Below are 42,658 nucleotides of genomic sequence, written 5' to 3' on the forward strand. Positions count from 1 at the left end.
CCCATCGGAAATATCCGCTGGAGCTCACCCACAGGACCTCGCACATCAGCGTGATCGGCCAGCGTCCCTTCATCGATTGAATCCAGGCGTACCTTGCAGCACGTCCTGCGCAAAGTACGCCGCGGCTTTTTTTGCGATGTCGCGCTCCATCGTCAGTCGCGCCACCTGCGCTCGCAACCGCGCAATCTCCGCCTGCTCCGGCGTGATGGCTGGCGACGTTGCTTTGCCTTCAGGCACTGCGACCATCTGGCCCTTCGCATCAGCCCTGACCCAGTTCGTCAAGCTCGCCTTGGGCATGCCCAGCGTCGCGGCCACGACCGACGCAGCACGCCCGGCCTTGACCTGCCGCACGGCCTCCTGCTTGAACTCCAGCGTGTACTTCGCTCTCGTTTGCTTCTCGTTCAATTCATGCTCCCGTCCCGGCATTCTCCGGGTTGGGGCTATGCACTCCAGGAATCGGGGGCAACTTCAGTGCGCCACGGGATGGAGCCCCAGGTGGCTGGCGGGCGCATCGCGGTGCGCGCCCGCGCCGATGCGGGCGGAGTCGTCGTCGAGGTGATCGACGCCGGCGCCGGTCTCGACGATGCCGCCGCAGCGCTTCCGGCAGCGCGCTTCGGCCTGACCCAGATACGCGAACGGCTGGCCGCGGTCTATGGCGGGGCAGCCATGCTGGTGCTGGCATTCAACACATCCGAAGGCACCGTCGCCACGCTGCGGCTGCCGCTGGATGCCCCACCGGCATGAACGCACCGACCGCCCTGATCGCCGAAGACGAACCCCTGCTGGCCGAGGCCCTCGCGGCCGGGCTGGCGCGCGCCTGGCCCGCGCTGCGGGTGCTGCGGCGCGTGGACGACGGCCGTTCGGCCGTGCAGGCTGCGCTGGCGCTGGCGCCGGACGTGCTGTTTTTCGACATCCGCATGCCGGGCCTGGGCGGGCTGGACGCGGCGGCCGAGCTGGCCGATGCCTGGGACGGCGCGGCCCGGCCGTTCCCGGCCCTGGTCTTCGTGACGGCCTACGACCAGTACGCCGTGCAGGCCTTCGACGCGCAGGCGGTGGACTACCTGCTCAAGCCGGTGCAGCCGGCCCGGCTGGCGCGCACGGTGGAGCGCGTGCAGACCGCGCTCGCGGCCCGCGCACCGCAGGCCGGCGCCGCCGTGCCCGACGCGGTGCTGGCCCAGTTGCGCGCGCTGCTGCTGCAACCCGCGGCCGCCGTGGCCGAGCCACTGCGGATCATCCAGGCCGGCCTGCCCGGCGGCAACGCCGTGCGCATGGTGTCATCGACGAGGTGCTGGCCTTCGAGGCGCCCGACAAGTACGTGCGGGTGCTGGCCGCATCCGGCGAATACTGGCTGCGCACGCCGCTGCGCGAGCTGCAGCCGCGGCTCGACCCGCAGGTCTTCTGGCAGGTGCACCGCGGCACGGTGGAGCGCGACGATGCCGGCCGGCTGCGCCTGGCGCTGTACGGCCGCAGCGAGCGGCTGGCGGTCAGCCGGGTGCACGCCGGCCTGTTCCGCGCGATGTAGCCAGCGTCTTCATACTCCTCGCTCTACCCTCTGTATACGCCATTTTCACAGGCACTTGCGGCACATACCCCAGCATGGATTGCACGGCTGCCGCGGCCCGGTCCAGCCTGGGACAAACCCGCATCCTGGCGTTTGCGTCAGGCTTCCTGCAGCCCCCCGGGCGTAGCATCCGCGCCAGTTCCGGCCCGGCCGTGCACACGACGCACGTCCGGCCGCCGAAGCACAGAAGACACAACCACCCACCCAACGGAGACAAGCCGTGTCGGCATTCCTCAGATTCGCCCTGGCCGTCGACTGGATCGCGGCCCGCCTGGGCCAGCTCGCCTCCTGGGCCGTGCTGGCCGCAGCACTCATCTCGGCCGGCAACGCGCTGGTGCGCTACGGCTTCGACATCAGCTCCAACGGCTGGCTCGAGATCCAGTGGTACCTGTTCGCCGCCACGGTGATGCTGGGCGCGCCGGTGGTGCTCAAGCTCAACGAGCACGTGCGCGTGGACATCTTCTACGGCCGCCTGCGCGGCAGGGGCCCGGTCATCGTGGACCTGCTCGGCCTCGTCTTCTTCCTGCTGCCGGTGATGGCGGTGATGGTCTGGCTGTCGTGGCCGCTGTTTTTGTCGATGCTCCGCTCCGGCGAGATGTCGAGCAACGCCGGCGGGCTGATCCGCTGGCCGGCGATGCTGCTGGTGCCGCTGGGCTTCGGCTGCATGTTCGTGCAGGGGCTGTCCGAGATCGTCAAGCGCCTGGCCTTCCTCGCGGGCCGCTACGAGCTGGACGTCCACTACGAGAAGCCGGTCCAGTAAAGGGGCGCCCATCATGCAAATGGAAAACTTCGCCCCGTTCATGTTCGCGGGGCTGGTCGTCATCATGCTCATCGGCTTTCCGGTGGCGTTCTCGCTCGCGGCGCTGGGCATGGCCTCGGGCTTCTTCGCCATCGAGATGGGCTGGTTCCCGCCGGTCTTCATGCAGAACCTGCCGATCAACATCTTCGGCATCCTCAGCAACGAGCTGCTGCTCGCGATCCCGTTCTTCACCTTCATGGGCGCGATCCTGGAGAAGTGCGGGCTGGCCGAGGACATGCTCGACTCGATGGGCCAGCTGTTCGGCACGGTGCGCGGCGGCCTGGGCTACTCGGTCATCATCGTCGGCTTCATCCTCGGCGCGATCACCGGCACGGTCGCGGGCCAGGTGATCGCGATGGCGCTGATCTCGCTGCCGGTGATGATGCGCTACGGCTACAACATGCGCTACGCCACCGGCGTGCTCGCGGCCTCGGGCACGATCACGCAGTTGGTGCCGCCGTCGCTGGTGCTGATCGTCATGGCCGACCAGCTCGGCCGCTCGGTGGGCGACATGTACAAGGGCGCCTGGGGGCCGTCGATCCTGCAGATCGCGATCTTCGCGGGCTACACCTTCGTGCTCGGCGTGTTCCGGCCGCACTACATCCCGGGCATTCCGAAGGAGGCGCGCACCATGAGCGGGCTGGCGCTGTGGATCAAATGCCTGCGCGGCATCATCCCCTCGGCCTTCCTGATCTTCGCGGTGCTGGGCTCCATGGGCGGGCTGCCGTGGATGGACTCGGCCATCGCCACGCCGACCGAGGCCGGCGCCATGGGCGTGGTCGGCGCGCTGGTGCTCGCGGCGATCCACCGCCGCCTGACCTGGGACCTGCTCTGGAGCGCGATGGTCGGCACCATGCGGCTGACCGCCATGGTCGTCTTCATCCTGATCGGCGCGCGGGTGTTCTCGATGGTGTTCCAGGGCGTGGACGGCGCGCTGTGGGTCGAGCACATGCTCTCGGGCCTGCCCGGCGGGCAGATCGGCTTTCTGATCGCGGTGAACGTCTTCATCTTCTTCCTCGCGTTCTTCCTCGACTTCTTCGAGATCGCCTTCATCATCCTGCCGATGCTCGGGCCGGTGGCGCACAAGCTCGGCATCGACCTGGTGTGGTTCGGCGTGCTGCTGTGCGTGAACATGCAGACCAGCTTCATGCACCCGCCGTTCGGCTTCGCCCTCTTCTACCTGCGCGGCATCGCCGACACGCTGTTCAAGGAAAAGCGCATCCCGGCGCCGGTGAAGTCGAGCGACATCTACCTCGGCGCGATCCCCTGGGTGCTGATGCAGCTGGTGCTGGTGGCCATCGTGATCTTCGTGCCGCAGACGGTCACCGTCTTCCTCGACAAGGAGCAGGTGATCGATGTGGACAAGGTGCAGGTCGAGGTGCCGGTGGACGAGGACGCGAAGGACCAGGATGCCGCGCCGGAGATGCCGGGCGAGGCCGCGCCCGCCAGCCCCGACGCGCCGCCCGCGGCCGACGACCCGGCCAAGGCGCTGGAGGATGCGCTCCAGGAGAAGAAGCACTAGATGGCCGCCGGCCCGTTTCGCTTCGCGCCGGCGGCAGGCGTGCAGGAAGGCCCGGCCTTCTCGCCGGCCTTCCGGCTGCTGGCCAGCGCCATCGTCTTCGGCTGCGCCGGCTGGATGTTCTCGCTGTGGCCCGCCGGCAGCCTGGGCGCCGGCGGGCGCTCGGGCATCGGCTGGTTCGGCGCCGCACTGGTGCTCATGGGCTGGACCTGGATCGCGATCCTGCGCAGCCGCACCCGCGTCGATGCCGCCGCGGTGAGCCAGCGCTGGATCTGGCACAAGCGCCTCGAACTCGGCGACCTGGCCTATGCCAAGGTGCTGCGGGTGCGCGGCCTCGAATGGCTGGTGGCGCCGCGGCTCTACCTGCGCACCTTCTCGGGCAGGTTCGCGGTGTTCTATGCGGCCGATGCGGCGCTGCTGGCCGAGTTTGACCGGCTGGCCGCCGAACTGCGCGCCTGGCGCCTGGGCGACCTGGAGGGGTATAGGCCTGCAGCGGGCGACTGAAGGGCACATACGGACCATCCATGCCGGGGTATCTACCAGCATCCGGCGCCACCCTTTGCAGTTGGTGACAGGCGTCCAGGGGCGCGCGCCCCGGCGGCCCGTGTAGACTGCCCGGTTTTTTCCATTCCGGCACCCATGGCACGCACCCAGCAGCCGGCGGTGGCGTCCGGCATCACGGGTTCGGCCCTGGTGCGCCTGCTGGCACCGCTGGCCGGCGACGATGCCGGGGCTTCCCGCCAATCCTTCACCGACCGGCTGAGCCAGTGGCTCGGCTGGACGGACGCGATCGCGCTGTCGGGCGCGCTCGACGGCTCCGCCCCCGTGGCCCCGCCGGACGCGGAGAACGACGCCGCGGTGCTGCGGGCCGACTACGCCAAGGTGCGCGCCACGCTCGCGAAGACGCTGGACGGCAACGACCGCGCGCTCGGCTCGGGCCGCGACGGCGCCACCGATTTCCCGCCCTACCGCCGCTACTACCTGGGCCGCCAGCAGGCGATGGAGCTGGCCATCGCCGCGCTGCGCCAGCGCCTGCGCGCGGCCATCGCCGCCGCGCCGGCGCCGCTCGCGCGGCTGGCCGCGGTGGATGCGGTGATCGAACAGGCCCTGGGCGCGCAGGAGCACAATCTGCTCGCCACCACCGTGCCGCCGCTGCTGGAGCGGCACTTTCGCCGGCTGCGCGATGCCGCCGCGGCCACCGACGGCGCCGAACCGGCTCCGCAGCCCGCAGAAGCCTGGCAGAACCGCTTCCGCCGCGACCTGTGCGCCGTGCTGCTGGCCGAGCTGGACCTCCGCTGCCAACCGATCGACGGGCTGCTCGCGGCCCTGCACTCTTCCTCTCGCGCATGAACCGTCTTCTCTTTCCCGCCGCCTTCGCCGCCGGGCTGGCCCTGCTCGGCTGGGTCGCTGCCGGCTACCTCGCCGCGCAGCCGCTGGCCGTCGTCTTCGTCGCCGTGATCGCCGCCGCCTACGCGGCCGGTGCCTTCGAACTGCACCGCTACCGCGCGGCCACCGCCACGCTGGTCCAAGCGCTGGCCGAGCCGCCGGCCGAAGGCCGCCTCGGCGCCTGGCTGGAGCGCCTGCATGCCTCGCTGCGCAACGCCGTGCGCCTGCGCATCGAAGGCCAGCGCGTCGCCCTGCCCGGCCCCGCCCTGGCGCCGGCGCTGGCCGGCCTGCTGGTGCTGCTGGGCATGCTCGGCACCTTCCTCGGCATGGTCGTCACGCTGCAGGGCACGGGCGCGGCGCTGCAGAGCGCGGCCGATCTGCAGGCAGTGCGCGCATCGCTCTCGGCCCCGGTGCGCGGCCTGGGCCTGGCCTTCGGCGCGTCGATCGCCGGCGTGGGCGCATCGGCCATGCTGGGCCTGATGGTGGCGCTGGCCCGCCGCGAGCGGCAGCAGGCCGCGCAGCTGCTCGACGCCCGCATCGCCGACACGCTGGTCGTCCATTCCCCGCCCGCCACGAAGCCGCGCAGCGCGACGAATCGCTGCGCCTGCTGCAGCGCCAGGCCGAGCTGACGCCCGCGCTGTTCGAGCGCCTGGACCAGTGGATGGCGGCGATGGAGCGCCAGCAGCAGGCCCTGCAGGACCGCCTGCTGGCCGGCCAGGACCGCTTCCACGGCGAAGCCAGTGCCGCCTACACCCAGCTGGCCGGCTCGGTCGATGCGTCGCTCAAACAGAGTCTGGCCGACGGCGCCCGCGCCGCCGGCGCGGCGCTGCAGCCGGTGGCCGAGGCCGCCATGGCCGGCATCGCGCGCGAGGCGGCCGCCCTGCACGAGAACGTGGCCCGCGCAGTGCAGAGGCAGCTCGACGGCACGGCGAGCCGCTTCGCCGAAGCCACCGGCCAGGTCGCCGCATCCTGGCAGGCGGCCGTGGAAGAACAGCGCATCCGCAACGCCGCGGCCGCCGCCGAACTGCGCGCCGCGCTCGATGGCTTCAGCCACGGCTTCGACGAGCGCGCCACCACGCTGGTGGACCGCATCGCCGGCCGGCTGGACCAGAGCACGGCCGGGCTCGACGCTGCCACCGGCGCCGTGGCAGTGCGCTGGCAGACGGCACTCATCCAGCACCAGGCCGCCAGCGATGCCACCGTGCAGCAGCTGCGTGCAGCGCTCGCCGGCTTCGCCGAGACGTTCGACAACCGCTCCGCCGCACTGGTCGACACCGTGGCGGCCCGCATCGACGCCAGCGTCGGCCAGCTGGCCGGTGGCGCCGATGCGCTTACCGCGGCTTGGCAGCAGGCCCTGGCCGAACACCGCCGCGCAGGCGAGGCCACGGCCACACAGCTGCGCTGCGCGCTCGAAAGCTTCACCGACGGCTTTGCGCAACGCTCGACCGCCCTGGTGGACGGGCTGACGGCGCAGCTCGAAGGCACGACCGGCCAGGTCGCCGACAGCTGGCGCCAGGCGCTGGAGAAGCAGTCCGCCGGCGCCGAGGCCCTGTCGGCCGAAGCGCGCGCGGCGCTCGCGGCCGCGGCAGCGGCGTTCGAACAGCAGGCGACCGCGTTTGCCAGCACCCTCGGGCAGTCGCATGCCGCGCTGCAGGAGCGCCTCGCGGCGCAGGACGAGGCCCGCCTCACCCGATGGGCCGGTACGCTGCAAGGCGTGGCCGACACGCTGCGCCAGCAGTGGCAGGACGGCCATGCGCAGGACAGTGCGCGCTGGCAGGCCCAGGGCGATGCCCTGGCCCGCAGCGTGGACGAACTGGCCACGCGCACCCATGCCCAGGCCGAGGCCACCGTGGCCGAGGTCGCGCGCCTGGTGCAGGTCGCGGCCGAAGCGCCGCGCGCCGCCGCCGAGGTGATCGGCGAACTGCGCCAGCAGCTGTCGGACAGCATGGCACGCGACAACACGATGCTGGAGGAACGCAGCCGCGTGCTCGGCACGCTCTCCACCCTGCTCGACGCGGTGAACCATGCATCCACCGAACAGCGCGGCGCCATCGACGCGCTGGTGAACGCGACATCCGCCCTGCTGGAGCGCGCCGGCAACCACTTCGCGCAGACCGTCGAAACCCAGGGCAGCATGCTCACCGATGCCGCCGCGCAGCTCACCGGCAGCGCGGTCGAGGTCGCCAGCCTGGGCGAGGCCTTCGGCGCCGCGGTAGACCGGTTCGGCCAGTCCAACGAGAAGCTGGTCGCGCAGCTGCAGCGCATCGAGACGGCGCTGGGCCAATCGATGGCACGCAGCGACGAGCAGCCGGCCTACTACGTGGCCCAGGCGCGCGAGGTGATCGACCTGAGCCTGTCGGCGCAGAAGCAGGTGATCGACGAACTCCAGCAACTGGCCGACCGGCGCCCGGCAGCGGCAGCCTGAGGCAGCGGCAACGATGAGCGACGACGTCGAATCCACCGCCGACCTGGCCGCGCCGGCCTGGGCCGCCTTCGGCGACCTGATGGCCGGCATGCTCGGCGCCTTCGTGCTGGTGCTGGTCTGCGCCCTGGGCATGCAGTTCGAGCTGACCGGCAGGCTGGAGAGCGAAGTTCACCAGCGGCAGCAGGAAACGCAGCGCCGCGAGGCCCTGGAGCAGGCCCTGGCCGCACCGCTGGCCGCCGGCCGCGTCACGCTGGCCGGCGGGCGCATCGGCATCCGCGGCAGCGTGCTGTTCGCCTTCAATTCCGACGAACTGCAGCCCGAGGGCCGGCAGCTGCTGCGCAGCCTGGCCGAGCCGCTCTCCGGCTACCTGGCCGCGCGCGGCGAGATCCTGATGGTCAGCGGCTTCACTGACGACCGGCAGATGCGCGACAGCAACCGCCGCTTCGCCGACAACTGGGAGCTGTCGGCCCAGCGCGCACTGACCGTGACGCGCGCGCTGATCGAAGCCGGCATCCCCGCCTCGTCGGTATTCGCCGCCGCCTTCGGCGCCGAGCAGGCCGTGGCCTCCAATGCCGACGCCGAGGGTCGTGCCAAGAACCGGCGCGTCGAGATGGCGCCCATGCCCCGCCCGGCGAAGTCGTGAACGCGCCAGAGGCTCCCACCACAGCCGAGACGCTGGCGGCCTGGCGCGACAGCGGCGCCGATGCGCACGACCCGCTGCGCTTCCGCACGATCGAGGCGCTGGCACGCCGGTCGGAGGTGTTGACCGGACCGGCCCGTGCTCAGGTCGAATCGCGGCTCGCGCAGCGGATCCACACCTACGCCGAGGCCTTGCAGGCGGCGGCGCCATCGCCACCGCAGGAAGCCCCTCGCAGGGACAACCCGCTCGCCCGGTTGCTGGCGGATATCCGCCGCCAGTCGCCGCCAGCCGAGCCCACGGCCACCCTGGCCAGCCCACTCGAGTTGCGCACGCTGCAGCGCTTTCGCAGCACCTGGGCGCGGCTGGGCACCGAGCAGCGCCTGCGCCAGTCGCTCGCCCAGGTGCCGCCGAATGCCGGCCCGCTCAATTCGCTGCACCTGACCCATCGGGCGCTGGCACTGATGCACGAGGTTGCGCCAGGCTACCTGCACCACTTCGTCGCCCATACCGACACACTGGCCTGGCTGGACCGGGCACAGGCCCGCATCGCGCCAGCCGGAGCAGGCAGGGGCGGCCCGCGCAAGCGGCGCTGCACGCCGGCGGCTGGTGCTGCAGCCCCGAAATAGAGGAACAGGGTGAAAGCGATGGATTCGCGCGCAACGCAACGCCGCCCTGGGTAAGAAGACGCGCTTTCACGTTCCGATATTTCCGGGTCCCAGTACTAAAACATGTGGCGGATGCCCACGCCGAACGAGCGCACGTCCCGCCCCGCCACGGCCGAGGAGAGTCCTGGCTGATCGGGAACCACATCAGCGTGGAACGGCCTTCGTTGCTCAGCCTGGCGAGCGCGGCATAGACCTGGGTACGCCTGGAGAGGAAGTGCGCATAGCCCAGGGCCAGCCGCTTCGCGCCGGCGTCGCCCAGACGACTCCAGCGACCGGCGGCCAGGCGAACCTCGCCCGCGCCCATCGGGACGGCCGCGCTGGCGTTGACCGAGTCGGCATCGCCGAGCCCGAGCACCTGGTTGCGCTGCGCGTAGCCGTAGAGCCGCACGGCACCGAAGTCGTAGGACGCGCCGAGCCCCAGGGTCTTGGTGCGCACGGCCGCATCGGGCAGGCCCACGCTGGCGCCCGTGATCAGCACACTGTCCTAGGCCCGTCCGGCGTAGAGGCGCCTTCGCCCGACTGGATATAGAGACGCCCCAGCAGCCCACCGAACTGCGGCGTGGCGTAGTGCACCGCGTTGTTGAGCAGCAGCGTGTAGCCGCGGTTGGGCGCGCCCTGCGTCATCGTCTGCAACGCGCCGAGCTGCGCGCGGCCGAAGGCGTCGGACTTCGACGTGGGCCAGAGGAACGGCCCCCAGACCGAGCCCAGCTGCAGGGTGCCGAGCCGCGGATCGGACAGCCCCACGTAGGACTCGCGGTTGAAGAAGGGGCGCTGTTCGATGCGCCCGAGGACACGTCGAACTGGCTCTCCAGCTTGAAGACCGCCTTGCGTCCCTGGCCGAGGTCCTCCTGGCCACGCAAGCCGAAGTAGTTCGTGTCCGAGGTGAGGCTCCACTGGTTCGCATTGGGATGGGAGCGCGACTGCGAGTAGACGGCCCCGTCAACGCGACCGTAGAGCGTGACGCTGCCCTGCGCCCAGGCGGCGGGAACGCATGCGCCAATGGCGGCCGCCCGAAGCATGCGGGCCGCGCGGCGGGATGGAAGGAATGGCATGGATATGTCTCCTGTGTCGTTATGGGTCGTCTCTTCTCGTGATCTGGGCGCGCGCCCTGCCGCCGCCCCCGCCAGGGGGGAGCGTGCGGCCGCGTCCCGGAACGTCCGTGTCCCGGGCCGGGGCGCCGAACCTCAGGCCGGACGCGTTCCGTCGAAGGCGTCCTGGAGCAGTTGCCGGATCGCTGCGCGCTGCGCCGGGCCGATCCCGCGGGGATTCCAGTAGGGATTGCTGACGGCGAGATCGGCAGCGCGGTCGAGGTCGGCCTCGCGCATGCCGATGCCGCGCAGCGCCGTCGGCGCGCCAAGGTCTCGGCCCAGGTCGAACAGCGCGGCCGGCGCTGGTGCCGCCCGGGGCGCGGTCGCCTAGGCGGGCGGCGACCCCCTCGGCCTGGGCCCGCTGCTCGGGCGTGGAGAGCACCAGCGCGCGCCGGGTGCCCAGCAGGTCGATCTCGCGCTCCAGGTGGCCCAGCGACCCGGGCCCGAACACCACGCGCGCGGGCGCGCAGTCGTAGACAAAGTCCTTCATGACCCCTCCGCGGGGGCGCGGTTCAGGACGAAGTCGTACTCGACCAGGTAGCTGCCGTCGGGCTGCGGCTTCCAGTCGGCGATCAGCGACTGCCGCACGCCGAACACGGCGTCCGAGTCGAGGTAGGCGTCGTCGCTGCGGAACACGTGGGTGATGAGCCGCTCGTAGCCCTTCGCCTCGATGAGGAAGTGCAGGTGCGCGGGCCGCCAGGGGTGGCGCCCGGTGGCCGTCAGCAGGTCGCCCACCGGGCCGTCGTGCGGAATCGCGTAGGGCACGGCCAGAATGGAGCGGAAGTGGTAGCGGCCCTCGGCGTCGGAATGCAGAATGCCGCGCGCCTGCGCATGGCCGAGGCCCTCGTGCTGCACGTCGTAGAGGCCGTCCTCGTCCGACTGCCAGACGTCGATGTGCGCGTGGGGCACCGGCTCGCCATCCGGGCCGCGCACCGTGCCGCGCACCAGGCAGGGGATGCCGCGCGCGCCGTGGGAGATGTCCGCGCCCAGGTCGTAGTGCGGCGCGCCTTCCACGTGGAAGGGGCCGAACACGGTCGCCTCGGTGCAGCCGGCCGGCTTGTCGTTGTTCTGCGCCACGGTCAGCATGGACAGGCCCAGCACGTCCGACAGCAGGATGAACTCCTGGCGCCGGTCATCGGTGATGTGGCCGCAGCGCGTGAGGAAGGCGATGCCCTGGAACCACTCCTCCTCGGTCAGCTCCACGTCGCGCGCGAAGGCGTGCAGGTGGCGCACGAGGCTGTCCAGGATGCGTTTGAGCCGCGGGTCGGCCGTGGCGGCCTGGCGGGCCAGGACGGCGTCGGTGATGGTGTGCTGGTCGAGGTTGCGCATGTCCGTCTCCTCCTCAATCGAGTTGCAGGCCGACCTGGCGGGCGACGGCGCCCCACTTGTCGAAGTCGGCCTGGCTGCGCCGGCGGGCGTCGGCCGGCGTGTTGCCGAGCGCACGCAGGTCCATCTCGGCGAGGGCTGCCCGGGTGCGCGGCGCATCGAGCGCGCTGCGCACGTCGCGCTGGATCTTCTCGGCGACCGGCTCCGGCAGCCGGGCGGGCGCGAGCAGGGTCTCGAAGAAGGTCGCGTCGAAGCCCGCGTGCCCGGCCTCCTCCACCGTCGGCACGGCCGGCAGCAGCACCGAGCGCTCCCGGCCCGACACGGCGATCGCCCGCAGCCGCCCGGCCTGCACGTGCGGCAGCACGACCGAGGAGACGATGAAGCCGCAGTCCACGTGTCCGCCCATCACGTCCTGCGCGGCCGGGCCCGGGCCCTTGTAGGGCACGTGGTTGAGCTTGCCGCGCGTGGTCGCCAGCAGCATCTCCATCGCCATGTGGCTCGGCGAGCCGGCGCCGCCGGACGCGTAGGACCGCGTGGCGGGCTGCCGCGCGAAGGCGTCGAGCGTGGCGATGCCCGAGGCCGGGTGGCACACCAGCATCTGATTGAAGCTCGCGAGGTAGGTCACCGGCCTGAGCGCGGCGCGCAGGTCGACGCCGAGCCTGCGGTAGAGATGCGGGTTGATCGTGAGGATCGTGTCCGGCCCGACCAGAAGCGTGTGGTCGTCCCGGGCCTGCGCGACCTCGGCCGCCGCGAGGTTGCCGGCTGCGCCGGGCTTGTTCTCGACGACCACCGGCTGGCCCCAGGCGGCCTGCAGCGCGGGCTGGATCAGCCGCGCGATCACGTCGCCTGGTGCGCCGGCAGGAAAGGCGGCCACCAAGCGCACGGGTTTGGTCGGCCAGGCCTGGGCCGCGGCCGGCAGGGCCAGCGCCGCACAGCCGGCCAGGGCCAGGATCCGCAGCAGGGACTTCATGGCTGTCTCCCGGTGGCGCGGGCCAGCACGCCGTGCGCACCGTCGGCCGTGGCGCCGCGCCAAGCGACGATCTGGTCGGGGCGGATGAGCGCGAGCGGCGCCTCGTACAGCGCGCGCAGCGCGGGCTGCGGCAGGCGCACGACGCCCAGGGCCACGTCCAGCTCGCGGGCCGCCGCCTCGAAGCCGGCGGTGGGGGGCGCATCGGGGCCCAGCCCCAGCAGCGTCCATTCGGTGTGGAAGGTGTCGAACAGCGAGCGCCCGTCCTCCAGCCAGGCGTGCGGCGGCCGCCCGCCGGGGCGGGCCGTGGGGACGTAGGCGTTCGGCTCGTCGGGCGGCGGCGGCGTGCCGTCGCCGGCGATGACCGGCGAGCCGTCGTAGCGGCCGCCGAAGGGCACGCCGGGGATGTCGAACTCCAGGCGCGCATGCCGGTCGAGGTGCCGGGCCGCACGCAGGCGCTCGGCCTCGCCGCGCTCCGATGCCTCCTCCAGCTCCGGCAGGGCGGAAAACAGGCCGACCGAGTCGGCGAAGCGCCGCGCGAAACCGGTGTTGCGCTCGGCCAGCGGCCGGCGCTCGGCCTCGTAGCTGTCCAGCAGCGCCGGCGGCGCGTGGCCGCGGACCACGCCGGCGCGCTTCCAGCCCAGGTTGACCGCGTCCTCGACGGCGGTGTTGTAGCCCAGGCCGCCGGTCGGCGTGAACAGGTGGGCCGCGTCGCCCGCGATGAACACGTTGCCCTCGCGCAACCGCTGCGCGACGAGTGCATGGCCGGCCAGCCAGGTGCCGTACGACAGGATCTCCACCGGCACGTCAGCACCGACGGCTTCGGCGAAGACGCGGCGCGCGTCCTCCTCGGTCCAGCCCTCGGCATCCTCGCCCGGCCGCAGCGCGGCATGGAAGGCGTATTCGGACACGCCGTCCACCGAGGCCATGAAGGCCCGGCGCTGGTGGTTGACCGCGACGTACATCCAGGCCTTCGGATGGCGCAGCACCGCGGCGAAGCCCGGCGCGCGCAGGTAGACGGCGAACATCTTGCTGCCCATGAAGTCGCGCTGGATGCCGGTGACGCCGCCCCATGCGATGCCGAGCCGGCGGCGCACCAGGCTGCGGGCGCCGTCGGCGCCGACGAGGAAGCGCGCGCGCACCTGCTGCGCGGCGCCGCCCTCGGTGGGCCGCACGGTCGCATGGACCGCGCTGCCGTCGTCGTGGAACGCCTCCAGCGTCCAGCCGTAGCGCACGTCCGCCGCCGGCCAGGACTGGGCATGGCGGCGCAGCGTCTGCTCGACGAACTTCTGCGAGACGCGGTGCGGCAGCTCGGCCGCGCTCCAGGAGCCGGTCAGCGACTTGATGCGCACCGTAGCCTCCGCGGCCGTGGGCAGGCGGATGAGCGCGAGCTCGTGGCCGGCGTAGCGCGTGAAGTAGGCGATGTCGGTCGGATGGTCCGGCGGCAGGCCCTGCGCCCGGATCTCGTGCGCGAAGCCGAGCCGGCGGAAGTGCTCCATCGTGCGCGCCTGCGTGGCATTGGCCTGAGGATTGAACGCGGTGCCGGGCTTGGCATCGACCACGAGGCAGCGCACGCCGCGCCGCCCGAGCTCGTTAGCCAGCATCAGTCCGCAGGGGCCGCCGCCGGCGACGAGCACGTCGGTCACGAGCACGCCTGGCGATATACTGCCAACCCTATCACTCTGCAGCCACTGCCTTTCTTTGGCTTCAAGCATATACTCCCCAGTCTCATGAATCCTGTGGTCTGTCGGCATGGCGGTCCCTCGTTTCCTGCTGGTTTTCGGTTCAGTCGGCCTTGATGCCGCGCTCGCGGATCAGGGCGCCCAGCCGCCGGAAGTCCTCGCCGCCCTTGTGCCCGAACTCCGCGGGCGTCATCGGCAGCGGCACGTTGCCGATGGCCACGATGCGCTCCTTGACGGCGGGCTGGGCCAGGATGCGGTTGATCTCGGCGTTGAGCCGCTCGCCGACGGGCCGCGGCGTGCCGGCCGGCGCGTAGAAGCCGAACACCGCGTCGGCATCAAAGCCCTTGAGTCCGAGCTCGTCGAGCGTGGGCACGTCGGGTACCAGCGGCGCGCGCCGCAGGCTGGCCACCGCCAGCATCCGCAGCTTGCCGCTCTTGACGTACTGGAGGCTGATGCCCGGGTCGAACAGGAAGTCCACCTGCCCGCCGATCAGGTCCGTCAGCGCGGGCGCGGCGCCGCGGTAGGGCACGTGGATCGCGCTGGTGCCGGTCTGGCTCGTCAGCATCTCGCCCGCGAGGTGCGGCGAGCTGCCGTTGCCGGGCGAGGCGAACGAGCGCTTGCCCGGGTGGGCCTTGAGGTCGGCGACCAGACCCTTGAAGTCCTTGACCGGGCTGTCGGCGCGCACCACCAGGTAGAAGGGCACGCGCGCCACGGCGGCGACCGGCGCCAGGTCCTTGCCCGGGTCGAACGGCAGCTTCGGATAGATGTGCGGGTTGATCGAGACCATCCCGCCCGAGCTCATCAGCAGGGTGTAGCCGTCGGGTTTGGCCTTGGCGACGAACTCGCCGCCGAGGTTGCCGCCGGCGCCGCCCTTGTTGTCGATCACCACCGGCTGGCCGAGCGCGTCCTGCAGCGGCGCGCCGACGATGCGCGCGAGCTGGTCGGCCGCGCCGCCGGCGGCGAAGTTGACGACGACGGTGACCGGCTTGGCGGGCCAGTTCTGCGCCTGCTGGGCCTGCGCCAGCGGCGCCGTGGCGAAGGCGAGCGCGATCGCCATGCGCCTGCACATGGATGTCATGGGGCGCCTCCGGCTCAGAACGGGTAGTGGCGGTCGGCCGTCTGCACGGTGATCCAGCGCAGCTCGGTGAAGGCGTCGATGCCGGCCTTGCCGCCGAAGCGGCCGTAGCCCGAGTCCTTCACGCCGCCGAACGGCATCTGGGCCTCGTCGTGCACGGTCGGGCCGTTGACGTGGCAGATGCCCGAGTCGATGCGGTTGGCCACGGCCCAGGCGCGCGCGATGTCGCGCCCGAACACGGCGGCCGACAGGCCGTAGGGGTTGTCGTTGGTCACGCGCACGGCTTCCTCCACGCCGTCGACGCGCACCACCGGCTTCACCGGGCCGAAGCTCTCCTCGTGGTAGATGCGCATCTCCGCGGTGACGTGGTCCAGCAGCGTCGCGGGGAACAGCGTGCTCTCGGCCTTGCCGCCGCAGACCAGCCGCGCGCCCTTGGCGAGCGCGTCGTCGATCAGCGCGTTGCAGCGCTCCACCGTGCTCGCATCGGCCACCGAGCCGAGCACCACCGGCCCCTCTTCCGCAGACCTTCGGGGGTCGCCCAGCGGCCGCTTCGCGGCCTTGGCCGCGAGCCGGTCGACGAACGCGTTGGCGATGCGGCGGTCCACCACGATGCGCTCGGTGCTCATGCAGACCTGGCCGCTGTTGATGAAGGCGCCAAAGGCCGCGCCATTCACCGCGGCGTCGAGGTCGGCATCGTCGAGCACGACCAGCGGCGCCTTGCCGCCGAGCTCCAGCACGGCGGGCTTGAGGTACTTCGCCGCAGTCTGCGCGATCAGCCGGCCCACGCGCGTGGAGCCGGTAAAGTTGATGCGCCGCAGCGCGGGGTGGGCGACGATGGCCTCGACCACGGCGGCGGCATCCTGCGGCGCGTTGGTCACGAAGTTGACCACGCCGGGCGGCAGGCCCGCGTCGCGGAACGCCTCGACGATCAGGCCATGGGTCGCGGGGCTGAGCTCCGAGCCCTTGAACACCACCGTGTTGCCGCAGGCCAGCGGCGTGGCGATCGCGCGCACGCCGAGGATGACCGGCGCGTTCCACGGCGCGATGCCGAGCACCACGCCGGCCGGCCGCCGCACCGCGAGCGCCAGGCTGCCCGGCACGTCCGACGGGATCACCTCGCCGCCGATCTGCGTCGTGAGGCCCGCGGCCTCCTGCAGCAGCCCGGCCGCCAGGTGCACGTTGAAGCCGGCCCAGGGCGCCGCGGCGCCGGTCTCCGCCGCCATGGCGGCGACCAGCGCCCCGGTCTTGGCCTCCAGGGCCTGCGCAGCCTTCAGCAGCAGCGCGCGGCGCTCGCTCGGCCCGGTGCGCGACCAGGCCGGAAAGGCGGCGGCCGCGGCCTCGACCGCGGCGGTGGCATCGGCCGCGGTCGCCGCCGGCGCCACGGTAGCCACCGTGCCGTCGAGCGGGTTGCGGCGCTCGAAGGTCGCGCCGCCCGTGGCCTGGCGCGCCTCGCCGTTGATCAGCATGGCAATCGTGCCCATGGCGTGTCTCCTTGTCGTGATGGATGAGGGAAAGGTTCAGGCCACTTCGACCTCGACCAGCACCGGGCCGGTCGATGCGAGGGCTTCCGTCAGCGCGGGGCGAAGCTCTTCGGCCCGCTCCACGCGCAGGCCGCGCATGCCCTGCGCGGTCGCGAGCGCCACGAAATCGAGGTCCGGCAGGTCCGTGCCGGGCACCGGCTCGCCGGGGCGGTAGCCGAAGATCCGCGCGAAATCGTGCAGCGCCGCATAGCGGCGGTTGTTCAGGATCACGACCGCCACCGGCAGGCCCAGCCGGGCCGCGCTCCACAGCGCCTGGATCGCGTACATCGCCGAGCCGTCGCCCACCAGCGCGATCACCCGCGCACCCGGCTTGCCCAGCGCCACGCCGACGGCCGCCGGCAGGCCGAAGCCCAGGCCGCCGCTGCACATCGTGTAGAAGGTCTCCGACGCGAAGATCGGCAGGTGCCCGTGGATGACCGGGCGCGCGCTCGGCGCCTCCTCGACCACGATGCTGTCGCGCGGGCGCAGGTCGGTCAGCGTCTGCAGCACCCAGGCCACCGGCAGCCGCTCGCCGGGCTGCGGCTCGGATCGGCGCGCGGGCCGCGCATGGACCGCGGGCGCCGGCCGGGCGGGCGGGCGGCTGCGGTCGAGCAGGTCGCGCAGCCCGAGTCGGATGCTGCCGACGACCGAGGTGCCGGTGGGCGACCAGGCGGCGGTCTGCGGGTCCTCGGTCAGCTGCACCAGTTCCGCTCCCGCAGGAAGGTGCGGCCCCTGCCCTTCGACGTGGTAGGTGAAGGCCGGCGCGCCGACGGCGAACACCAGGTCGTGGCCGGCGAGCCGCTCGACGATGCGCTCGCGCATCGCGGGCAGGAAGCCGGCCCACAGCGGATGGTCCTCCGGAAAGCTGCAGCGGCCCGACATCGGCGCGACGTAGACGCGCGCCTGGTGGCGCTCGGCCAGCTGCACGACCTCGTCCCAGGCGCCGTCGCGGTCGATCGCGGCGCCGGCCACGAAGGCCGGCGCCCGCGCGCCGTCGAGCCGCGCGGCGACCTGCGCCAGCAGTTCCGGCTCGGGGCGCAGCTGCCGGCTGACCTGCCGCGCATCGACCGGCAGCGTGGCGACGCCCCAGTCGTCCGACGGGATCGAGACCAGCACCGGGCCGCGCGGCGGCGTCATCGCGATGTAGTAGGCGCGCGCGATCGCCAGCGGCACGTCTTCGGCGCGCGCGGGCTCGACGCTCCACTTCACGTAGGGCCGCGGCAGCTCGGGCGCCTGGGTCGAGCCGAGGAACGGGTCGAACGGCAGGATCGAGCGCGCCTGCTGGCCCGCGGTGATCAAGAGCGGCGTGCGATTCCTGTAGGCGGTGAAGATGTTGCCCATCGCATGGCCGACGCCGGCGGCCGAATGCAGGTTGACGAAGGCCGCGCCGTGCGTGGCCTGGGCATAGCCGTCGGCCATCGCGACCACCACGCACTCCTGCAGGCCCAGCACGTAGCGGAAGTCCTCGGGGAAGTCCATGAACATCGGCAGCTCGGTCGAGCCGGGGTTGCCGAAGATGGAGGTGATGCCGAACTCGCGCAGCAGCCTGAAGACCGCTTCGCGCACGGTGACGGTACCCGCCGCGACGGACCCGATGGGTCGATCCATGAATGATGTCTCCTTGTTGTTGGGCGCCCCGCCTGTCCACCGAGGGTGAAAAGGAAACCTGGGGCGGGCCGGCGTTTCCTTGATGGCCCGCAGTGTCCCCAGCTCTTTGGCATCCATCAATACAATGAACCGACTACTTCATTATTAGATTCATGGATGTCGACAGCCTTGACATGAACCTGTTGCGCCTGTTCGACGCGGTCTACCGCCTGGGCAGCGTGAGCCGTGCGGCCGAGGCCCTGGGGCTGTCGCAGCCGGCCGCGAGCCAAGGCCTGACCCGCCTGCGGCTGGCGCTGGGGGACGTGCTCTTCGTGCGCACGAGCGGCCACATGCGCGCGACGCTGCGTGCGGAGCGGCTCGCGGGCGCCGTACAGCCCGCCATCGCCGCGATCCGCGATGCGCTCCAGGACGGCGGCAGTTTCGCCCCGGCGCAATCGACAATGACGCTGCGGCTGCACATGAGCGACTTGGGTGAAGCCCGGCTGCTGCCCGACCTGATGGCGGCCCTGCACCGCGAGGCGCCGGGGATGCGCGTGCAGACCATGTCGCTGGCACACGGCGAGATCGCCGATGCGCTGGAGACCGGAGCCATCCACTTCGCGCTCGGCTTCCTGCCTGCGCTGAGCGGTACCGAGCGCATCGAGCTGCTGCACGACCGCTACGCGGTGCTCGTGCGCGCGCAGCACCCGCTGCTGACGGCGCTAAACGGCCGAGCCACGGTGCAGGATCTGCGGCAGCTGGACTACGCGGCGGGCCGCTCCCATTCCGAGACCTTGCGCATCCTCCAGCAGCTCGGACTCGACAAACGGCTGGTACTCACCTCCGCCCATTTCCTCGCGCTGCCAGCCATTATTGCGCATACCGATCTGGCCGCGGTCATGCCCAAGGCGATCGCTCACCGGTTCCTGGACGTGCAGCGCTATGCACTGCTGCCCGCCGAGCTGCCGCGCAGCACGTTCACGGTGTCGCTCCACTGCAGCCGCCGCAGCGCATCAGATCCGGCTCACCGCTGGCTGCGCGGCCTGTTCGTCGGACTGTTCAGGGAGGAAAAGCGCGTCCCGGCCCACAGGCGCGCGCCGGCATAGGGAAATGCCTCCGGCCTGGGCCCCAGGCACGCCACCCAACGGCAGCGCGGACGTCAGCGTGCCGGCAGATACCGGCTCGGATCCACCGGCTTGCCCTGCTTGCGGATCTCGAAGTGCAGCTTGACCCGGTCGGCGTCGCTGCTGCCCATCTCGGCGATCTTCTGGCCGCGCTTGACCGACTGGTCTTCCTTCACCAGCAGCGTCTGGTTGTGCGCATAGGCCGTCAGATAGGTGTTGTTGTGCTTGAGGATGATGAGGTTGCCATAGCCGCGCAGTCCGGCGCCGGTATAGACCACGCGGCCGTCGGCCGCGGCCAGCACCGGGTCGCCGGCCTTGCCGCCGATGTCGTAGCCCTTGTTCTTGGCCTCGTCGAAGCCCGCGATCAGCGAGCCGGCGCCGCTGGTGGGCCAGATGAAGCCGACGTCGTCGTCGCCGCCGCCGGCCGACGGAGCAGGAGCGGGAGCCGGCGCCGGTGCAGCAGCCACGGCCGGCGGGGGCGGCTGCGTGGCAGGCGGCCTGGTGCCGGGCGGCAGCGGCGCGACCGGCGACGAGGCGACCGGGCGGGTGACCACGCCGTTCTCGGCGACGGCAGCGCCCGGCGGCACCACGCGCAGCACCTGGCCGACCTCGATGAGGTTGGGATTGTCCAGGCCGTTCCAGCGGGCGATGTCCTTCCAGCTCTGGCCGGATTCGAGGCCGATGCGGATCAGCGTGTCGCCCTGCTTGACCGTGTAGTAGCCGGGCTTGCCGGCGTTCTCGGCGCCGGGCAGCGGCTTCAGGGGCGGCAGCGGCGCCACCGGGGGCTGTGCGCCTGCGGGCTGGCCGGTCGAAGCGATGCCGCGGTCTTCCACCGGGGCCGGGCTCAGGCGCGAATTGCAGCCGGCCAGCACCAGGAGTGCCATCGTCGTCAAACCGGTGTGGATCCATCCCTGGCGACCAGGCAGACCTGTCATAGTTCGTTCCTTCATGCAATCCCCGATTTTAGGGGGACAAAGTTGACGCTCTCAAGCAGGCTCTGCCGCCATCCCTGCGCCGTGCGGTCCACGACCAGCAGCGCCTGGCTGCCGTCGGGCTGGGTGAGGGGCGCCACCAGCCGCGCGCCGACGGCCAGCTGGTCGAGCCAGGCCTGCAGCAGCTCGCTGCCGGCGGCCGCGGCGATGATGCCGGCATAGGGCGCGCCCTGCGCGTAGCCCGCCGCGCCGTCGCCCAGCAGCAGGTGCACGTTGGCGATGCGGTAGGGCCGCAGGTTGGCCTGGGCGCGCTCGTGCAGGCCGCGCAGGCGCTCGATGCTGTAGACCTCGCGCGCGATCTGCGCCAGCACCGCGGCCTGGTAGCCGCAGCCGGTGCCGATCTCCAGCACCCGGCCCAGCGGCCCGGCGCGGCCGAGCTCGGAGCCCAGCAGCAGTTCGGCCATGCGGGCCACCACGCCGGGCTTGGAGATTGTCTGGCCCAGGCCGATCGGCAGGCTGGTGTCTTCGTAGGCCTGGCCGGTCAGCGCGCTGTCGACGAAGCGGTGGCGCTCCACCGTGCCGAGGGCCTGCAGCACTGTCGCGGACGTGATGCCCTGGGCCGCCAGCCGGCGCACCATGCTGGCCCTTACCCCCGCCAGGTCACCGCTGGGGCCTATGGACGACGCGGGCGCGGGGGAGATACCCCGGCCGGCCACGGGCAGCGGAGGTGCGGGCGCCAGCGCCGGGCGCCGCGCGGGCCCGGCCGGCGCGCCGGTGTCGATGCGTGCGGGAAACCGCGGCCGCGGCGGACTGCTGCCGCCGCTCACCGGACGTCCTGCGCGAGCTGCGCAGCCGTCTGCGCCCAGTACCTGAGCGCGTCGTGGTCGGTCAGGTCGATCTTCAGCGGCGTGATGGCCACATGGCCCAGCGTCGTGGCATGGAAGTCGGTGCCGTCGGCGCCGTCCTTGGCCGGGCCTGCACCGCCGATCCAGTACATGGTCTCGCCGCGCGGGCTCGACTGGGTGATGACCCGCTCGGCCGCGTGGCGGCGCCCCAGGCGGCACACGCGCGCGGGCAGCAGCTCGTCGAACGGGCGGTTCGGTATGTTCACGTTGAGCAACCAGGGCTCGGCGCCGAGCATGCCCTGGCGGGCGGCCAGGCGCTCGACGATCTCGCGGGCCTTCCTCGCGGCCGCGTCGATCTCGCCCCAGCCCTTCTCGACCTGCGAGAACGCGATGGCCGGGATGCCGAACAGATAGCCTTCCATCGCGGCGCCGACGGTGCCCGAATAAATGGTGTCGTCGCCCATGTTGGCGCCGTTGTTGATGCCCGAGACCACGAGGTCGGGCCGGTAGCCGAGCAGGCCGGTCAGCGCGATGTGCACGCAGTCGGCCGGCGTGCCGTTGACGTAGCGGAAGCCGTTGGCCGCCTGCTGCACGTAGAGCGGCGAATGCAGGGTCAGCGCGTTGGACTTGGCGCTGTTGTTGTGTTCGGGAGCGACGACCTCGACCTCGGCCAGGTCTTTGAGCGCTTCATGGAGCGCCACGATGCCCGGGGCCTGGTAGCCGTCGTCGTTGGAAATGAGGATTTTCATGGGCGCGCTCGCGGATGCCGGGCGATTGTAGGGCCGGGCTCTGCGGCTTCGCGGCTGATGGCCCGCGGCGATCGGTCAGAGGAACTGCGCCAGCGCCTCGGGCCGCAGCGGGCGCGCGAAGTGGTAGCCCTGCGCCAGGCCGCACTGCAGATGCTTCAGGCGCAGCGCGATCGGCTCGCTTTCCACGCCCTCGGCCAGCACCTCCAGCCCCAGGCTGCGGGCCAGCGAGATGATGCCGCGCACGATCGCCGCGTTGTCGGGGTCGTCGATCAGGTCGCGCACGAAGGACTGGTCGATCTTGATCTTGTCGAACTTGAAGCGGCGCAGGTAGGCGAAGCTCGAATAGCCGGTGCCGAAGTCGTCGATCGACAGCTTCACGCCCAGCGCCTTGAGCCGCCGCAGCGTGGCCGTGGCCGTCTCGCCCTCGTGCAGCAGCGCGCTCTCGGTCAGCTCCAGCTCCAGCTTGCCCGGCGGGATGCCGGATTCGACCAGCGCGTCCTCCACCTGCTGCAAGAGGGTGCCGCGGCGGAACTGGCGGGCCGACAGGTTGACCGCGACCATGAGTTCCGGATGGCCGGCCTCGTGCCAGGCCGCGAGCTGGCGCGTGGCCGTGCGCAGCACCCAGCCGCCGAGCGCGTCGATCAGGCCGCATTCCTCGGCCACCGGGATGAAGATGGCCGGCGGCACGGCGCCGCGCTCGGGGTCGTCCCAGCGGCACAGCGCCTCCACGCCGACCACGCGGCGCGTGGCCAGCTCGATCAGCGGCTGGTATTCGAGCCGCAGCGCATCGCCGTCGACCGCGCGGCGCAGCGACATCTCGAGCTGGAAGCGCTCCAGCGCCGCGGCATTCATGTCGGCGCTGGCGAAGTGGTAGCTGTTGCGGCCCTCGCGCTTGGCGGTGTGCAGCGCCGCGTCGGCCCGGCCGAACAGCGTATCGAACGCGTCGCCGTCGGCCGGGAACATGGCCACGCCGGCCGAGATGGAGACGTTGACCGGCAGCCCGCCGAGTTCCACCGGCTGCACCGCCGCGTCCATCAGTGCGCGCACCGCCTGGGCCGCATCGTTGGTGCCGGCCACGCCGGGCAGCACGACGAGGAACTCGTCGCCGCTCAGGCGGCCGATGGTGGCGCGGGCGCCGGCGCTGCGCTGGAGGCAGCTGCCGATGTGGCGCAGCAGCTCGTCGCCGGCGGCGTGGCCCAGCGAATCGTTGAGCGCCTTGAAGTTGTCGACGTCCACCACGACCAGCGTCACCTCGCGGTTCTCCTCGCGCGCGCGGGCCAGGGCACGCTCGGCGAACTCGCCGGCCTGGGTGCGGTTGAGCAGGCCGGTCACCGCGTCCTGGGTGGACAGCACCGCGATCTTCTCTTCGGCCGCCTTGGACGAGCTGAGGTCGGACAGCGCGGCCACGTAGTGCGTGACCGTGCCGTTGGTGCGGTGGCGCAGCACCGACAGCTTCAGCCACTGCGGGAAGACTTCGCCGCTGCGGCGCCGGTTGGACACCTCGCCGCTCCAGTTGCCGCTGGCGTCCACCGCCTGCCAGACCGACTCCTGGAAGCTGCGGTCGTGCTGGCTGTCGGCGAACAAGGCCGGCGGCAGGCCGACGGCCTGGGCCGCGGTCACGCCGGTGATGTCGGTATAGGCGCTGTTGACCATGACCACGCGGCGCGCCGCATCGGTGATGACCACGCCGTTGGTGCCCAGGTCGAGCACCTTGCCGGCCAGTTCGAGCTTGACCGCGGCATGGCGCTGGTCGGTCACGTCGCGCCGCACGACGAGCATGTGCAGCCGGTGGCCGCTGCGGCTGAAGGTGGGCACGCGCAGCACGTCGAAATAGCGGCTGCCGCCGACGCCGTCCTCGGCCACTTCCTCCAGCTGCGTGGGCCGGCCGGACTGCCAGGTGGCCTCTTCGTTGAGGGCCGACAGCCGCAGGCCCTCGGCGGCCGAGGGCGAGCGCCGGGCCAGTTCCACGGCGGTCTGGCCGTAGACCTCCTTCTCGCTCAGGCCCAGCATCGCATGGGCGGCCGGGTTGGAGAGCTGCCAACGCCCGGCGCCGTCGAGCAGGCTCACCATGTCCGGCAGGTAGCGGAACACGCCGCGCAGCAGCCGGTCGCGCGAACGCACGAGCCGGTCGGACTCGGCCCGCGCGGTCACGTCGGTGCCGACCATCCAGAGTTCCTGCCGCCCCGGGCGCAGGCACAGGCCGTGCACGGTGGTCCACGCGATGCGGCGGCGCTCGCCGCCGCGCGTGGTCAGCGTCCATTCGAAATCACGAAAATAGCCGGCCTTCCAGGCCGGCTCGGAGCGCTTGCGCGCGAGGTAGTCCGCGTCGGGATAGAGCCGGGCCAGTGCGCCCGGCTGCTCGGTCATCTCCGAGGTGGAATAGCCCGTGACCCGCTCGCACTCGTGGTTCCAGAAGATGAACTGCGGCGCCGGCTGCTCGCTCAGGGCCGCGACCATGAAGGGCAGGTCGCGCAGCGTGGCCAGCGTGGCCGCGCCCAGGGCCGCGCCGCTGGGTGCGGGCTCCAGCGCCGCGCCCGCGGTGTCGCCGGCCAGGTCGAGAATGAAGCTGTCGCCCTCCGCGGCGTCGGTATCCAGGAAATGTCGCTGCTTGTCGGAAAGCCGGTCTTCCACGCTGGGCTGCCCTGTGGTTTGCGTGCCATGCGGCGCGCGTCGCCGGATATTCGCACATCCGCAAGGCAGTTGCGGACTCCGTGTACCGGTGTAACTACGTAATCCGGCGCCGGGGCGCCGGCGTGCGCGTCAGACGTGCTTCTTCACGAAGGCCGCGTACTTGTCGACCCAGGTCTGGAGGAACTGCCGCGTGCCGTCGTTGCCGATGCGGCCATGGGCATCGAGCAGCCCCTCCTTGTTCTGGAGGAAGACCTCCGGCTGGCCGAGCGTGGGCACGTCGAGGTAGGCCAGCACGTTGCGCAGGTGCTGCTGCGCCAGCGCCGTGCCGATGGTGCCGATGGAGATGCCGAGCACGCCGGCCGGCTTGCCGCCCCACACGCTCTGGCCATAGGGACGCGAGCCGTGGTCGATCGCGTTCTTGAGCACACCGGGGACCGAGCGGTTGTACTCGGGCGTGACGAACAGCAGCGCCTGCGCGGCCGAGACCTCGGTCTTCAGGCGCTTCACGGCGGGTGCCTGGTTGCCGTCATCGTCCTGGTTGTAGAGCGGCAGGTCGTCGATGCGCACGTGCTCGAAGGTGAAGTCGGCCGGCGCCAGCCCGGCGATCGCCAGCGCGAGTTGGCGGTTTAACGAATCCTTGCGAAGGCTGCCGACGAAGACGGCGACTTTGATCTGGCTCATGGGCACTCCTGTGGACACGAAAAAAGGGGGCGAGCCCATTATGGAAGCCGTCCGTGACCGGGCGTTGCCGGACGTTGCGAGCCCGCGCCCGGCACAAGGTCATAGAGTATGTGCCGGAAGCCGGTGCCATTCGCCGGCTACCGGCCCCTCCCCCCACGGGTATGCTGACTTCAGCGGTGCAGCCACCGGCCGTGCAGCCAGCGGGCGATGTGGTCGAGCGCGAAGCCCAGCGCGCCGATCAGCACGATGGCGCCCATCAGTTCCGAATAGGCCAGCCGGTCGCGGGTGTCGAGCACGTAGTAGCCGAGCCCTGCCTGCACGCCAAGCATCTCGGCGGGCACCAGCACGATCCAGATGATGCCGATGGCCAGCCGCACGCCGGTGAGGATGTGGGCCGTGATGCCCGGCAGGACCACGCGCAGCACCGTCTCGGCGCGCGTGGCCGACAGGCTGCGCGCCAGCAGCAGCCAGTGCCGGTCGATCTGCGCCACGCCGGCGGCGGTGCTGAGCAGCACCGGCCACACCGCCGCGAACGCGAGCAGGAAGTACACCGGCGCATCGCCCACGCCGAGCACCATCACCGCGATCGGCATCCATGACAGCGGCGAGACCATGCGCAGGAACTGGAACAGCGGCCCCGAGCCCTGCGCGAAGCGCCGCGACAGCCCGCTCAGTACGCCCAGCGGCACGCCGATGGCCACCGCCAGGCCCAGGCCCACGGCCACGCGGCGCAGGCTGGGCAGCACGTGGTAGGCAAAGTCCGGCCCGGTGACCAGATGCCAGAGCGCGGCCAGCGAGGGGCCGGGCGCGAAGGCCGCGGCCACCGGCGTGCGCGCGGCCAGCGCCGCGGCGCCGAAGGCCCAAGCCGCCAGGGCGATGGCGAAACCGATCAGCGGCAGGGCGAAACGCAGGACCATCTCAGTTCAGCACGACTTCCTGGCGTTTGAAATCCGCCGGCTGGCCGAACACCGACGGCCCGCCGACGCTGGCGATGGACTTGCGCACGAAGCGGTCGTCCACCAGGTCGCGCGCGACGAACTTCGGGTCCAGACCCTTGAGGAAACCGGCATCGCCCTCGACCTTCGTTTCCGTGATCGCCTGCACCAGCCGCTCGGTGTACGACGGGTACGGGTACGGCTGGAAGTCGATGCGGCGCTGGTACCAGCCCTTGTGGCGCACCACGCCGCTGGCCTCGTAGGCCGAATAGTCGGTGGCCGCGAGCACCTTGGCCAGCACCGGCAGCGGATGCGGCGTGTAGCGGTGCGGATCGCTGCTTGCGAGCAGCTTGGCCGTCTCCAGCTGGTTGCTGCGCACCCAGGCCTGGGCCTGCACGATCGCGTCGGTCACGCGCTGGGTCCATTCGGGCTTCTCGGCCAGGTCGCGCTCGGCCAGGAAGGTCACGCAGCAGGCATGGTCCTTCCAGACGTCGCCCGAGAACCGCAGGATCTTGCCCACGCCCGAGATCTCGGCCGCGGCATTGAACGGGTCGGCCACGATGTAGCCGGCGATCGACTTCGACGCCAGCGCCGACACCATCTCGGCCGGCGCCAGTACGACGAGGTTGACCTCGTTGGGCGCCACCGCGGCGCCGCGCGCGCGGGTCACGGCGGTCAGGCCGCCTTCGCGCAGCAGCTGCTGGAGCAGGATGTTGTGGATCGAATACCAGAACGGCACGGCCACGGTGCGCCCGCCCAGGTCCTTGACCGAATGGATCTCGGGCAGCACGGTGACGGCCGAGCCGTTGAGGTGGTTCCACGCGACGATCTTGGCCGGGAACTTCGTGCCGTAGCGCACCCACAGCGTGGCCGGCGACAGCAGGTGGATGACGTTGACCTGGCCCGAGACGAAGGCCTCGACGATCTGGGCCCACGAGCGGAACAGGCGCGGCGCCTCGACCTTGAGGCCCGCGCGCTCGAACAGGCCGCGGCCGTGCGCGACGAGCAGCGGCGTGGCGTCGGTGATCGGCAGATAGCCGATCTTGACCGGCTGGTCGTCGCCCTTGAAAGCTTGCGGGCGCGCGTCGCCGGCGGCCAGCAGCGGCGCGGCCGCGCCGGCGCCGGCCAGGGCCGACAGGCGCAGCACGTCGCGGCGGCTCATGCCGCAGTCGCAGGCGGACGAGGCGCAGAGGTGGAGAGAGCGGGATTCGGTCGTCATGGATAGGCTTCCTTCCTGGGTCCTACGGGTGGCGATGGGGGACGGTGCTTCAGCCGCGCAGCCGGTGCAGCGCTGCGAGGATATCCAGCCGCAGGGACGTCACGGCCTCGGCATGCGATTCGCGCGGGCGGGCAATGTCGACGCGCCATTCGCGCACGATGCCCGCCGGCCGGCCCGGCGCGCCGCCCATCAGCAGGACGCGGTCGCCCACGAGGATGGCCTCGTCGATGTCGTGCGTGACCAGCAGCGCGGCGGTGTGGAAGCGGTGCACCACCTCGACCAGCAGGGCCTGCATTTCGGCGCGGGTGATGGCATCGAGCGCCGAGAACGGCTCGTCGGCCAGCAGCAGCTGCGGCTCGCGCACCAGCGCGCGCGCCAGCGCCACGCGCTGGGCCATGCCGCCCGAGAGCTGCGCCGGGTAGCGGCCGCCCTGCCCCGCCAGGCCGACGGCGGCCAGCGCTTCGTCCACGCGGCGCCGGCGTTCGGCCGGGGTCGTCCGCGGCTGGCGCGCGAAGTCGAGGCCGAAGCCGGCGTTTCCCGCGGCATCCAGCCAGGGCAGCAGGCTGAGCTGCTGGAAGACCAGCGCGGCGCGCGGATGCGGCTCGGCCAGCGGCCGGCCGAGGAAGCGCACCTCGCCGCCCTGCACGCCCGCGTTCGGCTCCAGCCGCCCGAGCATGCGCAGCAGCGTGGATTTGCCGCAGCCGCTGCCGCCGAGCAGGCAGACGATCTCGCGCTGCGCGATGGCGAGCGATACGCCGCGGAACACGGGCTGCGCGCCGCCGTAGCTGAACGATAGATCTACTGCCTCCAGTACATCTCCAGAGCGGGCGGCATCCGCCCGCTCCGGGCCCATACCCCCCTGCTCGACCGCGGCCGCGCTCATGCCGCCGGTGCCGCGTCGCGCAGTGCGCAGCGCGCCAGCTCACCCTGGAGCTGGGTGATGCTCGGCGTCACGATCGGGATGAAGGCGGCTTCGCGCCAGCGCCGCGCGAACGAGTACGACGGCTGGTCGCGGTGGTAGGCGCGGCCGCCGCTGGCCTGCAGCTCCAGCTGCAGCGCCTGGGCCACCACGTCGGCCAGCGCCAGGCGCAGTCGGAACAGTTCGTGCGGCTTGGTCAGAAAGCGGCCATCGGCCAAGCCCTCGTACACGGCGTCGATGGCCCGGTCCAGCAGGCTGCGCTGCGCGATCAGCGCAGGCTCCACCACCTCGCGGCCGCCGCCGGCACGCTCGCGCGCGGTCTGCAGCGACGAGCGCGCCAGGCCGATCGACAGGCCCAGCTGCAGGCCGAGAAAGGCCGGGCGCACCTGCGGCAGGAAGCGGTTGGCGTCCTCGTGCAGCAGGTCCGACGGCTCGATGAGCGCGCCTTCGATGGCCAGCGCCGCGGTGTTGCTGCCGCGCAGGGCGATCAGATCCAGGTCGGCGCTGCGCACCACACCGGCGCGGTCCGACGGCAGGGCCGCCACCAGCGGCGCGCCGCCGTCGCCGCGCGACACGGCCACGGCCGCCACGCTGCCTTCGAGCCGCAGGTTGGTGCACCAGGGCACGCTGCCCTGGAGCTTCCAGGCCGGGCCCGGCAGCGTCTGCGCGCGCACGTTGAGCTGCTCGATGCCGCAGAGGTACTTCATCGCGTTCGACAGCCCGGTCGCGCCGGCCAGCGTGCCGGCCAGCAGGCCCGGCAGCCAGCGCTCGCGCAGCGCGACGTTGGGCGTCTGCAGCACGTATTCGATGAAGGCGCGGTGGCCCCAGAACGCGAACGCGGCCGACAGCGATCGGCCGGCCACGTCGGCGATGGCCTCGATCGCCTCGGGCAGCGTGCCGCCCCGGCCGCCCAGGTCGCGCGGCACGGCGATGCCGAACAGCCCGGCCTGCGCCAGGCGCGGGATCACCTCGCTCGCATGGGTTGCGTCGTTGTCGAGCGACTCGGCATGCGCGTCGAGCCATTGCAGCAGTTCAGCGGGCATCCGCACCTCCATGCGCACCGGGTCGGGCCGGCTGGCGCGACGCCGGGAAGTTCTCGGGCAGCCACGGTTGCAGCTGCGGGTTGACGGGGCTCTGCGCCAGCGTGTTGGCAAAGTTGCACAGCGTGGCCAGGCTCACGCCCAGCACCACTTCGAGCGCCTGGCGCTCGCTGAAGCCGGCGTCGCGGAAGGCGGCCAGCTGGGCGTCTTCCACCGCGCCGCGGCGCGCGATGACGGCTTCGGTGAAAACGCGCACCGCGTCGAGCCGGGCGTCGCCGGTGGCATCGCCGCGCTGCAGGGCGGCGACGGCATCGGCCGGCAGCCCGGCCTGCTTGACGGCGACGGCGGTGTGGCCGGCCACGCAGAAGTCGCAGCCATGGATGCGCGCGGCGGTGATCTGCACCACCTCGCGCTCGGCCAGCGTGAGTTCGCTGCGGGCGTTGATCTGGCCCACGGTCTGGTAGGTCTCCAGCGCGCCGGGCGCACCGGCCAGGATGCCGATCAGGTTGGGCAGAAAGCCGTTGGCGGCCGCGGCGCGCTGGACGCCGACGCGGCTTTCTTCGGGGGCGGTCGCTTCGGTATGGAGGGTCAGACGGGTCATGGCACGGTCTTCCTGGCGGGGGAAGCCGCCGATTATCCAGGCTCCGCCTCTTTTGCCGCAACGACGGGACGCAAACCGCTTCCGCAAGCCTGAACGCGCTGCAAGGTGGAGGAACCGCTGCGCCGGACCACAGGCAGGCGCGCGCGACCAGGAGCAGGTCCACCCGCTGCGCAACAGCCTTGCCGCCAGGCATTGATCCCGATACCTTATCGGTACACGCATGAACATGGCGCAGTGGCTGCCGTGGTTACGGCAGATCACCAGGCCGAACGCCAGCCGCACCGCGGTTTACGGATGTCTCGATAATCGCCTAGACTGGCACCACCAGGCAACCGATGCGGAACAAGAGATGGAGTTCATGCCGAAACCCGAGCCGTCGAATCCTGTGGCGAACGGCGCTGCCGGCCATGCACTACCCTTCTTCTGGCCGCCGGCGGCCGCTGCGCGAATGGAAGGCTCGGCGTTTGGTGCGGCAGCAAGGTTCTTCGATTTCCTCGGCAAGGCAGCGCAGATCGACCATCCTCCGCCGCCGGCCTGGCATACGCCGAACACGGTCCGGCTGGACCTGCCGACCATGCGGCTGCGGCAATTCGGCCATCCCGGCAAGGGGGTTCCGGTCCTGATCGATGCCCCCTTTGCCGGCCATGGCGCGACCATCGCCGCTTTCGACGAACGGCAGAGTCTGGTCGCCGCGCTGATCGGCGCAGGAACAGACGCGGTATGGGTGACGGACTGGAAATCCGCTACGCAGGAGATGCGCTATTTCTCGATTGACACCTATCTGGAAGAACTGAATGTCGCCATCGACGAACTGGGTGGACGGGTCAGCCTGGTAGGCCTGTGCCAGGGCGGTTGGCTGTCGGCGATGCTTGCCGCGCGCTTTCCGCACAAGGTCGCCTCGCTGGTCCTGGCAGGCTCGCCCATCGACACGGATGCCGGCCACGGCCCGATCCGGCAATTGGCCCATACCATTCCGCTGTCGACCTACGAGAAAATGGTCGACATGGGTGGCGGGCGCATGCCGGGGCGCTTCATGCTGGCGGGCTGGAAGAACATGCATCCGGACCAGCAATACCTGCGAAAGTATGTCGATCTGTTCGAACATGCCGGCGACGCGGACTATGTGGCCCGGACGAAGCATTTCGAAAGCTGGTACGAGAACCCGCTCGACCTGCCGGGAAGCTATTACCTTCAGGCGATCCGCCTGCTCTTCAAGGAAAACCTGTTCGCCAAGGGCCGCTTCACCGGACTCGGCCGGACGCTGAGCCTCAAGGACATCACCTGCCCGACCTATCTTCTGGCCGGAGAGGATGACGACATCACCACCAAGGAGCAGGTCTTCGCAGCGAAGGATCTGCTCGGTACGCCCGCACATCTGCTCGAAAGCGCCCTCGTGCCGGGCGGCCACATCGGGCTTTTCATGGGGCACAGAACCATTGCCGAGACCTGGCCGGTCATCGGCAGGTGGATTCTGTCGCAGCGGCAGGATGCCGGCAGGCCCCGGGTTCGATGACGGACGAACGCCAGGTGCAGGCCGGCCTTTGCCTGCAGCCATGGCTCCTGCGGGCCGCATTGCACGCGCAACAGGCGGCCCTGAAGGCAAAGGCCATTGCGCCGCTGGAGGCACTGGCCGATGGCTGAGGGCACCGCTTTCGTGACCGCCGTGCGCGGGCCGGTGCTGGAGATGGCCAGCGAGGGCGCGCTGCCGGCCATCAACGATGCGGTGATCGTCGATCCCGACGGCGCCGCCGTGGTCTGCGAGGTGGAGTCGCATGTCGATGCACGCCATTTCCGCGCCATCGCGCTGCGCCCGACGCAGGGGCTGTCGCGTCTGATGCAGGTGCGGCTGACCGGCGCGCCGATCCAGGTGCCGGTGGGCCGGGCGGTGCTGGGGCGGCTGCTGGACGTGCTGGGGAACACCGGCGACGGCGGCCCCGCGCTGCCCGCGGACACGCCGCGCCGCGCCGTGCACCAGCCCGCGCCGCCGCTGGCGGGCCAGGCGCCCGAGGTGAAGCTCTTCACGACCGGGATCAAGGTGCTGGACCTGCTGGCTCCGCTGGCGCAGGGCGGCAAGGCCGCGATGTTCGGCGGCGCAGGGGTGGGCAAGACGGTGCTGGTCACCGAACTCATCCACGCCATGGTGTCGGGTTACGACGGCATCTCCGTCTTCGCCGGCATCGGCGAGCGCTCGCGCGAGGGGCACGAAATGCTCCATGACATGCGCAACTACGGCGTCCTCGACCGCACCGTCCTGGTCTACGGCCAGATGAACGAGCCGCCCGGCGCGCGCTGGAGGGTGCCGCTGGCCGCGCTGGCCATGGCCGAACACGTGCGCGATGCCGAGGGGCGCAACGTCCTGCTGCTGATGGACAACGTCTTTCGCTTCGTGCAGGCGGGCTCGGAGATCTCGGGGCTGCTGGGCCGGATGTCCTCGCGCGTGGGCTACCAGCCGACGCTGGCGACCGAAGTCGCGGCGCTGCAGGAACGCATCGCCTCCGCCGGCCACGCCGCCGTGACCGCGATCGAGGCGGTCTATGTGCCGGCGGACGACTTCACCGACCCGGCCGTCGCCGCCATCAGCACGCACATGGACAGTACCGTGGTGCTGTCGCGGGACCTGGCGGCGCAGGGCATCTACCCGGCGATCGACCCGCTGCGCACGAACTCGACGCTGCTCGACGTCTCGGTGGTGGGCGAGGAGCACACGGCCACCGCCGCCGCAGTGCGCGAGCTGATCGAGCACTACAACGAGATGCGCGACGTGATCGCCCTGCTGGGTGTCGAGGAACTCAGCCGCGACGAACAGCGCCTGGTGGGCCGCGCGCGGCGGCTGCAGCGCTTCATGACCCAGCCCTTCTTCGTCGCCGCCGCCTTCACCGGCATGGAGGGGCGCAGCGTCGCCGTGGCCGATACCATCGCCGGCTGCCGCGCGATCATCGCCGGCGCGTGCGACGACTGGGACGAGGGATCGCTCTACATGGTCGGCACGCTGGAAGAGGCGCGGGCGCGCGAGGATGCGCGCCGGAAGAAGGCGGCATGACGCCCACGCTTGCCCTTTCCGTGGCCACGCCCTTGCGGATCGCGCTGCGCGACGATGCGGTGACCTCGCTGCGGGCCGAGGACGCCAGCGGCGACTTCGGCATTCGCCCGGGCCACGCCGATTTCCTCACCGTGATCGGGGCGGGCGTGGTGCGCTGGCTGGGCAGTGCCGGGCACTGGCGCTATGCCGCGCTGCGCGGCGGCGTGCTCGCCGTCACCGGCGGACGCGCGGTGCGGATCGCCTGCCGCGAAGCCGTCTTCGGCGACGACCTCGCCTCGCTGCAGGCCCGGGTCGCCGCCGCGCGGGCCGAGGCGCTGGACGCGGCCCGCCGCGCGCGGGCACAGGGCACGCAACTGCACGCCCGCGCCATCCGCCAGCTGATGCGCCAGCTCTCCGGCGGCGCCGACACGCCCGGCCTGAACACGGAGGATCTCCAGTGACAGGACAGCGCCCCCTCGACCCGACCGAGGCTGCCGCTCGCCGCGCCGAGGCGCGCGAGGCCGCCGGCCGCGCCGACCCCGAGCCGTCGCTGGGCCGCCGCTTCGGACAGATCGGCGTGCTGGGCTGGACCATGACGATCCCGACGCTGGCGGGGCTGCTGCTGGGCCGCTGGCTCGACCGGTGGCTGGGCAGCGGCATCGTGATGGCGGCCGCGCTTCTGATGCTGGGAGCGGCGCTGGGGCTCTGGCTGGCCCTGCGATGGATGCACGAACAATGACGCTTCACCTGTTCATCGCGGCGCTGGCGGGCCTGGGTGCGGGGGTGCTGCATTTCGCCACGCTCGCTCCCATCGCGCGGATGCTGACACGGGGGCAGCTGATCGCGGTCGCCCTCCAGGCCGCGCGCCTGGTGGCGGCCGGGCTCGTGCTCTGGCTGCTGGCGCGCGGCGGCGCGGCGACGCTGCTGGCCGGCACCGCCGGCCTGACGGCGGGCCGCGCCATCGCCCTGCGACGACGGAGCGCGCAATGATCGACACACCGCTTTCCGCCGCGCCCGCCTTCGCCCTGGGGCCGATCACGGTCACGTGGCCGGTCGTCACCACCTGGGGCGTGATGGCGGTGCTGACGGCGGGCTCGATGCTGCTGACGCGCCGGCTGACGGCGGCGCGGCCCTCCCGCATGCAGGCGCTGCTGGAACTGGCGGTGGTCACGCTCGACCACGAGATCGGTGCGGCGGTGCCCGGCCATCCGGCGCGGTTGCGCGCGCTGATCGGCATGCTGCTGCTGTTCATCCTGACCGCCAACTGGTCCTCGCTGATCCCCGGGGTCGAGCCGCCGACCGCCCATCTGGAGACCGACGCGGCGCTGGCGCTGCTCGTCTTCGCCGCCGGCATCGGCTGGGGCATCCGGTCGCAGGGGCTGGGCGGCTGGCTCGCCGCCTTCGCCCGACCGAGCTGGTTGGTGCTCCCGCTGAACCTGGTGGAGCAGATCACCCGGCACTTCTCGCTGATGGTCCGGCTCTTCGGCAACGTGATGAGCGGCGTCTTCGTCGTCGGCATCGTGCTGTCGCTGGCAGGGCTGCTGGTGCCGATCCCGCTGATGGCGCTGGACATGCTGACCGGGGCGGTGCAGGCCTATATCTTCGCCATGCTGGCGCTGGTCTTCATCGGCTCGGCCATCAGCCCGGAGGGCGGCGAGCCCGCGCAATCGAAGGAGAAACCGCATGAATGACCTGATCCAGATCGCAAGCATCGTCTCGGCCGCCTTTGCCGTGGGACTCGGCGCCATCGGGCCGGCGCTGGCCGAGGGACGCGCCGTCGCTGCCGCGATGGAGGCCATCGCCCGCCAGCCGGAATCGGCGGGCACCATCTCGCGCACGCTCTTCGTCGGCCTCGCGATGATCGAGACGATGGCGATCTACTGCCTGGTCATCGCGCTGCTCCTGCTCTTCGCCAACCCCTTCGTGAAATGAAGTTCGACTGGGCGACCTTCGCGTTCCAGCTGGTCAACGTCGTCGTGCTGCTGGCGCTGCTGCGCCACTTCCTGTTTCGCCCCGTCGCCGACGTGATCGCCAGGCGGCAGGCCGAGACCGACGCGGTGCTGAAGGCGGCTGAGACGGCGAGGGCCGAAGCCACGGCTGCCGCCGCCCGGGCGCTGGCCGAGGCGAAGGCCACCGCCGCCGCCCGCCGTGGCCTCATGCAGCAGACCCAAGCTGAAGCCGAGGCGCAGCGCAGGGCAGTCCTCGACCAGGCACACGCCGAGGCGGCCCGGATCCTCGCCGACGGCAAGGCACTACTGGAGCGGCAGGCCGGAGAGGCTGCGGCGAAGCTCCTCGAGCAGGCGCGCGATCTGGCCTTGGTCGTCGCGGCGCGGGCACTCTCGGCCCAGCCGCCGGGCATCGCGGGCTATGCGCAGCGGCTGGCGGATGCGCTGAGCGCCCTCACCGCCAGCGAACGCGAGGCGATTCTCGCCGGCAGCGCGCTGACCCTGGTTTCCGCCGCGCCGCTCTCGCCCGACGACCTCGCCGCCGCGCAGAGGGCGCTGGCCCCCTTCGGCATCGCGCCGGGCGTCGAACGGGATCCCGCGCTGATCGCAGGACTGGAGCTGCGCTCGGCCGCCGGCGTGGTGCGCAATTCGCTGGCCCATGATCTCGACCGGATCGCCGCGGCGATGCGGGAGGCGCAGCCGCAGGGCGGACCGGCATGAGCCTCACCCGGCCGCCCGAAGAAGTCCGCACCGCAGCACGTGAGCGCGAAGGTACTGCCATGAGCGATCCCCTGGACGCGCTGAAAGCCCGCGTCACCGCCGCCACGCTTGGCGCGACCGTCGAGGAACGGGGCACCGTCGCCGCCATCGCCGACGGGCTTGCCAACGTGACCGGCCTGCCCGGGGCGCAGCTCAACGAAATCGTCACCTTCTCCACCGGCGCCCGCGGCTTCGTGATGACGCTCGCAAAGGACGGCCTGCACGTCGCCTTGCTCGACCCGATGGCGGGCGTGACAGCCGGGTCCGCCGTGACGCGCAGCGGCCGGATCGCCTCGGTGCCGGTGGGGGAGGCGCTGCTGGGCCGGGTGCTCGACCCGCTCGGCCGGCCGCTCGACGGCGCGCCGGCGCCCGCCGCCGCCCGGACGCTGCCCGCCGAGCGCCCGGCACCGGCGATCATTGAGCGCGATTTCGTTTCGGAGACGGTAGAGACGGGCATCCTCGTCGTCGACGCGCTGTTCGCCATCGGCCGGGGCCAGCGCGAACTGATCATCGGCGAACGGCAGACCGGCAAGACGTCCATCGCCGTCGACACCATCGTCAACCAAGCGGCCAAGGCGGGCGGCGGCCTCATCTGCGTCTATGTCGCCATCGGACAGCGCATGTCGGCCGTGCGCCGGGTGATCGAGGCGGTGCGTACCCGGGGGGATCCGTCGCGCAGCATCTTCGTCGTGGCCGAGGCGACGGCCGAGCCCGGGCTGCAATGGCTGGCGCCTTTCTCCGCCACCTCGATCGCAGAATGGTTCCGCGACCGGGGCGACCACGTGCTGATCGTCTACGACGACCTGACCAAGCACGCCGCCACCCATCGGGAGCTTGCCCTGCTGTCCCGCCAGCCGCCGGGGCGCGAAGCCTATCCGGGCGACATCTTCTACCTGCACGCGCGCCTGCTGGAACGCTCGGCCAAGATGTCGAAGGCGCAGGGCGGCGGCTCGCTGACCGCGCTGCCGATCGCGGAGATCGAGGCCGGCAACCTCTCGGCCTATATCCCGACCAACCTCATCTCGATCTCCGACGGCCAGATCGTCACCAGCCAGAGCCTGTTCGCCGCCAACCAGCGCCCGGCGGTCGATGTGGGCCTCTCGGTCAGCCGGGTGGGCGGCAAGGCGCAATGGGGCGCGATGAAGGCGGTGGCCGGCCGGCTGCGCCTGGCCTATATGCAGTATCTGGAGATGAAGATGTTCTCCCGCTTCGGCGGTTTCGGCGATGCGGCGATGAAGACGCGGATGAAGCGGGGCGAGCGGATCGAGGCGCTGCTTTCCCAGCCGCGCCTCGCGCCGCTTCCGCTGATCGTGCAGATAGCGCTTCTGGCCGGACTCGCCGAGGGACTGTTCGACGATGTCGATCCGACGCGGCTCGCCGCGCTGCAGGCCGGCCTCACCGCGCGCATCGCCGGCGAGCCGCGGCTCGCCGCGCTTGCCGCCGACCTGTCGGCGCTCGACGATGCCCAGAGGGCCGCGCTCCTGGACGTGGTGCGCGCGGCGCTCGGGCCTGCCGGCCCTGGATAGGAGGCGGCGATGGCCGAGCGGCTCGAGGATCTGCAGAACCGGCTCAAAGGGCTCGACGAGATCGGCCAGGTCGTGGGCGCGCTGCGCGCCATCGCCTCGGGACAATCTACGGAGGCCCGGGCGGCCGCGGACGCGGTTCGCCTCTACGCCGAAACGCTGCAGGCAGCGCTGACAGGCGCCCTGGCGGGGACGCCGGCGCCGCCGCACCCCGCCGGACCGGGGCAGTTGCTGGTCGTCGGTGCAGCGCAGGGATTTTCCGGCGCCTATCCCGTCCGTATCGCCTCTGCTGCACGCGAGATGTTGGCGGCCGGACAGGCACTGCTCGTGGTCGGCCGCCGCAGTCTCGCCATGCTGGAAGAAGCCGGATTGAGCGCCGAATGGTCCGACGATCTGCCCGCCCATATCGCGGCGGTTCCCGATCTGGCCAGCCGGATCACCGATGCGCTTCTGGAGCAGCAGAGCCGCTACCCCGGCCCCATCTCTGTGCTGGCGATGGATGACCGGCGGGATGGCGCGCCCGCTGCGCGCAGGCTTTTCCCGCCAGTCCTGCCGCAGGCACCGGCTCGTGCGCAGCCCCCGCTGACGACGCTTGCGCCTGCGCAACTCTGGATCGGACTGCTGGCCGAGGCACTCTTCGCCGGGGTGGCCGAGGCGCTGATGCAGGGCATTGCCGCCGAAGCGCAGGCAAGGGTTGAGGCCATGGCCAGGGCGCAGAAAAACCTCGAAACCCGCCACGTCGAGATCGAGCGCGCGAGCCAGCAGGCCCGGCAGGAACAGATGACCACCGAGATGATCGAGATCTCGGCGAATGCTCCGCCCGGCGAAGCACTTTTCTAGGCAGGTCCGCCGCGCAATGCAGAGAGGGCCCGCCGGCATGGCCGGCGGGCCCTCGTTCGTTCCGTCTGCCAGGAATCAGCCGGCGCGGCGCTGGCCTGCGAGCTGCTGCACCACGGCAACCAGGCGGTCGATCTCTTCGTAGGTGTTGTAGAACGCGAGCGACGGCCGCACCGTGGTCTCGACGCCGAAGCGCCGCAGGATCGGCTGCGCGCAGTGGTGGCCGGTGCGCACCGCGATGCCTTCCTCGTTGAGCGCCTTGCCGACCTCCTCCGTAGAGTATCCGGCCAGCACGAACGACATCACGCTGGCCTTGTCGGCCGCGGTGCCGATCAGCCGCACGCCGCGGATTGCACCGAGGTGCTGCATGCCGTAGACCAGCAGGTCGTGCTCGTAGCGCGCGATATTCTCGATGCCCACGCGGTTGACGTAGTCGATCGCCGCGCCCAGGCCCACTGCGTCGGCGATGTTGCCGGTGCCGGCCTCGAACTTGTTCGGTATCGGCTGGAACACGGTCTTCTCGAACGTGACGTCGGCGATCATGTTGCCGCCGCCCTGCCACGGGGGCATGTCCTCGAGCACTTCGCGCCTGCCCCACACCACGCCGATGCCGGTCGGCCCGAACACCTTGTGGCCGGAGAACACGAAGAAGTCCGCGCCGAGGTCCTGCACGTCCACCCGCATGTGCGAGACCGACTGCGCGCCGTCGACCAGCGCCTTGGCGCCCGCGCGATGGGCCAGCTCCACGATCTCCTTGACCGGGACCACGGTGCCGAGCGCGTTGGACACCTGCGTGACCGAGACGATCTTGGTGCGGTCGTTGAGCAGCTTGCGGTACTCGTCGAGCAGCACCTGGCCCGAATCGTCCACCGGAATCACGCGCAGCTTCGCGCCCTTGGCAGCGGCCAGCTGCTGCCACGGCACGATGTTGGCGTGGTGTTCGAGGTTGGAGACGATGATCTCGTCGCCCTCGCCCACATGCTGCCAGCCCCAGCTCTTGGCCACGAGGTTGATCGCCTCGGTGGTGCCGCGCACGAAGATGACTTCGTTGACGTCCGGCGCGTTGATGAAGTTCTTCACCCGCTGGCGGGCGCCTTCGTAGGCGTCCGTGGCGCGGGCGGCGAGTTCATGCGCCGCGCGGTGGATGTTCGAGTTCTCGTGCTCGTAGAAGTGGCTGATGCGGTCGATGACCGACTTCGGCTTGTGCGTGGTGGCGGCGTTGTCGAACCAGACGAGCTGGCGGCCGTTGACGCGCTCGGCGAGCACCGGGAAGTCGCGGCGGATCGCATGCACATCGAACGGCGGGTGCCGGTCGGCCGCGGCCAGCGGCGCCGTGCCGTGCGGCGCGGGCTTGGCCGGCGTGACATAGCCGCTGGTCAGCACCACGCTGTCGGTGAAGTAGTACTGCGGCTCGGCCGACGGCTGCGCGAGGCCGCGCGTCGGCGGCTGCTGCGCGGGCACACCGAGCAGGCCCGGCGCGGCCGGCGTGAGCAGGCCGCGCACGTCGCTGCCGCCCGGATGGCCGAACGGCTGGTGCGCGAGTTCGTCGAGGATACGCTCGGTCGACACCGGATCCCGCCCGCCCGGCGAGGGCTGCTGGCCCTGCCAGTAGAACGGCGTCGGTTGGGCCGGATGCGCGGCCGCCTGCTGCGGCGCGACGGCCACGGCCTCGGGCACGCCCTGGACCTGGCTGCCCAGCCGCGGCGCGTAGGCCGGCAGCGTGGAGAGCACGGTGTCGGGCACGCCGTTGCCGGCGACCGCATGCGGCACCAGCGCCGGGGCGCGGTTCGCGAGGCTCGGCAGTTGCGTCGGCGAGGCCGGCACGAGGTTGGCGCCCGGGATGGTGCCCTGCGGCAGCGGCGTGCCGGGCACCGACGGGCCGAAGCCGGCCGGACTCGCGAGCGGCGAGCCGGGCGGCGCGATGTTGGCCGGCGCCTGCACGCCGGGCAGCGGCGAGGCCTGGCCCGCGCCGGGCAGGCTGCCCGGCGGCGTGGACGGCAGCCCCGCGACGGTGTGCGCGCCGACCGGGCCGCCAACTTCGGTCGGCAGTGCGGCGAACATGGCGTTGGCCATGCGCGCGAGCAGCGCCGCGTCGATCGGCAGCTCCGTCTCCTGCGGCACGCGCGGAGGGGTGGAGGTCAAGGTACTCACTTACTTCACCGTGCCCCGGCCGCTCAACGGTAGGTGTCCAGGGCGGAGTAGTCGTGGTACCTGTTGATCTCGACGTCGTCGAGCACCGCCAGCGCGTCGGTCGTGAGCACGGCCAGTGAGCAGTACAGCGAGATCAGGTACGAGGCGATCGCGTGGTTGTTGATGCCCATGAAGCGCACCGAAAGGCCCGGGCTCTGTTCGCCGGCCAGGCCCGGCTGGTACAGGCCGACCACGCCCTGGCGCTTGTCGCCCACGCGCAGCAGCAGGATCTTGCTCTTGCCGTCGGCCACCGGCACCTTGTTCGACGGGATCAGCGGGATGCCGCGCCAGGTGATGAATTGTGAGCCGAACAGGCTCACGGTCGGCGGCGGCGTGCCGCGGCGGGTGGCTTCGCGGCCGAAGGCGGCGATGACCAGCGGGTGGGTCAGGAAGAAGGCCGGCTCCTTCCAGACCTTGGTCAGCAATTCGTCGAGGTCGTCCGGCGTGGGCGCGCCGGTCAGCGGGAAGATGCGCTGTTCTTCCGTCACCTGGGCCAGCAGGCCGTAGTCCGGGTTGTTGATCAGCTCGCTCTCCTGGTTCTCCTTGATCGTTTCGATCGTCAGGCGCAGCTGCTCCTTGATCTGGTCGTGCGGACTGCTGTAGAGGTCGGAGATGCGGGTGTGGACGTCGAGCACGGTGCTCACGGCGTTCAGGAAATATTCGCGCGGGTTCTCTTCGTAGTCGACGAAGGTGCGCGGCAGCTGGTTCTCGTCCTCGCGCGCGGTGCAGGTGACCTTGATCGACTCGGGGTTCTTGACCTTGTTGAGGCGGTAGATGCCTGCCTCGACCGGAACCCACTGCAGCAGATGGGTGAGCCAGCGCGGACTGATGGTCTCCAGCTGGGGCGCGGTCTTGGTTGCATTGGCCAGCTGGCGCGCTGCGTTGTCGCCCAAGGCCGTGATTCCACCCACCGTTGCAGTCATATAAGACTCCGTAAAAAGCAAATAAGAAAATGTTTGAAAGCGGCCGGAGTTTGCCCTCTTCCGTCCAGCCCATCAACTGGCTATAGCCGCCAAGTTGATTCTTTTGATCGTGCGTTGCTGTTCGATGACTTCGCACTGGGCGAACAGCCCGGCGATGTTGACTTCCAGCGCGAAGGCCAGCTTCTGCGCGGTCACGATGGACGGGATGACGCGGCCCCGCTCCACCTCGCCCACATAGGACCGGTTGAGCTGGGAGCGTTCGGCGAGCTGCTCCTGCGACCAGTCCTTGGCCTCGCGCAGCTGGCGCACCGCGAGGCCGAAACTCTCCACAAGGGCCGTCATGCGCCGACCCTCCATCCCGTGGCGCTCACGGCACCACCACCCGTGCGTTCTGCAGGCTGGCCTGGGTGACGCTGGCGCCCGCGGGCACGTCGGTGGTGATCCAGACGTTGCCGCCGATGGTGGCGCCCCTGCCCAGCGTGACGCGGCCCAGGATGGTGGCGCCGGCGTAGATGACCACGTCGTCCTCGACCTTGGGATGGCGCGGCAGGCCCTTTTGCAGGTTGCCGTGCTCGTCGGTCGGGAAGCGCTTGGCGCCCAGCGTGACGGCCTGGTACACCCGCACGCGCTCGCCGATCTCGGCCGTCTCGCCGATCACGACGCCGGTGCCGTGGTCGATAAAGAACCCGGCGCCGATGGTGGCGCCGGGGTGGATGTCGATGCCGGTCTGGCCGTGCGCGATCTCGGAGACGATGCGCGCCAGCAGCGGCAGGCCCAGGCGGTAGAGCTTGTGGGCCAGGCGGTGGTGGATCATCGCGAGGACGCCGGGATAGCACAGCAGCACCTCGTCGACGCTGCGCGCCGCCGGGTCGCCCTGGAAGGCGGCCAGCACGTCGCTGTCGAGCAGGCGGCGGATGCCAGGCAGCGCCGCGGCGAACTCGCGCACCGCGCCCTCGGCTTGGTGCTCGATCTCGGATTCGGGCCGCGGGTCGTGGCGGGTCACGTAGGCCAGTTCCAGCCGCGCCTGGGCCAGCAGGCCCTGCAGTGCGGCGTCGAGCGTGTGGCCGACGTAGAAGTCCTCGCTCTCGTGGTGCAGGTCCGGTGGGCCGAGCCGCATCGGGAACAGCGCCCCCTTGAGCTGTTCCACGATCTGCGCCAGCGCATCGCGCGATGGGAACTCGCGCCCCCGCGGCTCGCGCGAGCGTTTCTGCGAGTCCCGCCATTCGCCGCGCACGTCGCGCAGGGCCTGGACGATGTCGTTCACTTCGAATACAGCCACAGGCTTTTTCCTCTCTTCTTCGTTGTTATCCGTGATCTTGCCCCTGATTTACGGACACCTATCTAAGCGACGTTGGCCAGCTCGTACTGCTCTGGGCTGAGGTAGCCCAGGGTCGAGTGCAGCCGGATCCGATTGTAGTCAACCTCAATGTAGTCAAACACATGAGCCTTGGCCTGCTCCCGTGTGGCGAGGTGTTCACCATGGATGGCCTCGACCTTCAGACTGTGGTTCCAACTCTCCATTGCTGCGTTGTCGTAGCAGTTGCC

Annotated in this window: 41 protein-coding genes and 7 pseudogenes; 21 read left to right on the plus strand and 27 right to left on the minus strand. The window is 71.2% G+C overall.

Features of this window, described 5'->3' with window-relative positions; all coding sequences use genetic code 11:
- Nucleotides 1–405: pseudogene (locus GAK38_RS15675) on the minus strand (transposase); the annotation flags it as partial.
- A gap of 78 nt (nt 406–483) precedes the next feature.
- Here GAK38_RS15675 and GAK38_RS15680 point away from each other — a divergent pair.
- The 9 genes and pseudogenes from GAK38_RS15680 to GAK38_RS15720 all read left to right on the plus strand — a co-directional run bounded on the left by GAK38_RS15680 (nt 484) and on the right by GAK38_RS15720 (nt 8,956).
- Nucleotides 484–744 carry a hypothetical protein gene (locus GAK38_RS15680; protein ID WP_325345708.1) on the plus strand — a complete coding sequence of 87 codons (261 nt, stop codon included), beginning with the start codon at nt 484–486 and terminating at the stop codon, nt 742–744.
- Nucleotides 741–1,522 (plus strand): annotated as a pseudogene (locus tag GAK38_RS15685) (LytR/AlgR family response regulator transcription factor). The gene GAK38_RS15680 and the pseudogene GAK38_RS15685 overlap by 4 nt, the downstream one beginning before the upstream one ends.
- Nucleotides 1,523–1,781: 259 nt before the next feature.
- A complete protein-coding gene (locus GAK38_RS15690) occupies nt 1,782–2,321 on the plus strand; it encodes a TRAP transporter small permease subunit (RefSeq protein ID WP_325345710.1) in 540 nt (179 codons plus the stop codon).
- Between the two features lie 13 nt (nt 2,322–2,334).
- Nucleotides 2,335–3,882 (plus strand): TRAP transporter large permease, encoded by a 1,548-nt coding sequence (locus tag GAK38_RS15695; RefSeq protein ID WP_325345712.1) that lies wholly within the window; start codon nt 2,335–2,337, stop codon nt 3,880–3,882.
- Nucleotides 3,883–4,383 carry a hypothetical protein gene (locus GAK38_RS15700; protein ID WP_325345714.1) on the plus strand — a complete coding sequence of 167 codons (501 nt, stop codon included), beginning with the start codon at nt 3,883–3,885 and terminating at the stop codon, nt 4,381–4,383.
- Nucleotides 4,384–4,518: 135 nt separating this feature from the next.
- Nucleotides 4,519–5,229, plus strand: coding sequence for a DUF3348 family protein (locus GAK38_RS15705; protein ID WP_325345716.1), 711 nt, complete (start codon nt 4,519–4,521; stop codon nt 5,227–5,229).
- Nucleotides 5,226–7,690, plus strand: a pseudogene (locus GAK38_RS15710) (DUF802 domain-containing protein). Before GAK38_RS15705 ends, GAK38_RS15710 begins: the two are co-directional and overlap by 4 nt.
- Before the next feature lie 13 nt (nt 7,691–7,703).
- Entirely contained in the window at nt 7,704–8,333 is a 630-nt protein-coding gene (locus GAK38_RS15715) for an OmpA family protein (protein WP_325345718.1), read from the plus strand.
- Nucleotides 8,330–8,956, plus strand: coding sequence for a DUF2894 domain-containing protein (locus tag GAK38_RS15720; protein ID WP_325345720.1), 627 nt, complete (start codon nt 8,330–8,332; stop codon nt 8,954–8,956). Before GAK38_RS15715 ends, GAK38_RS15720 begins: the two co-directional genes overlap by 4 nt.
- 208 nt (nt 8,957–9,164) lie before the next feature.
- Here the strand turns inward: GAK38_RS15720 and GAK38_RS23970 are convergent.
- From GAK38_RS23970 to mdlC, 11 genes and pseudogenes are all read right to left on the minus strand, one after another.
- Nucleotides 9,165–9,473, minus strand: a pseudogene (locus tag GAK38_RS23970) (porin); the annotation flags it as partial.
- Nucleotides 9,467–9,889 (minus strand): porin, encoded by a 423-nt coding sequence (locus tag GAK38_RS15725; RefSeq protein ID WP_325345722.1) that lies wholly within the window; start codon nt 9,887–9,889, stop codon nt 9,467–9,469. The pseudogene GAK38_RS23970 and the gene GAK38_RS15725, both read right to left, overlap by 7 nt.
- A pseudogene (locus GAK38_RS23975) lies at nt 9,784–10,047 on the minus strand (porin); the annotation flags it as partial. The pseudogene GAK38_RS23975 and the gene GAK38_RS15725, both read right to left, overlap by 106 nt.
- Nucleotides 10,048–10,179: 132 nt before the next feature.
- Nucleotides 10,180–10,386, minus strand: a pseudogene (locus GAK38_RS15730) (maleylacetate reductase); the annotation flags it as partial.
- Nucleotides 10,387–10,393: 7 nt separating this feature from the next.
- Nucleotides 10,394–10,573 (minus strand): annotated as a pseudogene (locus tag GAK38_RS23980) (maleylacetate reductase); the annotation flags it as partial.
- Complete coding sequence (locus GAK38_RS15735) at nt 10,570–11,412, minus strand: intradiol ring-cleavage dioxygenase (protein WP_325345726.1); 843 nt, start codon at nt 11,410–11,412, stop codon at nt 10,570–10,572. The pseudogene GAK38_RS23980 and the gene GAK38_RS15735, both read right to left, overlap by 4 nt.
- 13 nt (nt 11,413–11,425) lie before the next feature.
- Nucleotides 11,426–12,379 (minus strand): Bug family tripartite tricarboxylate transporter substrate binding protein, encoded by a 954-nt coding sequence (locus tag GAK38_RS15740; RefSeq protein ID WP_325345728.1) that lies wholly within the window; start codon nt 12,377–12,379, stop codon nt 11,426–11,428.
- Nucleotides 12,376–14,022, minus strand: a complete 1,647-nt coding sequence (locus GAK38_RS15745; protein ID WP_325345730.1) for an FAD-dependent oxidoreductase — start codon at nt 14,020–14,022, stop codon at nt 12,376–12,378. The genes GAK38_RS15740 and GAK38_RS15745 overlap by 4 nt, the downstream gene beginning before the upstream one ends.
- 139 nt (nt 14,023–14,161) lie before the next feature.
- Nucleotides 14,162–15,115, minus strand: coding sequence for a Bug family tripartite tricarboxylate transporter substrate binding protein (locus GAK38_RS15750; RefSeq protein WP_325345732.1), 954 nt, complete (start codon nt 15,113–15,115; stop codon nt 14,162–14,164).
- A 35-nt stretch (nt 15,116–15,150) separates the two neighbouring features.
- Nucleotides 15,151–16,614, minus strand: coding sequence for an aldehyde dehydrogenase (locus tag GAK38_RS15755; RefSeq protein WP_325345734.1), 1,464 nt, complete (start codon nt 16,612–16,614; stop codon nt 15,151–15,153).
- Between the two features lie 36 nt (nt 16,615–16,650).
- Nucleotides 16,651–18,261 carry a benzoylformate decarboxylase gene (gene mdlC, locus GAK38_RS15760; protein WP_325345736.1) on the minus strand — a complete coding sequence of 537 codons (1,611 nt, stop codon included), beginning with the start codon at nt 18,259–18,261 and terminating at the stop codon, nt 16,651–16,653.
- 152 nt (nt 18,262–18,413) lie between these two features.
- Between mdlC and GAK38_RS15765 the strand changes: the two genes are divergently transcribed.
- A complete protein-coding gene (locus tag GAK38_RS15765; protein WP_325345738.1) occupies nt 18,414–19,346 on the plus strand; it encodes a LysR family transcriptional regulator in 933 nt (310 codons plus the stop codon).
- Between the two features lie 53 nt (nt 19,347–19,399).
- Here the strand turns inward: GAK38_RS15765 and GAK38_RS15770 are convergent, their stop codons facing one another.
- The 10 genes from GAK38_RS15770 to GAK38_RS15815 form a co-directional block, all read right to left on the minus strand.
- Complete coding sequence (locus tag GAK38_RS15770; protein ID WP_325345740.1) at nt 19,400–20,248, minus strand: peptidoglycan DD-metalloendopeptidase family protein; 849 nt, start codon at nt 20,246–20,248, stop codon at nt 19,400–19,402.
- A gap of 62 nt (nt 20,249–20,310) precedes the next feature.
- Nucleotides 20,311–21,123, minus strand: a complete 813-nt coding sequence (locus GAK38_RS15775; RefSeq protein ID WP_325345742.1) for a protein-L-isoaspartate(D-aspartate) O-methyltransferase — start codon at nt 21,121–21,123, stop codon at nt 20,311–20,313.
- Complete coding sequence (surE, locus tag GAK38_RS15780; RefSeq protein ID WP_325345744.1) at nt 21,120–21,890, minus strand: 5'/3'-nucleotidase SurE; 771 nt, start codon at nt 21,888–21,890, stop codon at nt 21,120–21,122. The genes GAK38_RS15775 and surE overlap by 4 nt, the downstream gene beginning before the upstream one ends.
- A 75-nt stretch (nt 21,891–21,965) precedes the next feature.
- Nucleotides 21,966–24,521 carry a bifunctional diguanylate cyclase/phosphodiesterase gene (locus GAK38_RS15785; protein ID WP_325345746.1) on the minus strand — a complete coding sequence of 852 codons (2,556 nt, stop codon included), beginning with the start codon at nt 24,519–24,521 and terminating at the stop codon, nt 21,966–21,968.
- Nucleotides 24,522–24,650: 129 nt separating this feature from the next.
- Nucleotides 24,651–25,202: an NADPH-dependent FMN reductase gene (locus GAK38_RS15790; protein ID WP_325345748.1), complete on the minus strand. Its 552-nt coding sequence runs from the start codon at nt 25,200–25,202 to the stop codon at nt 24,651–24,653.
- A gap of 170 nt (nt 25,203–25,372) precedes the next feature.
- Nucleotides 25,373–26,119, minus strand: a complete 747-nt coding sequence (locus GAK38_RS15795) for an ABC transporter permease (RefSeq protein ID WP_325345749.1) — start codon at nt 26,117–26,119, stop codon at nt 25,373–25,375.
- 1 nt (nt 26,120) lies between these two features.
- A complete protein-coding gene (locus tag GAK38_RS15800; RefSeq protein WP_325345751.1) occupies nt 26,121–27,356 on the minus strand; it encodes an ABC transporter substrate-binding protein in 1,236 nt (411 codons plus the stop codon).
- A gap of 49 nt (nt 27,357–27,405) precedes the next feature.
- Nucleotides 27,406–28,239, minus strand: coding sequence for an ABC transporter ATP-binding protein (locus GAK38_RS15805; protein WP_325345753.1), 834 nt, complete (start codon nt 28,237–28,239; stop codon nt 27,406–27,408).
- The gene (locus GAK38_RS15810) at nt 28,236–29,318 is read right to left on the minus strand and encodes an acyl-CoA dehydrogenase family protein (RefSeq protein WP_325345755.1); all 1,083 of its coding nucleotides are present in this window, start codon (nt 29,316–29,318) and stop codon (nt 28,236–28,238) included. Before GAK38_RS15810 ends, GAK38_RS15805 begins: the two co-directional genes overlap by 4 nt.
- Nucleotides 29,308–29,916, minus strand: a complete 609-nt coding sequence (locus GAK38_RS15815; protein WP_325345757.1) for a carboxymuconolactone decarboxylase family protein — start codon at nt 29,914–29,916, stop codon at nt 29,308–29,310. The genes GAK38_RS15810 and GAK38_RS15815 overlap by 11 nt, the downstream gene beginning before the upstream one ends.
- Nucleotides 29,917–30,274: 358 nt before the next feature.
- On the opposite strand from GAK38_RS15815, the gene GAK38_RS15820 reads away from it, so the two are divergent.
- Genes GAK38_RS15820 through GAK38_RS15870 form a run of 11 tightly spaced genes read left to right on the plus strand, consistent with a single transcriptional unit; the run spans nt 30,275 to nt 38,003 of the window.
- Entirely contained in the window at nt 30,275–31,429 is a 1,155-nt protein-coding gene (locus GAK38_RS15820; RefSeq protein WP_325345784.1) for an alpha/beta fold hydrolase, read from the plus strand.
- Entirely contained in the window at nt 31,426–31,557 is a 132-nt protein-coding gene (locus GAK38_RS15825; RefSeq protein ID WP_325345759.1) for a hypothetical protein, read from the plus strand. The genes GAK38_RS15820 and GAK38_RS15825 overlap by 4 nt, the downstream gene beginning before the upstream one ends.
- Nucleotides 31,550–32,956: a F0F1 ATP synthase subunit beta gene (atpD, locus tag GAK38_RS15830; RefSeq protein WP_325345761.1), complete on the plus strand. Its 1,407-nt coding sequence runs from the start codon at nt 31,550–31,552 to the stop codon at nt 32,954–32,956. The genes GAK38_RS15825 and atpD overlap by 8 nt, the downstream gene beginning before the upstream one ends.
- Nucleotides 32,953–33,396: a F0F1 ATP synthase subunit epsilon gene (locus tag GAK38_RS15835; RefSeq protein ID WP_325345763.1), complete on the plus strand. Its 444-nt coding sequence runs from the start codon at nt 32,953–32,955 to the stop codon at nt 33,394–33,396. Before atpD ends, GAK38_RS15835 begins: the two co-directional genes overlap by 4 nt.
- On the plus strand, nt 33,393–33,674 hold the full coding sequence (locus tag GAK38_RS15840) for an AtpZ/AtpI family protein (protein WP_443089229.1): 282 nt from the start codon (nt 33,393–33,395) through the stop codon (nt 33,672–33,674). Before GAK38_RS15835 ends, GAK38_RS15840 begins: the two co-directional genes overlap by 4 nt.
- Complete coding sequence (locus tag GAK38_RS15845) at nt 33,671–33,925, plus strand: N-ATPase subunit AtpR (protein ID WP_325345765.1); 255 nt, start codon at nt 33,671–33,673, stop codon at nt 33,923–33,925. Before GAK38_RS15840 ends, GAK38_RS15845 begins: the two co-directional genes overlap by 4 nt.
- Nucleotides 33,922–34,626, plus strand: a complete 705-nt coding sequence (locus GAK38_RS15850) for a F0F1 ATP synthase subunit A (protein WP_325345767.1) — start codon at nt 33,922–33,924, stop codon at nt 34,624–34,626. Before GAK38_RS15845 ends, GAK38_RS15850 begins: the two co-directional genes overlap by 4 nt.
- Nucleotides 34,619–34,867 (plus strand): F0F1 ATP synthase subunit C, encoded by a 249-nt coding sequence (locus GAK38_RS15855; RefSeq protein WP_325345769.1) that lies wholly within the window; start codon nt 34,619–34,621, stop codon nt 34,865–34,867. The genes GAK38_RS15850 and GAK38_RS15855 overlap by 8 nt, the downstream gene beginning before the upstream one ends.
- A complete protein-coding gene (locus GAK38_RS15860; RefSeq protein ID WP_325345770.1) occupies nt 34,864–35,601 on the plus strand; it encodes a F0F1 ATP synthase subunit B family protein in 738 nt (245 codons plus the stop codon). The genes GAK38_RS15855 and GAK38_RS15860 overlap by 4 nt, the downstream gene beginning before the upstream one ends.
- Before the next feature lie 59 nt (nt 35,602–35,660).
- The gene (locus GAK38_RS15865) at nt 35,661–37,166 is read left to right on the plus strand and encodes a F0F1 ATP synthase subunit alpha (RefSeq protein ID WP_325345771.1); all 1,506 of its coding nucleotides are present in this window, start codon (nt 35,661–35,663) and stop codon (nt 37,164–37,166) included.
- 9 nt (nt 37,167–37,175) lie between these two features.
- Nucleotides 37,176–38,003, plus strand: coding sequence for a F0F1 ATP synthase subunit gamma (locus tag GAK38_RS15870; protein WP_325345773.1), 828 nt, complete (start codon nt 37,176–37,178; stop codon nt 38,001–38,003).
- 75 nt (nt 38,004–38,078) lie between these two features.
- On the opposite strand, the gene GAK38_RS15875 is transcribed toward GAK38_RS15870, so the two are convergent.
- The 5 genes from GAK38_RS15875 to GAK38_RS15895 form a co-directional block, all read right to left on the minus strand.
- Nucleotides 38,079–40,073, minus strand: coding sequence for a family 2A encapsulin nanocompartment cargo protein cysteine desulfurase (locus GAK38_RS15875; RefSeq protein WP_443089230.1), 1,995 nt, complete (start codon nt 40,071–40,073; stop codon nt 38,079–38,081).
- A gap of 101 nt (nt 40,074–40,174) precedes the next feature.
- A complete protein-coding gene (locus GAK38_RS15880; RefSeq protein ID WP_325345777.1) occupies nt 40,175–41,113 on the minus strand; it encodes a family 2A encapsulin nanocompartment shell protein in 939 nt (312 codons plus the stop codon).
- Between the two features lie 72 nt (nt 41,114–41,185).
- Nucleotides 41,186–41,455, minus strand: coding sequence for a helix-turn-helix domain-containing protein (locus GAK38_RS15885; protein WP_325345779.1), 270 nt, complete (start codon nt 41,453–41,455; stop codon nt 41,186–41,188).
- A gap of 25 nt (nt 41,456–41,480) precedes the next feature.
- Nucleotides 41,481–42,392, minus strand: coding sequence for a serine O-acetyltransferase EpsC (epsC, locus tag GAK38_RS15890; protein WP_325345781.1), 912 nt, complete (start codon nt 42,390–42,392; stop codon nt 41,481–41,483).
- 62 nt (nt 42,393–42,454) lie between these two features.
- On the minus strand, nt 42,455–42,658 hold a 204-nt coding region (locus GAK38_RS15895; protein ID WP_291779886.1), incomplete at its 5' end, for an IS3 family transposase.

The sequence above is a fragment of the Xylophilus sp. genome, from assembly GCA_009914555.1.
Classification (GTDB): domain Bacteria; phylum Pseudomonadota; class Gammaproteobacteria; order Burkholderiales; family Burkholderiaceae_C; genus WNDY01.

Excerpts from the sequence above, each read along its gene's own strand:
- GAK38_RS15680 (WP_325345708.1), top strand. The coding sequence starts at position 484 with ATGGAGCCCCAGGTGGCTGGCGGGCGCATCGCGGTGCGCGCCCGCGCC.
- GAK38_RS15695 (WP_325345712.1), top strand. The coding sequence starts at position 2,335 with ATGCAAATGGAAAACTTCGCCCCGTTCATGTTCGCGGGGCTGGTCGTC.
- GAK38_RS15700 (WP_325345714.1), top strand. The coding sequence starts at position 3,883 with ATGGCCGCCGGCCCGTTTCGCTTCGCGCCGGCGGCAGGCGTGCAGGAA.
- GAK38_RS15705 (WP_325345716.1), top strand. The coding sequence starts at position 4,519 with ATGGCACGCACCCAGCAGCCGGCGGTGGCGTCCGGCATCACGGGTTCG.
- GAK38_RS15715 (WP_325345718.1), top strand. The coding sequence starts at position 7,704 with ATGAGCGACGACGTCGAATCCACCGCCGACCTGGCCGCGCCGGCCTGG.
- GAK38_RS15735 (WP_325345726.1), bottom strand. The coding sequence starts at position 11,412 with ATGCGCAACCTCGACCAGCACACCATCACCGACGCCGTCCTGGCCCGC.
- GAK38_RS15740 (WP_325345728.1), bottom strand. The coding sequence starts at position 12,379 with ATGAAGTCCCTGCTGCGGATCCTGGCCCTGGCCGGCTGTGCGGCGCTG.
- GAK38_RS15750 (WP_325345732.1), bottom strand. The coding sequence starts at position 15,115 with ATGGCGATCGCGCTCGCCTTCGCCACGGCGCCGCTGGCGCAGGCCCAG.
- GAK38_RS15755 (WP_325345734.1), bottom strand. The coding sequence starts at position 16,614 with ATGGGCACGATTGCCATGCTGATCAACGGCGAGGCGCGCCAGGCCACG.
- mdlC (WP_325345736.1), bottom strand. The coding sequence starts at position 18,261 with ATGGATCGACCCATCGGGTCCGTCGCGGCGGGTACCGTCACCGTGCGC.
- GAK38_RS15765 (WP_325345738.1), top strand. The coding sequence starts at position 18,414 with ATGGATGTCGACAGCCTTGACATGAACCTGTTGCGCCTGTTCGACGCG.
- GAK38_RS15770 (WP_325345740.1), bottom strand. The coding sequence starts at position 20,248 with ATGGCACTCCTGGTGCTGGCCGGCTGCAATTCGCGCCTGAGCCCGGCC.
- surE (WP_325345744.1), bottom strand. The coding sequence starts at position 21,890 with ATGAAAATCCTCATTTCCAACGACGACGGCTACCAGGCCCCGGGCATC.
- GAK38_RS15790 (WP_325345748.1), bottom strand. The coding sequence starts at position 25,202 with ATGAGCCAGATCAAAGTCGCCGTCTTCGTCGGCAGCCTTCGCAAGGAT.
- GAK38_RS15795 (WP_325345749.1), bottom strand. The coding sequence starts at position 26,119 with ATGGTCCTGCGTTTCGCCCTGCCGCTGATCGGTTTCGCCATCGCCCTG.
- GAK38_RS15800 (WP_325345751.1), bottom strand. The coding sequence starts at position 27,356 with ATGACGACCGAATCCCGCTCTCTCCACCTCTGCGCCTCGTCCGCCTGC.
- GAK38_RS15805 (WP_325345753.1), bottom strand. The coding sequence starts at position 28,239 with ATGAGCGCGGCCGCGGTCGAGCAGGGGGGTATGGGCCCGGAGCGGGCG.
- GAK38_RS15810 (WP_325345755.1), bottom strand. The coding sequence starts at position 29,318 with ATGCCCGCTGAACTGCTGCAATGGCTCGACGCGCATGCCGAGTCGCTC.
- GAK38_RS15815 (WP_325345757.1), bottom strand. The coding sequence starts at position 29,916 with ATGACCCGTCTGACCCTCCATACCGAAGCGACCGCCCCCGAAGAAAGC.
- GAK38_RS15820 (WP_325345784.1), top strand. The coding sequence starts at position 30,275 with ATGCCGAAACCCGAGCCGTCGAATCCTGTGGCGAACGGCGCTGCCGGC.
- GAK38_RS15825 (WP_325345759.1), top strand. The coding sequence starts at position 31,426 with ATGACGGACGAACGCCAGGTGCAGGCCGGCCTTTGCCTGCAGCCATGG.
- atpD (WP_325345761.1), top strand. The coding sequence starts at position 31,550 with ATGGCTGAGGGCACCGCTTTCGTGACCGCCGTGCGCGGGCCGGTGCTG.
- GAK38_RS15835 (WP_325345763.1), top strand. The coding sequence starts at position 32,953 with ATGACGCCCACGCTTGCCCTTTCCGTGGCCACGCCCTTGCGGATCGCG.
- GAK38_RS15845 (WP_325345765.1), top strand. The coding sequence starts at position 33,671 with ATGACGCTTCACCTGTTCATCGCGGCGCTGGCGGGCCTGGGTGCGGGG.
- GAK38_RS15850 (WP_325345767.1), top strand. The coding sequence starts at position 33,922 with ATGATCGACACACCGCTTTCCGCCGCGCCCGCCTTCGCCCTGGGGCCG.
- GAK38_RS15855 (WP_325345769.1), top strand. The coding sequence starts at position 34,619 with ATGAATGACCTGATCCAGATCGCAAGCATCGTCTCGGCCGCCTTTGCC.
- GAK38_RS15860 (WP_325345770.1), top strand. The coding sequence starts at position 34,864 with ATGAAGTTCGACTGGGCGACCTTCGCGTTCCAGCTGGTCAACGTCGTC.
- GAK38_RS15865 (WP_325345771.1), top strand. The coding sequence starts at position 35,661 with ATGAGCGATCCCCTGGACGCGCTGAAAGCCCGCGTCACCGCCGCCACG.
- GAK38_RS15870 (WP_325345773.1), top strand. The coding sequence starts at position 37,176 with ATGGCCGAGCGGCTCGAGGATCTGCAGAACCGGCTCAAAGGGCTCGAC.
- GAK38_RS15875 (WP_443089230.1), bottom strand. The coding sequence starts at position 40,073 with ATGGCCAACGCCATGTTCGCCGCACTGCCGACCGAAGTTGGCGGCCCG.
- GAK38_RS15880 (WP_325345777.1), bottom strand. The coding sequence starts at position 41,113 with ATGACTGCAACGGTGGGTGGAATCACGGCCTTGGGCGACAACGCAGCG.
- GAK38_RS15885 (WP_325345779.1), bottom strand. The coding sequence starts at position 41,455 with ATGACGGCCCTTGTGGAGAGTTTCGGCCTCGCGGTGCGCCAGCTGCGC.